Source organism: Streptomyces sp. BV286, assembly GCF_019090165.1.
Lineage (GTDB): Bacteria > Actinomycetota > Actinomycetes > Streptomycetales > Streptomycetaceae > Streptomyces.
The window spans coordinates 454,586-510,498 of record NZ_JAHRIB010000141.1; the positions used below are offsets into that span (position 1 = coordinate 454,586).

The window sequence follows — 55,913 nt, forward strand, 5'->3', positions numbered from 1 at the left end:
ACCGAACGTCGGTGAGAAGGAGCCCATGGGCGCCGGCGGCGAAGGACTGCACGAATGGATGTCCGGGGAGGGGCCGGACGGCGCGGTCGACGTCGCCGTCCGCGAGGCGGTGGACGCGAGGGTCGGGGCCGTCGTCATCGGGCGGCGCACTTTCGACCTCGGCCTGGGTCTGTGGGGCGGCACGCCGTGGCCCGGCGTCCCGAGCTTCGTGGTCACGCACCGGACCAGGGAGGACCTGGCCGGCGACAACGGCGGGACGTTCGCCTTCGACGGACTGGAGGCCGCGGCCCGGCGTGCCAAGGAGGCCGCGGGGGACAAGGACGTCCTGGTGCTGGGCGCGGACGTCGCCCGACAGCTGCTCGGAGCGGGCCTGATCGACGAGGTCAGCGTGCACCTCGTGCCCCTGCTGCTGGGGCAGGGCACACCGCTGTTCGCCGGGGAGCGGGCCGAGCTGATCCCGCAGGGAAAGCCTGTCACGGGGTCCGTGACACACCTGCGCTACCGAGTCGCGAATCCCTGACGTCCGCACTGCGCGGAAGGTACGACGGAGGCCGGACGGGATCAGGCTGCCCGGCCGGCGTCGTGTCGAGAGCGCGCTGGTGCGAGAACGCGGCGCCTCGCAGGACGCCCGCGCGGCATGCGCCCGGGACGGGCGGCGGCCGCCGACGGAGGGGGAGTGCCGTCGGCGGCCGCCGCGCGTGTCCGGGCAGTCGGTCAGCCGCTGCCCGTGGGGTCGAAGGGGATGTTCGACGGCTTGGCCCGCTGCAGCTCGGTGGTGAACCTGCCGTCCTTGAGCGGGAAGTTGGCGTCACCCCAGGTGGCGCTGTTCAGCTTCGACTGGAGGTTGACGCCGTTGTTGCCGCTCGGGAAGCTGTTCCAGCTCACGAGGCCCGGGGTGTCCCATCCGCCGTCCCCCCAGGCTTCCGGCCGCTCCCCGGCCTTGGCGAAGCGCATCGAGTGGGTGCTGCCGCCTTCCTTGTGGTAGACGGCCTTGGCGCGCTTGCCGTCCCTCTCGACGTCGTAGTACGGCTTGGTCGTGTACTGGCCGTGGGCGGACATGGACACGTAGTCGGGGAAGTCCACGCCCTGTTTCACCCAGACCACGACGGACTCCCAGTCGTGACGGTGCGACGTGGGGGTGCAGCCGGCGCAGCTCATGTCCTTCTCGAAGTACAGGGTGTAGACGATCCCGCACCAGCCGTTGTTGCACTTGACCCGCGAGTACGTGTTGGCCTTGCCGAGGTGGTTGCTGCGGCACTGGCCCGTGACGGGGCCGCTGTCGTCGAGACCGCCGTTGAGGTTGCCGTCACGGTCGATGGCGGCCGCGGGGAAGCAGCTGTTGGAGTCGTAGTCGAAGAGCGGCATGAACGTCTGCTGGAACGAAGTGGTGCTCACGGGCAACGGGGTCAGCACCCCGGCGGACGAGCTGCCTGTCAGGGCGACGGTCAGCGCGCCAGCGCTGACGGCGACGAGGGCGGCCTTGCCGAGGCGGGACTTCCTTGTGCTTTTCCGTGCCTGAGACGTGGGGAGTTCCTGGGACATGGGGGGTGCTCCAGAGTCGCTCGGTGTGACGGAGTCCGGTTGGCCCGACCGACGCTGGCAGCTCGGGGGTTGAAAGGCACTTCCTTTGATCGGGGCAATCAATTCCGCGGGCCACGGGCGGCTGTTCGGTGTGCTGTTCCGTCGCTGTCATCAACACCACATCTCCCGCGGACAGGGTTTACGCGGATCGGCGCGGAAACGTACGTTGACCGCCCTGAACAGCGTTCTCCTCCGCGTGGCGACCACGGACGGGGCACGCAAAAGCGGCAAGGCCGCGCACGGAAGCGGGTGGGACTGTGGGCCGTCCGGAAAGACCTGTCGACCCGGAGGCCGGCCCCGTCCAGCGCCTCGCCCATGACCTGCGGGAGCTGCGCAGGGCCGCCGGCTGCCCGGCGTACCGGACGATGGCAGAGGTGGCGGGGTTCTCCGCGACGACCCTGTCCGAGGCGGCGCGCGGCGAACGTCTGCCGTCGCTCGCCGTCACCCGGGGCTACGCGAGCGCGTGCGGTGCGGACCCCGCGGAGTGGGAGCGGCGGTGGACGGAGGCCGAAGCCGAAACCGGCGGCTCGGCGCGGCCCGGGACGGACGACGCGGCACCGCCGTACCGGGGCCTCGCGCGGTTCGAACAGGGCGACCGCGAGCTGTTCTTCGGCCGGGACCGGCTGGTCGATGAGCTGCGGGAGCTGGTGGGCGAGCACCGTTTCGCTGTGGTGTTCGGCCCGTCGGGCAGCGGCAAGTCGTCGTTGCTGCGCGCCGGGCTGATACCCCGCTTCCAGGAGGAGGCCGCCCGCCGCGGGTCGCCGGTGGCGCTGCGCGTGCTCACTCCGGGAACGCGGCCCGCGTCGACGTACGGGCATCTGCTGACCTCTGCCAGGGAGCAGGAGGAGAGCTGGGTGGTGGTGGACCAGTTCGAGGAGGTCTTCACCCTGTGCAGGGACCGCGGGGAGCGGGACCGCTTCATCGATCTGCTGCTGGCCGCCCGCGCCCCGGACAGCAGGTTGCGGGTGCTGATCGCGGTACGCGCGGACTTCTACGCCCGGTGCGCCGAACACCGGGCTCTGGCGGACGCCTTGCGCGGTGTCGGACTGCTGGTCGGGCCGATGAGCGCGGGCGAACTGCGGGAGGCGGTCGTCCGTCCGGCGCAGAAGGCGGGCCTGCTGGTCGAACGGGAACTCGCCGCCCGGCTCGTCGAGGAGGTCCTCGACGAGCCCGGAGCGCTGCCGATGCTTTCGCACGCCCTGCTGGAGACCTGGCGGCGGCGCCGAGGCAGGCTGCTGACCGTGGCCGCGTACGAGGCGGCCGGCGGTGTGCGCGGTGCGATCGCGGCGAGCGCCGAGGAGGTGTACGGACAGCTGTCCGCGGCCCAGGCGCGCACCGCACGGCAGGTGCTGCTGCGGCTCGTCGAGCCGGGGCAGGGCACGGCCGACACCCGACGCCCGCTCAGCCGGGCGGAACTGGACCAGTGGGCGTACACAGAGGCGTCGGCGGTGGTGGAACGACTGGCTGCCGCCCGGCTGCTGACGGTCGACGAAGGCACCGTCCAGCTCGCCCACGAGGCTCTGATCACCTGCTGGCCCAGGCTGCACGGCTGGATCGAGGCCGACCGCGAGCGACTGAGGGACCACCGGCGCCTGGCCGAGGCCGCCCGCGCCTGGCTGGAGCACGACCGCGACCCGGGCGCGCTCTACCGGGGCACCCGGCTGGCCCGTGCGGAGGAGATGTTCAAGGGGGACGGCCGCCACGACGACCTGACCACCACGGAACAGGAGTTCCTGCGGGTCGCGCTCGACGCCCGGGAGACGGAACGCCGTACCGCGGCCCGTACGGTCCGAAGGTCACGGCTCCTCGCCACCGCGCTCTCCGGGGTCCTCGCGGTCGCTCTGGTCGTCGGCCTGGCCGCCTGGCGCGAGCACGAGGACAACGAACGTCAGCGCACCGACACCGCGGCCCGCCGGGTCGCCGCGGTCGCCGACGCCCTGCGCACCACGGAACCGCGTACCGCCCAACTGCTCGGCGTGGCCGCCTGGCGGGTCTCCCCGCTGCCCGAGGCCCGCCGGGCGCTGCTCGGCTCCCTCGCCCAGCCCGAACTGGACATCTTCACCGATCCCGTGCCCGGCGAGAGGCCCGCACGCTTCCTCGTCGACTCGGGCCGCACGCTGCTCAGCGCCGACGACGGCAGGTGGCGGACGTGGGACGTGACCGAGCACCGTCGCACCGCCTCCGGGAGGCTGCCGGAGGGTGACGTGGTCGCGGCCGGGCCGGACGGGCGGGTACTCGCCATCGAGGTGAAGGGCGGTATCCGGCTGTGGGACAGGTCCAACGGACAGTGGACCGGCGCACAGCGTCCTCTCCCCGCAGGCTCCGACATCGGGTTCGGTCCGGGCGGCCGCAGCTACCTGGCGCGCGGCAACGACGACGACCAGGTGCGGCTGCGCTCCGTCCCGGACGGCAGAGTGCTCTTCGAGACCGGGGCACCGGGCCGGACGCAGGTGGCCCAGAGCGCCGACGGCCGGCTGGTTGCTGTCTGCTCCTCCGGGCAACCGCCCCGGGTCTGGCACACAGGACACGGAAACGCGGTGCGCGGTGCGTGGGCGCGGACGCGCGGCGGCTGTCACGACGACCGGTCCGGCCCCGTGTTCGGCGGCACGAGGCTCGCCGCCGTCTCGGAGAGCGGAGTCCGCGTCTGGGACACGGTCACGGGCGACGAGGTCGCCGTACTGGAGGACCCGGACGCGCGGCACGTCGCCTTCAGTGAGGACACGGACTTCCTCGCGACCGCCGACCGTCACGAGATAAGGGTCTGGCGGCTGTCGTCCCCCGCCGCCCCGGTGTTCCGGCACCCCCTGAACAACCAGCACCTGTACGGCAGCCTCGCCTGGGACCCCGGCCGCCCGATCCTGCGCTACCTCGAAGGCGGTACGGTCCACTCCCTGGACCTCGCCGGTGCCGTCACCCCGGCATGGCGCGACCGGCCCGCGGACGGCGTGCTGCTCAGCCCCGACGGCCGCACCCTCGCCGTCGCCCAGCGTTTCGGCACCACCTACCGCTTCCAGTTGCGCGACACCTACTACGAACTCCCGAGGCTCCCCCTGCCGGTCCCGCCCCTGCCCGTCTCCCGCGACCGGGCGCGGCCGGTCGCCGCGGGGGACACCCTCCCGGTGATGGCCTTCAGTCCCGACGGCGACTCGTTCGCCTACGGTGTCTCGGCGCGCGACGGACAGGCGGGTCCCCAGCAGGTCACCGTCTGGGACGTGGCGCGCAACCGGGCGAGGACCACGCTGGACCTGGCCGACGTGCCGTCCGCGTCCCCCGTCGCGGCCCTCGCCCTGGGACCGTCCGGCCGCACCTTGTACGCCACCCGCACACCGGAGCCCGGCGACCTGAGCAACGAGGTGTGGGACACGGCGAGTCGGCGCCGGACGGAGGCGCTCACCGGCCTGGCCGGCGGCCACCTGGCCGTCCGTCCCGACGGCCGCCTCCTCGTCGGCGACAACCGCACCGCCCGCCTGTCCGCCGGGCGATCCACCGGCACCCCGGTCGGACGTGACCTCGTCCAGGGCGACCAGGTCGGCGCCCTGGCCTTCAGCCCCGACGGCTCACACCTGGCGGTCGGCGACCGGACCGGACGCGTGGCCCTGTGGGACGGAGCACTGCGTCATCGGGCCGGTGTGCTGCGCAATGTCTTCCCGGCCCCCATCGGCGACACCCCGGAGACCGTCAGCGCCCTCGCTCTCAGCCCCGACGGCCGTACCCTCGCCGTCGGCGGCGACGCGGGCACGCTGCAGCTCTGGGACACCGCCACCCAGCAGCCACTCGGCGGCCCCCTGACATCGCCCGGCGAAACGATCAAGACCCTCGCCTTCAGTCCCGACAGCGGCACCCTCTACGCGGGCAGCGCCCATGTCCCGCTCCAGCGGTACGTCATCGACCCCGCCCGGCTTGTCACCCAGGTCTGCGCCCGCTCCGGCGCGGACCTCACCCGCACCCAGTGGCACACGTACATCACCGAGGTGCCGTACCGCCGACTCTGCGACCCGCGGGAGAGCCGCCGGTCTGCCGCATCCTTGGTGCTTGAGAAGATCGCCGTCTTCGCCGTGAGCGGTCTCGGCGGTTCCTGCCCCGGTGTTCCCGCAACGGGTCGCACGGGAGGCGGGTGCCCGGCTGGAGGTACAGGTGCAGAGTTCTGACATGTCCCGAGGCGCGCGGCTGGCCGCCCATGGTGCCGTTTCCACCTCGCTGGCGCTGTGCGCTGATCGCCGGTTGCAGGAGCGCGTGGACGCTGCCACGCCGATCGGTTCCGGCATCGGGGGGACGTCCCTGCTGATGGAGGTCGACGGAAGGCCGGTCTTCGTCAAGCAGTTACGTCTGACGGATCTGGAGCGACGACCGGAGAACATCCACTCCACGGCGAATCTGTTCGAACTACCGCTCTTCTGCCAGTACGGCATCGGCACGGTCGGCGGACCGGGTTCCGGAGCGTGGCGGGAGCTGGCCGTGCACACCATGACGACGAACTGGGTGATTGCGGGCGACCACGAGGGGTTTCCCCTGATGTACCACTGGCGGGTGTTACCGGACTCCGGGCGGCCGCTTCCCGAGGAACTGGCCGATGTGGAACGAGCCGTCGCCTACTGGGGAGGCGGAACGGAGGTACGTCGCCGGATCGAGGCTCTCGAACAGTCCTCGGCGAGCCTCATGCTGTTCCTGGAGTACATCCCGCGGAACCTGCACGAATGGCTGGGCGTTGAGGTAGGGGCCGGTGACGAAGCCGCCGAGCGGGCCTGCGCCATGGTGGACAGCGAGCTGCGAGCCGGCGTCTCGTTCATGAACGCGCGCGGGCTGCTGCATTTCGACGCCCACTTCGAGAACATCCTCACCGACGGCCGACGGCTCTTCTTCGCCGACTACGGTCTCGCGATCTCCTCGCGCTTCGACCTCACGCGGACCGAGGCCGACTTCTTCGACGGGCACCGCACCTACGACCGGTGCTACACAGTCACGCATCTGGTGAACTGGCTGGCCGTCGCCCTGTACGGGTACGAACCGGAAGAACGCAGGGCGTTCGTGCGCGCCTGCGCCGAAGGGGCGTACCCGGGGGACATTCCGGCGTCGGTCGCGGCCGCTCTGGTCCGGTACGCGCCGGTCGCCGCGGTGATGGGCGACTTCTATCGCCGGTTCCGGCAGGAGAGCCGGGAGGTGCCCTATCCGCTGGAGGAGATCCGCCGGATCAGGCGACCGGACGGCCCCGCCGACGCGGCGACGTAGGCCGAAGGCCGTCAAGCGGGCAGAGCGATGGGCCCCGTCTTCGCTGCGGACGTGCTGCGGCTGGGACACACGTAAGCCCGGCTGGCGGGAAGCCAGCCGGGCCCAGGTCTCGGGTGCTGCCGCCGCGTCACGCGACGGGCGGTCAGTGGTGGCCGTGGGCAGAGCTCGAGGCACCGCCGAACAGACGGGCCACGGCCCGGAACGGCAGGGTCACGACGGTGGCGACAGCCCCGCCGATGGAACGAAGAACGTCCGCGATTGCCTTCAACATGATGGGCCTCCGTCCTCCTCCGGCAGGATGCGCCGGATCTGGTGTGCCGCTGCACGGCTGATCACTCGGCGGGTGCCCGGTGATCGCTCGGGGAAACCGGCCGCCTTGGGGGACCGGTGTCGCCGCGCCCCGCCGGCCGGGTCGTGAACCGCTCGTGCGCCGACTCTCCCCGTACGCCGAAGGCCGCCGCGCTGCGGAGCCGGCGAACCGACCGCGGATCTCAGAGTGCGCGCAGGCCCCGGTCGGTGAAGGCGATCAGCCATTCGTAGCTCTCGTCGATGTCGGCGCTCCACTGGAAACCGCCTGCCGCCTGCAGGGTGGCGAAGCCGTGGTAGAGGCTGCGGAGCATGCGCAGGGCGTGATCCGTGTCGGACTCCTTGATCTCGTAGCCGCGCAGAACGGCCATGAACGCTTCGAGGAGCCGTTGACCTGCGGCGGCCAGTGGGTCGTCGGGGCCGCGAGGCTCCATGCCGATCGTCGTGGCGTACCGGCCGGGATGCTTGAGCACGAAGGCGCGGAAGGCCCGCGCCGCGGCCGCCAGGGCGTCGCGGCCGGCGTATCCCTGGATCGCGCCGCCCACGGCGTCGGCGGCCTCGCTCAGGGCCAGGGCCGCGATGCGCCGACTGAGGTCCTCCTGGCCGCCCACATGCTTGTACAGGGACGGGGTGCGCACGCCCACCCGCTCGGCCAGCAGGCCCATCGTCCAGTTGGAGGGGCCCACCTCGTCGGCCAGGGCGGCACCGGCCGCGACCACGGCGACCGGATCCAGGCCGGCCCTAGGCACGGGCGGCGTCCGACCGGAGGAAGCCGAGCGTGAGCGAGACCACCTGGTCGGGGAACTGGTCGTGCGGGTAGTGCCCGGCGCCCTCGATCATCTCGAGGTGACCGAGGCCGGTCGGCAGGGCATCGACGATCGCCGAACCCTCGGCGTGCGGGTCGGCCCAGTCGGGGTCAAGGGTGCCCATCACCACCAGGACCGGGCAGCGGACACCCCCGAGCCGAGCGCCCGCGTCGGTCGGAGCGCTGCGGCCCATGCCCCGGAGCGCCTTCATCCGGCCAGGCTCGCGCAGCAGGGAGTCGATACGGTCCAGCCGCTGTGCCCAGTCGGCAGGCTTCGTGCCGGGGTAGGCCACGTCGAGGTACGAGCGCCAGAGCGGCACGCTGGCGAACACGGCTGTACCGAGCAGCCGCAGCATGCCCTGTCTGAAGCGCTTCACCCGCAGGTCGCCGAGGCGGACCGACTGCTTGCGGGTGAACGGTGCCAACTCGACGACTGCGGTGACGAGGGAGGGTTCCTGCGAGGCCGCAATGGTGGTGGCGCCGCCGGAGACCGAGTGACCGACGAGTACGGCCGGACCGCCCAGGTGGCGAATCACGGCGAGCAGGTCGCCGGCGATGGCGGTGCGGCTCCAGGCGGGCCAGTCGACGCTGGACTCGCCGCAGCCGCGCAGATCGACCGCGGCGACCCGGTAGCCGGCCGCCACCAGCGGAGGGATCACGGAACGGTAGGCGGCGCGGCTGTCGCCCATGCCGTGCGCGAGAACGATCAGCGGGCCGGCCCCGGCCACTTCGTAAGCGATCGTGCCGCCGTCGACGGCGAGGTACTCGGTCATGACATCTCCCAAGCTCGGCTAACCCTATTAGCTAAAAGCTAACGCCGTTACCCAGGTGAGTCAACGGTGAGGTCGGCGCTCTCGCGCACGGCCTGGGCGGCTGCCACGGTGGCGAGCGGCGGCGGAAGCGCTGCGGAGGGGAAGAGGCCCAGGTGAAACGGGCGTGGCTCGAACGGAACGCGTGCCCGTGGCGTCCAACAGTGTATGAAGGCATCGCGTCAATCAGCTGTACTGCTTCTGAGCGCTGGACTGTTGCTCACAGGTTGCTCGTCCGCGTCCGACAACCAGGGCGAGGAGGCCGGGTCCGCCCCCACCCTGCCCGCCCGCACCGTCGTGAAGGACAAGTGGCAGGAGGGGCCGGCCAAGCCCAGAGAGCACAAGCCGTATCCGTACGACATCTACACGCACTGCGGAATCAAGTGGGTGATGTTCGGCGGTCGTTGGTGGGTTCTTGACTCCGTCTTCCCCGGTGTCGAGCAGGTCAAGGGGGAGCCACCCGCTCCGCACAGTCAGCGGATTGCCGGCTACATGACGCTGATCGGCCCGGACGCGGCCAACTTCGACGCCGCCGGAATGCCCACGTTGCAATTCGTACCGTCCAAGGACGAACCGCCGGGATGCGCCTGAGCGGCGGGGCGAGTCTTGCCGGGTCGTCCACGGCGAGGTGGCGGGATGGCGAGACGGAGAGACCGCCCGCCGTGCGGGTGTGCGGGGGCGGCCGCTCACCGCACTCAATCCTGGCGGGGAGGGCTCGCTGTCAGCCGTTCGACCGCGGCCGTGACGAGCCCTTCCCGCTGGGCGTCCGTGAGCACGTCCGGGAGGGTGAGCTGCTCGACGATCAGCCAGTTGAGCGTCAGATACAGCAACTGGACGGCGGTGGCGTCGCCGGGCAGGCCGGATGCCTCGTGGTAGGCCACGTTGGCTGCGAGGTCGGCCCGCACCTGCTCGGTCAGCACCGCGCGGAGCTGAGGCCGTCGGGTGGCCTCCAGGCGGAGTTCGAGAAGTGCGAGGTAGCCGGTGCGGAAGTCGCTGATCCGGCCCACGAGTTCGCGCATCAGGACCGCGTAGGTCTCCCGGTCCCGAGCACTCGTCCGCTGCCGGGTGATGGTCGCCTCGTCGGGCTGGAGCCGTTCGTAGACGCGGGCGCCCGCCTGGGTGAGCAGGTCGTCGCGGTTGCTGAAGTAGTTGGAGGCTGTGCCGGCCGGCACGGCGGCCTCGGCGTCCACGGCCCGGAACGTCAGGCCACGCGCGCCCTCCCTGGCCAGAACCTCGATGGCGCCGTCCACGAGGGCAGCCCTTCGTTCGTCGTTCCGGCGCACCATCGAGTCCACTCCAGAGGTAGAACCAAGTTCACAGCACTCCGGACAGAGTACTGCGGATGGAGTGGACTCGACGCACCGTACGGGCGTGCTTGTCCTGGGCCGCGTGAGGAGGCCGGGGCGTCGCCCGCGTGCACCTCTGCCGTGCGTCATGCCGCCCGGGTGAGTTCCGCACGGCCGAACAACAGGGCGTATCCGGAGGGGAGTTGGGCGAGGATGCGACCGAGGAGCTCGTCGCCGGCGAGCTGGGCCACGATGCGAAGGACGGTACCGGTGTCCCAGCGTGTGGTGGCTGTCGTGCCGCCCGTGCGGGACGCCAGATCCCTGACGAAGCCCCAGCCGGTGAGGGGTTCGGCCGCGGGGATCTCAGAGGTGAAGGACAGGGCGGCCTCGTGCGGCAGTGCGGCCGCGAGGTCCACGCGTTCGTCGCCGGTGAGCTGGCGCCCGAGAGCGCCCAGCACGGCGTGTACGGACGCTTCGGCCTGTGCGCGAGTGGAGTACGCGCCTTCGTACCGCACTCTTTCCAGCATCTGCTCGAACGTCATGCTCGTGGTGGTCCGGCACAGTTCCTGCTGGGGCATCATCGGTGACGCGTCGCCTTTCTGGTCTGGGGTGATCTCGATGCGGTGGCCGGTTCCGCCTGTCGGCCACCGCTGTTGCTCGGTGAGGGGTGGGTGCGGGGTGTCGCGGTTACTGGATGCGTCGGGGGTGGCCGAACAGCAGGTCGTAACCCGCTGGGAGTTGGAGCAGAAGCCGGCGGGTGAGCTCTTCGCCCGCGGCGTCCGAGGCCACGCTGAGCACGGCGCCCACGTCCCAGGCCGCGGTCTGTTCGGTGGCTCCCTCGATCCATGCCGCGGCGGCCCGCACGAACCGCTCGGGGGACAGCGGCTCGTGCGCCTGGAGCGGATTGAGCAGGATCAGTGCCAGTTCGTCCGGCAGCCGGGCCGCCAGCTCCGCCCGTACCCCGCCGACCAGGTGTGCACCCAGGAGTGCCAGCACCGTCCGGGCTGCCCGCTCGGCCTCTTCGGTGGTCTCGTATGCGCCGCGTTCCTTGATCCGGTCCAGGAACGCCGTCCATCGCATGGCCATCACTGCTCCCTCGCGTGTGTGGTGGCGAGCGGAGGACGGGGGTGGCCACGTAAGCGGCCCGCCCCCGTCTCCGGCGTGGCCGGCAGGGCTCTCAGCCGCTGATCTCCGTGCGGGTGGAGCTGCCGCCGATGGTGACCTTGCGGGGCTTCGCGCGCTCGGCGATCGGGATGCGCAGGGTCAGTACACCCGCGTCGTAGTCCGCCTTGATGTGCTCGGTGTCCAGAGCGTCGGCCAGCACGAGCTGACGGGAGAAGACGCCCAGAGGCCGCTCGGAGAGCTCCACCTGTACGTCCTCCGCCTTGGTGACGGGGCGCCGCTCGGCCTTGACGGTCAGCATGTTCCGCTCGACGTCGATGTCGATCGCGTCCCTGGAGACACCGGGCAGGTCGAGGGCGATCACGTACTCCTCACCCTCGCGGTAGGCGTCCATCGGCATCGCCGTCGGCCGGGACCAAGTCCCGGCTGTGTTCAGGAGCTGCTGGGTGAGTCGATCAAGCTCACGGAAGGGGTCGGTGCGCATCAACATGGGGAAACACCTCCAGTGTTCAGGTCAGGCACTTGCTGCCAATGCGGTTCACCTGCCAATCGTTGTAGCATGTCATCGAAGTGATGACAAGTTGCGTGTCGTCCATGCGATGACACCACGCGCTGGAGGTTTCATGGCCATGGCGGATCAGCCCGACCCCCGCGCCCGGGGTCTTGCCCCCACCCCCTTTCTCGCCACCGCGGCGCTGCGCACGATGCACGACGCTCTGCGCACCGCTCAGACACCGCGGGAGCGGGAGGGGGAGCCCCCGGAGCCTTTCCAGACCAGCTCGGAGCAGGCGCTCACCGCGCTCCTGCTGCTCCGTGAAGTGCGCGACCAGCTCGCCGAGTGGGAACCGGGTCTGATCGAAGGGGCGCGGGAGGCGGGCGCCAGTTGGGCGGACCTGGCCCACCCTCTCGGCGTCTCCAGCCGTCAGGCCGCCGAACGGCGTTACCTGCGTGTACGTCCGGGGAGCCCAGGCTCCACGGGTGAGCAGCGGGTTCGGGCCACGCGCGACCGGCGCGCCGCCGACCGCACCGTCACCGCCTGGGCCCGCGCCAATGCCGCGGACCTGCGCCAGCTCGCCGGCCAGATCACCGCGCTCACCGATCTCCCCGCTGCCGCCCGCAGTCCTCTCGGCGAGCTCACCGCCGCCCTCGCCGAGAGCGACGCTGCGGCGCTGGTCGGTCCCCTCGCGCTCACGCACACTTACCTGGCATCCGGCCACCCCGATCTCGCGGCGCGCGTCGATGACGTCGCCCGCCACACCGACGGGCTCCGTCGGCCCAGCGGTGACCCGGGCCAAGAGCCCCGGAAGTCACCGTGACCTTCAGGCAAGTCGCGCTCAGGACCGAGGCCCGCGCTGGTGCTGAATCCACTTCGGACGGGCCACCGCCCGGCCCGGGCGGCCTCGACGCTCAGTCCCCGCTCCGGACCACTGGCCGTGGTGGTCTACGCGGCGTGGCTGCTCGATTCACGGGCCCGACCCCGCCGTGCACGAACCGACCTGGCCTGCTGTGCGAGGGATGAGGCGGCCCCCTCCCAGTCGGGGTGGGCGAAGGTGAAGCCGGCCGCACGCAGTCGCCCCGGCACCACCCGGCGGCTCTTGAGGAGCAGCTCCGTGTCCGAGCGCAGCGCGAAGGCTCCCAGCTCGGCCATCCAGCGCGTCGCGGGCAGCCCCACCGGGACGCCCCAGGCGGAGCGCAGCGCGCGCATGAAGTCGCGCTGCGGAAGAGGACCCGGTGAGGCGAGGTTCACGGGTCCCTCGAGGTCGTCCCGGGCGATCAGGAACTCCACCGCTCGCACGAAGTCCTCGTCCTGGATCCAGGAGATGTACTGCGCGCCGCCGGCCACCGGACCGCCCAGACCGAGGCGCGCCAGCCGCGACAGCACGTCGAACACGCCGCCCCGATCCGGGCTCATGACCATCGCGGAGCGCAGCGCCACCTTGCGTGTCGCGGGGGTCGGTGCCTCGGCCTGTGCCCGCTCCCAGTTCTGCGCGATCTCGACGCTGTACGCCCAGTAGTCCGGCACCTCGGCCTCCGAGCCGCCGATCACACCGGTTTCCTCGTCGTTGGCCGCGTCGAACCGGTGGGCGTAGACCGTCGCCGTACTCATCTGCAGCCAGACACGCGGGGGCCGCGCGGCGGCGGCGATCGCCTTGCCGACCACCCGTGCCGAGTCCACGCGGGAGTCCATCATGGCCCGCAGGTTCTCGGGGGTGTACCGACAGGAAACACTGCGCCCGGCCAGGTTGATCACGACGTCGCAGCCGTCGATCGCCGAGGCCCAGTGGCCCAGCGTGGCCCCGTCCCAGCCGATGTCGTGCGCCCGCGCGGGATGCCGGGTCAACACCGTGACCTCGTGGCCGGCCGCTGTCAGCGCACGGTCGAGAATCGTGCCCACCTGTCCGGTTCCCCCGGGCAGCACTACCTTCATCGAACCCCCTCGGCTTCGTTCGGCACCACCTTAGCCCCTCGTTTTGAACGCGTTCAACAAAGGGAAGTGTGCGGGGAACTGGCCGTGATCACCTCTGTTCTTCCGGTGCCGCGACGCTTGCCGTGCCGTCGGCCGTGGCGAAGGGCTGCTGACCGGGCCGCCGTGCATCGAGGCCTGCGAGGGTGAGCGTGGCGGTCGCGGCCAGGACGACAACGGCGGCTCCCGAGAGCAGGAAGGCGTTCTTGACTCCGGCGAGGCTGATGGCGGTCGAAGCCACGAAGGGGGAGATTGCCAGGGCTCCTGCCACTCCGGCCTCCCACAGGCCGAGCGCCTTCGCCAGATGCTGGCTCGGTATGCGCTGCTGCACCAGTGCGATCAAGGGAATGTCCGTGAGGGCCGAGGCCAGCCCCGTGGCAGTGAGGAGAGCCGCTGCCACAGCATGGGAGGTGACCGTTCCCAGCGGAGCTCGGAAGATCCCGAGCAGGGCCCACGCCAGCACCGCGGCCAGTGCGAGTCTGCGGATGCGCAGGCCGGCCAGGAGCAGGGCGCCCACCACTTCGGCGACGCCGGTGATGCCGAGCATCAGGCCGTACTGGCCGCCCTGTCCCACGACCACGACCAGCCCGACGGTCAGGAACCCGTTGGTCAGGGCGAGGGCGAGCACGAAGGTCACGATGACCACGAGTACGTCGGGAGCGGCCTGCACTGCCCTGAGCCCGGCGCCGAGATCGGACCACAGCCCCGTCCGACCACTGGTCGGGGCGGGGCGGGCCACGCGGATGGCGGCCACGGCGACCGCCGAACCCAGGAAGGTCAGTCCGTTGACCACCAGCACCGACTGCAGCGAGCCGAAGGCCAGCAGCGGCGCGAGCATGAGCGGGCCGACGAAGAAGGCGGCCCGGAAGGCGACTTGCAGCAGCCCGTTGGCCTGCTGGAGGCGGTCGTCCGGCACGATCTGCGGAACGATGGCGTTGCGGGCCGGGGCGAACGGGGCACCGATCAGCGCCAGCAGCGCCGTGGTCGCCACGAGCAGGGGAAGATTCAGCAGGTTGAGGGAGAGCAGGACCAAAGCCACGGCCACAACGGCCACCCGGGCCAGGTCGGTGGCGATCATCAGCTTCCGGCGGTCGCGGCGGTCGGCGTACGAGGCGACGACGAAGGTGGCCACGAACGCGGGCGCGAACGCGGACACGCTCACCACGGCGACGGCCGTGGGGTCCTTCGTCAGTGACCAGGCCAGCCAGGCGGTCGCGGCGGTGTACAGGCCGTCGCCGAAGCGTGAGATGCCCTGGCCGGCGAAGAGAAGCAGGAAGTTGCGGTCCCTCAGCAGTGACATGGCGGCCACTGTCGGATCCCGTCGGGGGCCGGATCCACTTATTAGGCAGATGACTAATCAGTCGTCGCCGTCGCCGTGCAGGAAGCTGTCAAGGCTGGGAGTCAGACCCGCCACCTGCCTGGACACGAGCCGGTACAGGACGTAATAGCCCTCGCGGCGGCGCTCCAGCAGGCCCGCGTCCGCCAGCACGCGCAGGTGCTTGGACAGGGCGGCCTCGCTGACGCCGACGAGCGGAGCCAACTCCTGCGTGCTGCGCGGGCGTTCGGCGAGCAGCCGGAGGGCGCGCAGCCGGGTGTCGTCGGCGAGCGCGCGGAGTGTGCCGACGAGCTGGGTGGGTGGAATCCTCGGGCGGGCTTCCCGGACGATCGACGAGAGGGGGAAGACGAGCCCGAGGGGCCACGGACCGTCGCAGTTGACGCGTACGTGCGGCCACACATAGGCGCTGGGGGCGAGTACGAGTGTGTCGTCCGGGCCGATGGCGACCTCGTGGTCGTGCGGCCGCTCCAGCCAGAAGCGTTCGGCCTGCGGATCGCTCCGAACCTCCGGCCACAGGCCGCGGAGCATCCCGTACAGGCCGCGCTGCTCGATCTGGTGTCCGGCCTCGCTCACGCCGGCGGCGAGTTCGGGTTCGAGCCGGGCCCATTCCTCCTCGAACGCCTCCCGCCAGTAGCGCTCCAGCATGCTCAGGAACCGTTCGAGCAGCGCGCGGGGATCGTCGAGGAGCATCGAGGCCATCGCTTCGTCGCTTTCCCGTGCGACTCGCTTCCGCAACAGGCCGCGTACCTCCGCTTCGTTCAGCATGTGCGGATCCCTGCCTTCGCCGCCACCTGGCCAGGGCGTCAGCAGGGGGACGGCGAACTCCAGGCGGACCAGCTCCGGATCCGCCCCACGCAGGGCAGCCAGTTCGTCGGCGAAGTCCGCCAGTCCGCCGGTCGGCTGCGGAAAGAGGAACTCGGGGAAGTACGAGCGCACGGCGTAGGAGAACGCCTCGATCTCCCGCTTCAGCGCCGGGGACAGCTTGCGCATCGCACGCACCCAGCCGTGCTGGACGGGGTGGTGCTTGGGCTCCACCAGCACATGAAGACTCAGTACGGCTTCCATCGTCGGCGAGTAGGCGAACCCCACCCGCTCCGCACCACCGGCCGGAACCCGGAACACGATCGTCATGACCCGTCATCCTTGCCTCATGGCGTCCACGACGGGAGCCGCGCCGCGCCGCCAACTCGTGAGCGACATGACGGTGGACGATAGCCCGTGGACAGCTCAACAACACATGACCGAAGTTTGACGGATATCGAACTCCCCGCGATGCCCTCGGTACGATCACGGGATGATTGCCGACGAGCGGATCAGGCGAGCCGAACTCCTCTACGAGCGTGCCGTGTTCGGCGGTGAGAGCAGTGCGTTGGTGTCCGCCGACCGGTGTCTGGACGAGGTCGAGGCGGACCTTGCGCTGACCCGCGGCCGGGTGATCCACGCCCGCTTCCTGGAGGAGCGGGTCGAGGACGCGCGGGAGCTGGAGCTCTTCGAGCGTGCGGCGGAGCTGTACCGGCGGCTCGGTGACGCGCGCGGCGAGGGCGAGGCGGTGTTCTGGGTCGGCACCTTCCACCAAGTGGTCCGTGAGGACGCCGAGAGCGCCGTGCCCGCCTTCGAGCGTGCCCTCGCCCTGGCCACCCGGGCCGACGACCGGCTGACCACGTCCTACGCGCTGCGGCACCTCGGCTTCGCCGCCCACATGGCCGGCCGCCTGGACGAGGCCCGTACGCAGTTCGAGGAGTCCACCCGCCTCCGTCGGGAGCTGGGATTCCTGCCGGGAGTGGCGGCGAACCTGGTCGGACTGGCGTATCTGGCTGCACAGCAGGGGCGGCCGGACGATGCGGCGGCGCTGCTCGACGAAGCGACAGAGCTGGCCGAGAGCACCGAGTCCCACGGCGTGCTGCGCTGGGTGACGGGGGCGCGCGAGGAACTCGGCCTGCGCTGAGTCACACACTGCGACCGGGTACGCCACAAAGGCTTCGTACGACGGGCTCGGCACCACTGACTCTGTCCGGCATGAGGAGTCCGACGAGCCGGAGCGCGAGGTCACGAACCTCCTGGTGAGACAGTGGAGCCGACGAGAGATGGAAGATCGTGCAAATCCGAGAGTGGTGTCGTGATGGATCGTTGCGTGAACCTGCATGAGGTCGAGCTCGACCCGATGTCCCTGGAGGAGGACGACATCCTCGTGGGACGACCCGCAGCCGCTGTGAAGGCCCTGGGCGACTTCAGCGGTACGCAACTCGGCCTGTGGTCGTTGTCGGCAGGCACGGTGCGCGACGTCGAGGCGGACGAGGTCTTCGTCGTACTCGAGGGCGATGCCACCGTGCGGTTCGAGACCGGTGAGAGTGTCGAACTCACCCCTGGCACCTTGGTACGCCTGCACACGGGGGAGCGAACCGAGTGGGAGGTCCGCTCTCCCCTGCGCAAGCTCTACGTGGCAGCCGACTGAGGACGCGGAGGGGATGTGCCGTCCGCTGTCCGGCCGACGTGCCGCCTCGGACGTCGCGCCGTCGGGTTCGCATCCGTCGCACGTTTCATGAGTGAGCGATGACTTCGGGCGGCGGATCGGGTCTGCCCTGACATGACTCGAACCATCACCGACATCTCGGCCTCTTTCGACGGCTGCACCACCGGGCCAGAACCCTGCCCGGACCACTCTCCGGACAACCGGGGCAAGGACCTCGACGTCATCCTGACGGGCGGCGGCGCCCTGATCGGACCGGCTGGTCCACGACGTCTTCCGGTGATCCGATGACCACTGTCGACGTCAATGGGATCTCTTTGGGCATCGAGTCGTTCGGCGACGACGACGCGCCTCTCGTCCTGCTCGCGGGCGGGACGACGATGCTTTCCTGGCCAGACGCCCTCTGCGCGCGCCTCGCCGCCGGCGGACACCGTGTGGTGCGCTACGACCTGCGCGACAGCGGGCAGTCGACGACGGCGGATCCGGAGGCGCCCACCTACACCCTGCGCGGCCTCGCCGCCGACGCGGCCGCCCTTGCCCGCGCGCTCGGCGGGGGACCCGCGCACCTCGCGGGGATCGGCGTCAGCGGGATGGTCGCCCAGGTGGCCGTGCTCGACCATCCGGGCGCGTTCTCGGCGCTCACCCTGGTCGGTACCCGCGCGGTTGCCCCTGGCCCGCCCGACGATGACCTTCCCGGCCATGACCGGGCGACGATGAGCCGGCTGTTCGCGCGTGCGATGCCCGACTGGACCGACCGCGAGGCGGTCGCGGAGTTCGCCGCCGGTGCCGCGGAGATCCTCGGTGACGATCCCGTCGCCGCGCGCGCGATCGCTGCGCGCATCTGGGACCGCACGCCCGGCACCGCATCCCCGGTCCAGGCGGCCAACCAGCTGGGCATGGTGTTCTCCCGACTCGACTGCAAGCCCCGCTGGCGCGAGCGCCTGCCCGGGATCGAGGTCCCCACGCTCGTCGTCCACGGCTACCGCGACCGGTTCTTCCCCGTCGGCAACGGCGAGGCGATCGCGCGCGAGATTCCCGGGGCACGACTGCTCGTCCTCAAGGAGGCCGCCACTGCGATCCCCGACGCGGCGGTCGGCGAGGTCACCGAGGCGATGCTCACGCTCGGGCAGAGGAAGGCGGGTCCCGCGGATCCGGCCTCCTCGTAGCCAGGGCCGGCGGCGGTTCGATCGGAGCGTTCCCGACAGCACGCCCCGGCCAGCAGGATCGCGGTCCACGGTCGGAACCCCCAGCCATCGAGCGGAGCACCCAGCCATCGGGTGGAGCATTCAGCCATCGGGCAGGGCGCGGAACCGCGGTCCGGTTCTGCGCGCCTGTCGAAGTGCGGGCCTCGGCCGGCGGTCCGTCCGAGCCTGCACGTATATCGCGTTGTGAGTCCAGGGGGCGCCGCCATAGGGTCGTCGTCATGTCTGTACGTCTTCGTATGCGTCAAGCACTGCCGGAAGCGATGCGCGCCCGTGACAAGGCCGCGGTCAGTGCCCTGCGCACTACGCTCGCTGCGCTGGACAACGCCGAGGCGGTGTCTGTGGACGAGTCGGAGCTACGCGGCATGGCCCTTGAGCAGTCCCCGGTCGGGGCCGGCGCCACCGAGGCCGTGCGGCGTGAACTGAGCGAGAGCCGCGTGATGGAGGTCGTGCGGTCCGAGGCCACCGAACGACTGGATGCTGCGGCGCAGTTGACCGCGCCCGCGCATGCGGAGCGAGCCGCGCGGCTCCGCGCGGAGGCCGCCGTGCTGCTTCACTTCCTCGAGGCTTCCGACGCCGCGTAGGACAGGGCGTTCCGCCTCGCGGCAGGGTGACGGGCCGTACAGCCCTCAGCTCAGCGAGGCCGCCACGGTTCCTCCACCACGACCGTGACGCTGTGGTGTAGGGCTAGGGTCGGGGTGGAGGGCTACGGGCGCGGTTCAGCGGTTTTCGAACAAGGCGATGGTGTCCGTGTCGGCGAAACGCGGCGCTTCCGCTTCCGCGACCATCAGGGCGGCGATTCCCGCGCGCGGTGCCATGGGAGGCATCATCCGAGGCCTGAACCCCTCGGCACGGATGAGGCTCCCGTCGTCCTGGTAGGGCTTGTTGGTCAACGGCCCGGCGTGGACCGTGGTCCCGCCTGCTTCGCGGACGGCGCGGCCGGACGCTCCCTTGGCGTCCCACTCGTGGCGCAGGATGCGTTTGAGAAGGGCTCCGTTGAACGCGCCGAGCGCTCCTTGGGTCGCCCCCATGCCCAGCGAGGTGAGCCAGATGACGCGCGGCGCGGCCGACACGATCTGTCGGGCGCCCTCGATGAGGATCGCGGGGTCCTGCTTCTTGGTGATGCCCAGACCACTGACGACGACGTCGGCGTCCTTGACGGCGTCGGTGACGCTGCCGGGATCGGTCACGTCCGCCCGGACCGTGCGCAGATTTCCGTAGGCCGGTGCTTCGACCTGTTCCGGCCTGCGGGCCAGGGCTATGACGTCATGCCCGCGCTCCAGGGCGCGCGCGATCACCAGGCGGCCGGTCTGTCCGGTGGAACCGAGTACGGCGATCTTCACGATGGTCTCCAGTCGTGGCAGGGGAGGAAGGCGAGGTCGGGTGTGCAGGCCCGACCCTCTCGGCCGTTCGCCTTTGACGTTAGGACCAGCCATCATTAACTTCAAATGCAATCTGGCTAAGACTGGATTTACTCACATGCAACTGGATTTGAATCTGCTCACCGCGCTCGACGCCCTGCTGGAAGAAGGCAGCGTGACGGACGCCGCCGCCCGGCTCCACGTGTCCACCCCGGCGATGAGCCGCACCCTCGGCCGCATCCGCCGGGCCACGGGGGACCAGATCCTCGTGCGTACCGGCCGGACCATGACTCCCACACCCCGTGCCCTCGCTCTGCGCGCGACCGTGCACGACCTGGTCCAGCAGGCCCATTCGGTGCTGTCCCCGCATACGGAAGTCGATCTGACGGCGCTGGAGCGGACGTTCATCCTGAAATGGCACGACGCGCTGGCCGCGGCGGCCGGGCCGGCCCTGTTCCACTCCTTGCGCGCAGAAGCTCCCGGAGTGTGTCTACGGTTCCTGCCTGAGGCCAGTACCGACATCCAGGACCCGCGGCGGGGAGACATCGACCTCGAAGCCGGATCCAGTGAGCCCTCCTCGCCCGAGATCCGTCACGAGATCGTGGGCCATGACCGGCTCGTACTCGCCCTGCGTCCCTCGCACCCCCTGTGCCGCGGCCCGCTCGCCCTTGAGGACTACGCGGCCGCCGAGCACATCACCGTCTCCCGCCGGGGGCGGTTGCGTGACCCCATCGACGACGCGCTGGAGGCCCGTGGAGTGAGCCGGCAGGTAGTGGCTTCCGCTCCCACCAACGCGACAGCCCTGCAGTTCGTGCGCCATCACGACCTCGTCGCGGCGGTCCCCGAACTCATCAGCCGCCCCCTCCTGGACGACCTCGGCCTCCGTACCCGGCCTCTGCCGCTGACGACGCCGGCCATCCCGATCCACCTCGCGTGGCACCAGCGCTACGACAACGACCCCGCCCACGTCTGGCTGCGCGGGCAGGCCCGCACGGCTCTTCGGCGCGCCTGCAACCCCACCGACGCCACGGCCGGGTGACACATGACGTGCCGCGAGAGGGTGCGAAGGAGGTCAGACGGCCAGGGCCTGCTCGACGGTGGGATGGCTGGGGATGACCTTGTCCAGGCCGACAAGCTGAAGGACCCGCAGTACCGCTTCCTGTGCGCCGGCGAAACGCAGCCATCCGCCTGCCTCGCTCACCTTCTGGTGAACGATGACGAAGACGTTGATGCCGCTGGAGTCCATGAAGGTCACGGCGCTGAGGTCCACCACGGTCCGCGGCGACGCGCTCTCGGCGGACAGCAGGGCCTTGATCAACTCGTCCTTGACGGTGTGGTCGATCTCGCCGCGCAGGGTGACCACCCGGATGTCGCCGACCGTGGTGTCGCTGATCGACAGCTGGCCGGACTGGGCTGCTCCGTGGGTATCTGTCACCGTTTCCTCGACTGCGCTCACTGATGGGGCTCGGACTCCGACACGTCATGCGCTGCAAGCCTGCCCAGATGGAACAGGGAACAACCGTTCGGTACTTTAGCCGAGTTCAAGGCACATGTGAGAGATGGTGCGGGGTACATGCAGGTGTGAACGGGGGAACAGAGGTGGACCCGGTGGAATCAGCTCCCGAGAGCGATGGTGAGGGCGACGCGGTGCATGGTGCCCGTCCGATCCAGGATGCCGTCGCCCTGGACGGCGATGGCCCTGTCATCGCCCAGGCGCGCCATCGTGCGGCGGACTTCCTCGCCCGGGTGCGGTCCGAGCACGGCCTGCCGGTGTCGGCGCGCGCGATGGACCTGACCCAGCTGGTGGTCAGCGAGCTGGTCACCAACGCGCGCAAGTACGCTCCCGGGCCGGTGTTGATGGGGCTTCGTATCTGCGGGGCCCTGGTGGAAGTCGTCGTCTGGGACAGTGACCCGGTCCTGCCGGTGGCCAGGGCCACCGACGCGGGCAGGGTCGGACAGCACGGTCTGGAGATCGTCATGGCGGTCGCCCAGGGTTTCGAGGTCCAGCGGGAACCGGTCGGCAAGCGCATCACCGCGCGCATCGCTCTCCTGGACGATCCTGACGGGGACCTCGGCGGACGGCGCCCCCAGTAGCGCCCGCGAGACGGCGAACAGGCCGAAGTGCAGAGCGTGGATCTCGCCAGTGCGTCGTGCCGGCCCCGCCTCCCTGGCCGGCGGGTTCCGGCATGGGCCTGAGAGCCCTGCCTACTTGACTGGCCCGGACAGCCGTTTGACTTCCTGCGCGGCTTCACGTGCGGTCCGCTCAGCGCGTTCCGCGGCCAGAGCGGCCTCCCGGGTCCGTTTCTCGGCCGCCTTCTGTTCCTGCGCGGCCAGGTGGAGTTGTTCGCGCGCCAGGCGAAGTCGCTGCTCGGCCGTGGAGACTTGCTGACGGGCCCGATCATGCCTGTCTCGTGCCTGAGCGAGTACGGCCTCGGCGTCCGTCTGTTCGGCATGCCGGCCATGGAGGTGCCGGTCGGCGATGTCGGCCGAGGTGCGGGCCTGGGCGAGCTGTTCCCGTCTCAGGCGACGCCGCTCGGCGAGTTCGTCCCTGGTCCGGGTCCGCGGCGCCGCTCGGGGTGGCGCCGCCGGTGGTGCGGTCGGCGCGTCGGTGGGGGAGGGGAAGTCCGACGGCGGGGCGAGAGCGGCCTCCAGGCGGCCGGTGGCCCACCGGTCGGCCGCGTCCTCGTCGGCGAGTACGGCGCGCAGCGTGGCTTCGACACCCTGCTGGGCGGTGTCGGACAGCTGGTGCCCGCCCTCGGCGGCAAGCCGGCCGGCCTGCCGGGACAGTGCCGAGACGATATGGCGGCGCTGCTCGGACAGCTCCTTGATCCCACTGGCGTCCAGGGTCTGATAGGCCTCGCGCAGCGCGCCTCCCAGTTCGAGGAACCGTTGGCACTCCTGCGGACGGGAGCGGAGCAGCAGGTTCGCTGCCCAGGCGGCGAGCGTGGGTCGGCGGGCGGCACGGATGCGACGGGCGTCCTCCACCTGCCCGGCCGCCTTGGTGAGGGCCGCCAGTTCCTCACGACGGGAGACGAAACCGGGCGGCGGCGTGGTGTAGAGCTCGTCCAGAAGGTTCTCCACGTCGTGGCCTTTGCCGGTCCGCCCGCCTTTGCTCCGCATGATCATCAGATTCCATCAACCCGGCCTGCCCCGCATGCGGAGGGGAGAGCGAAGGCCGGCCCGCGCACGGGTCACCGGTGTGTGGTGGGCGGCTGCCGCACTTGACCCGCCGAAAACCCTTGACGAGACGACCCGTCTCGTCTAGTTTCATGTCCATCGGTCCGCAGTCGGTCTCCTTCTGCTCGCCGCACCGCCCTGTTCACCCAGCCAAGGAGTGCTCTTGCACTGTGCTTCCGTCGACACCACCCTCGCCGCCACCCCTCCCACCGTGTCCCAGATCGCTCTCGCCGAGGTGACCAAGCGCTACGGCGACCGCATGGTGCTGGACCGCGTGTCCTTCACGATCCGGCCGGGAGAAAGGGTCGGCATCGTCGGCGACAACGGCTCCGGGAAGTCCACGCTCCTGCGACTGCTGGCAGGACAGGAGCCCGTCGACAACGGCAGCCTCACCGTCGTCGCGCCAGGAGGGACCGGTCACCTTCGCCAGACCCTCGACCTGCCCGGTTCGGCGAGCGTGGGCGACGCCGTGGATCACGTACTGGGCGAGCTACGGGCCCTGGAGCACCGTATTCGTGTCGCTGAGACCACCCTGGGCACAGCCGGTCCTGCCGAGTTGGAGGGCTACGCCGCACTGGTGGCCGAATTCGACGCGCGCGGCGGGCACGGTGCGGACCGCCGGGTCGAGGTGGGCCTGCGCCGACTCGGCGAGCGCGCGCCACTGGACCGGGAGCGTGCGCTCGGCACCCTCTCCGGAGGTCAGCGCTCCCGGCTCGCGCTCGCCGCGACCCTGGCCCTCGCCCCGGAACTGCTGCTGCTCGACGAGCCGACGAACGATCTGGACGACGAGGCCGTGGCCTGGCTCGAAGGACGCCTGCGCCGCCATCGAGGCACGGTCGTCGTGGCCACGCACGACCGGGCGTTCCTGGAGCGCGTCACCGATACCGTCCTGGAGGTGGACCACGACCGGCGCACGATACGGCGCTACGGCAACGGCTACGCCGGCTTCCTCGCCGCCAAGGCGGCGGCCCGGGCCCGGTGGGTGTGGAACCACGAGCAATGGCGCAACGAGGTCACCCGACAGGAACACCTCGCCGACACCGGTATCGGACTGCTGGCCGAGATCCCCCGCAAGGGTCCGTGGGCGTTCAGCGGCGCCGGCGCCTTCCGGGCCCGCTCACGGTCTCACGGTGCACAGAGCCGCATCCGGAACGCACGCGAACGGTTGCAACGGCTCAGGGAGCACCCCGTGCCGCCGCCCCCGCAGCCACTGCGGTTCACAGGCCGCGTCGAGGGCACACCGACCACCGAGGAGGCATCAACGGCAGTTCATCTGGAAGACGCCCTGGTCGAAGGGCGGTTGTCCGTTCCGTCACTGGAACTCGCCCCTGGGGACCGACTCCTCGTCACCGGCCCCAACGGCGCCGGCAAGAGCACCCTTCTCCACCTGCTGGCGGGGGAACTGACACCTGACGCCGGTGCCGTGCGCCGACCACACCGGGTCGGCTTCCTACGGCAGCAGAGCGCGCCCGATGACGCCTTCGACACCCGGACGCTGCTCGCGGCCTTCGCGGACGGCCGGGCGGGACAGCCCGACGAGCACGCCGACACTCTCCTTGCGACCGGCCTGTTCCACACCGGCGACCTCACTGTTCCCGTACGCGACCTGTCCGTCGGGCAGCGCCGCAAACTCGAACTGGCACAGCTCGTGACGGCCGGCCCACTGGATCTGCTCCTGCTCGACGAACCGACCAACCACCTGGCTCCCGCCCTGGTGGAAGAGATCGAGGCAGCACTGGCCCACTACACCGGCACGCTGGTCGTGGTGACGCACGACCGGCTCCTGCGCGAGCGCTTCCGCGGGCGCCGCCTGGAACTGCCCCTGGACACCGGGACGACGCACCAGAAATGAGGACCCGGAGAGATCCCTCGACCGTCCGCCCGATCGGGTCAGGTGCGGCGCGCCTCGGCTGTGCGGGCGGGCGTCGGTGGAGGATCGGCGGGGCGGCGGCCCTGGCACGGGCTGCCGGGAACCGCCCCACCGTGTGAAGAGGTACGGCCTTGATTCAGCTTGACGACCCGCTGACCCTGTCCCTCATCGACCGGGTGCTGGAACTGGTCCGGGACGACACCCTCGGCATTGCGCCGAGCGCGACGTGAGCGCCGCACCGCGCGGGGACGCGCCGGGTGGCGGCCGCTACGGCGAAGCCGTCTTCCGTCCGGAACAGACAGGCGAGGGCGAGCGCATCGACTTCGGAGCCCTCGCCTACGACGACATCACCATGAAGCGACTGCGGGCACTCGGGGCAGGCCCGGGGTGGCACTGTCTCGACGTGGGTGCCGGTACCGGCACGGTCTCCCGCAGACTGCTGGACGAGGCAGGGGTGGCGAGCGTGCTCGCGGTGGACCGCGACGTCCGCTTCCTCGTGGAGCGGGCTGGGCCCGGGCTCGACGTACTGGAGGCCGACATCACCGACCCGGAGGTCGTGCCCGGCCGGTTCCGGCTCGTGCACGCGCGCTTCGTACTGATGCACCTCCCTGAACACGCCCGACTGATCGGGCAACTCGCCGAACTCGTCGAGCCCGGCGGCGTGCTGGTCCTCAGCGACGCGGTCGACCTGACGAACGACCAAACGCCCGGCACGCCGTACAGCGTGGCGATGCGGGCGATGTGGCAGGGGCTGGGGGCCACCATCGGCACCGATGTCTCCTGGGTGCCGTCGTACCCGCACCTGCTGCGGGCGGCGGGACTCGCGGCCGTCGCTGCCGAGATCCATGTGCCCCCGATGTCGCCGGGCAGTCCCATCAGCCGCTTCTGGGCGGACACGTGGGAGCGGAGCAGGGCAGCGATGCTCGCCACCGGCATGGTCGACGACACGGCCGTCGACGACGCGGTCCGGTACCTGGACTCCGACGAGTGCGCTGCGCTGTCGGCAGGCATGCTCACCGCCTGGGGGCGGAAACCGGAGGCGGACCCTCGATGACCGGCCCGGCCGTCGGCCATGCCGCTCGAGCGCGCAAACGCTCAGGGGCCGACTGAATCGCACGCCACGACGGGGTGCGCCGACCGCGCCGCAAGCAGGTCCCGGTCGTCCTCGCCGAGGAGGAGGACCGTGCCCCGTTCGGGGCGTCCGGACACCTCGATCAATGTCCCGTACGCCTCGGTCCACTTCCCTGACCTGCCAAAATGGTCGCAGTAGGTGATGTTGCGGAGACTCGGGGAAGTAGGTGCGGCAACCGACAGGAGGTTGCCGTGGAGAGTGGAGATCTGGAACTTGGCGAGTTGCTGACCGCTGCGGAGGCGGCTCCGCCCGGGGAGTCCGTCGATGTGGTAGCACACGACCTGCAGAAGCGGTTCGGTGCCGAGCAGGTGTCGTTCCTGTTCGTCGACCTCATCGGCCGGCGGGTGGTGCGGCTTGCGGCGGCCGGTGGTGACGCCGCCGACGACGTCGAACCGGTCGACCTCCAGAACAGCGTCTATGACAGCGTTCTGCAGAGTCAGCGCCAGCATGTGGAACCGGACGGCCAGGGCGGGCTGCGCGTCATCACGCCGGTCAGCAACCGCGGTGACTGCATCGGCGTACTGGAGGTGACCTTGCAGGCCGCGGACGAGACCGTGCTGCGGCAGGTCCGCGACGCGGCCCACGCGCTGGCCTACATCATCGTCACGGACCGTCGTTTCACCGACCTGTACCACCTCGGTCGGCGCACCACCGAGACCAGCCTGGCCGCGGAGATCCAGCATCAGCTGCTGCCGTCGGCCCCGTGCTGCGAGGCGCCCCAGTTCACCCTCGCCGCCGGGCTGGTACCGGCCGACGACATCGGGGGTGACACCTACGACTACACCCTCGACCGCGGCACCCTGCACCTGTCCATCACCGACGCGATGGGCCACGACACGAACTCCGCGCTGCTGGCCACCCTGCTGGTCGGCGCGCTGCGGCAGGCCCGCCGCAGCGGCTGTGACGCCCTCAAGCAGGCCCGCCACGCCCACGAGGCACTGCTGAGCCACAACCGCGGCCTGGCCACCGGACAGCTGCTGTGCGTCGACCTCGACACCGGCCTGTGCGAACTGGTCAACGCCGGACATCCCCGGCCGCTACGGGTGCGCGACGGCGTCGTCGAAGAGGTCGGACTCACCGCGAACCTGCCCTTCGGCGTGGCGGCACCCACCCCCTACCGCCTGCAGGAACTCCAACTGCGCCCCGACGACCGCCTGATCCTGCTCACCGACGGCATGCAGGAACGCGCTGCCGCCGACGTCGACCTGCCCTCGGTCATTCACGAGACCCGCGCGCTGCACCCACGGGAAGCCGTCCGGAGCCTGACCGCCGCGGTCCTCGACGCCTGCCGAGGCACCCTCAGGGACGACGCGACGGTCCTGATACTGGACTGGCACGGCAATCGCCGTTCCGCTCCCGATTCCAGACCCGCCGACCGAAGCAGTTCCGGCGGACCGCCCGGCAGCGGCCGGTGACGGTGAACCTGCGCCCGCTCGGCGTCCGTCGGGAGTTCCGGCTCGCGTCGCGAGAGCTGCCCGGGGGCTCTGCGGACAACGAGAGCTCCCGGGCAGGACGGCCGGTCGTGCCCGGAGTTCACTGCCGGGGGGAGTCAGACATCCGAGGCCATCGGTTCACGTACGCGATGCCCTCGGTCAGGAGCCCGAGGGCCGCGTTCCCTCGGGATCGGTGCTTGCCGGGGTCGTCAGAATCGCGCTCGCGACGACGTCGAAGAGGTGGTCTGCGCGTGGGGCCAGCGAGGGTTGGTCGCCGAGCCACGCAAGCGCCGCGATCAGCGCGAACAGATCCGTGCCGTCGATGTCGCGACGTGCCGCGCCCACGGCCTGGGCGCGGGTGAGGAGCCGCGCACCGGCTGCCCGCAGGGTGACGCACGAACCATGAAGCGCGGACTCGGTGTCGTCGATGGCGGCCGCCATCAACACGGTCACGCCCCGGTACTCGGTCGTCCACGCGACACAGTCGCGCAGCCACGTGACGAGGGCTTCCTCGGGTGAGTACGACGTCTCGAGTTCGCCCGCCCGCGCCGTGAGTTCGCCGAAACTCGTGTGGAGCAAGGCCTCGAGCAGCGCCTCCCTGGTGGGGAAATGACGCAGCAGCGTCGCGAGCCCGACCTCGGCCCTGCGCGCGATGTCGCGCAGTGACACGTCGACGCCCTGCTCGGTGATGGCGGTGCCCGCGACTGCGAGCACGTGGTCGCGGTTCTTCCTGGCGTCGGCCCGCATCTGCCCCCCTTGACTATCCGGATCAGTGGTCCATATATTCGGATCAGTGAACCACTTATGTGGAGCGCTGATCCGAATAAGGCTATCCCGCGATGCGGGCAGGAGAGAACGATGCCGACACGCACGATGAGGGCGATCCGGATCCATGAGCACGGCGGCCCGGAGGTTCTGCGATACGAGGAGGTGCCGATCCCCGAACCGGGACCGGGTGAGGTGCTCGTTCGCGTGCACGCGGTCGGTGTCAATCCTCCGGACCGGTACCTGCGCGAGGGGCTGACGAGGATGCCGGGGGAGACGGAGTCGACGGTCGGCCTGCCGGTGATCCCGGGGACGGATGTGTCGGGAGTCGTCGAGGCGGTCGCAGCGGACGTGGACCGTCTCGACGTCGGTGACGAAGTCTTCGGTCTTCTGCGTTTTCCCAGCTTCGACGGCAGCGCGTACGCCGAGTACGTGGCCGCGCCCGCGACGGACCTCGCGCGCAAGCCGGCCGGCATCGACCACGCGCACGCGGCTGGAGCGCCCATGGCCGGCCTGACGGCCTGGCAGTTCCTCTACGAGGTCGGGCACGATCACCCTTCGCCGTTCCAGGAGGCACGGCATCGCCCGACGGCACTCGACGCCGACACGACGGTGCTGGTCAACGGCGCCGCCGGCGGCGTGGGGCACCTCGCGTTGCAGCTGGCGAAACGGAGGGGCGCACGGGTCGTCGCGGTGGCATCGGGCGCACATGAAGCGTTCTTGCGCGAGCTCGGCGCCGACCGGTTCATCGACTACACCAGGAGTCGCCCCGAAGAGCTCGTGCGTGACGTCGACCTCGTGCTCGACACCGTCGGTGGCCCGGACAGCCGGCGCTTCCTGCGCACGCTCAAGCGCGGCGGTGCCCAGTTCCCCGTGCTCCCCGGGGAATTCGACGCGGAAGAGACCGCGAAACTCGGCGTCACGGTGTCGAGTGCTCAGGTCCGCTCGAACGGCGCGCAGCTGGCCGAGCTGGGGCGCCTGCTCGACGCGGGCACGGTTCGCGTCGCGACAGACAGTACGTTTCCGCTCGCGGACGCCCGGGCAGCGCACGAACGCGCCGCACGAGGGCATGTCCAGGGCAAGATCGTGCTCACGGTCTCCCAGGAGCGAGCCGGTTCATAGCCGCATCCGGCGCTCGGCGGGAGCGGTGGCCGAGACTCACCGTGACCGAATGGCGCCTTGTTGACCCCTGGGCACTCCAGTCACTGTGGCGGGGCACGACGACCGATGACCGACCACCATCGGAGATCTCATGCTGCGGGTGCACTTCACCAGTGACGATCTTGCCCGGGTGCGTGTCGCGACGGGGCCCGACCCCTTGTGGGAGCTCACCAACAGCTTCCAGAGTCTCGCCGCCGGAGCCCGCGGTGTCCCCGGGCTCGCCGCATGGCGGCGCCAGGTGCGCGTGGGGCTGCCCCCGGCCTGCGCGCCGCTGACCGTGCTGCTGCCTCCGCGCGGCTACTCACCCGACTTCCTCACCCCCGATCTCCGCGGGGTCTCCGAATTCGAGAGTGCGCTCGACACCGTACTCGGCACCTCCCGCGACCGCCTGAGAACGGACCTGTCCACACTCGCCGCCGAACGGCCGAAGCCACTTCCCGCCGGGGTCCGCGCCTTGGCCGAGGGCAGGACCGGGGCGCTGCGCGGACTCGGTGCCGCCCTGCGTGCGTACCATCGGCACGCCCTCGTGCCCATGTGGGCGCACCTGCGGGCTCATGTGGAGGCGGACCTCGCGCTGCGGGCCCGGGCCATGATGGAGGGCGGCGCGGAGGGGCTGTTGTCGGGCTTCAAACCCGTACTCCGCTGGCAGCCACCCGTGTTGGAGGCCGACTACCCGGTCGAGCGGGAGATCCGTCTCGGCGGTCGCGGGCTCCAGCTGCAGCCGACCTTCTTCTGCTTCCGCACCCCCGTCGCGCTCGCCGACAGCGATCTGACACCGACACTCGCCTACCCCCTGCAGCACGCGCTCGGCGAGCCTGCTCTCGCAGGTTCCCCCGAGTCGCTCGGCGCCCTGATCGGGCGGACCCGCGCCGCCATGCTGGAAGCCGTCGTGACCGGCCGCACCACGAGCGAGCTGGCCGAACGGTGCGGCATCTCAAGGCCCGCCGCCAGCCAGCACACCGCCGTCCTGCGCGAGGCCGGTCTGCTGTTGAGCGTGCGCCGCAGCAAGCTCGTGCTGCACACCATCACTCCGGCCGGGCTTGCGCTCCTGGAGAGCGCGCCGGGGCAGCGCCGCACTGACCGGTCTGATCGCCGCGACGCTTAAGCCACAACTTCACCGTGTGGCGGCCCGGCACCCGCGCTGACAGCCTGACGGGGCGTCACAGCGCGGGTCGGCACACCACGGGCCAGGGGGAAACCGTTGCGAGCAAGCACCATCAGCATTGCCACCGTCACAGCGGCCGCACTGGCCGGGGCCATCGCCGTCGGCACGACGATCGCGGGTCCGGCCGCCGACTCCGGCCGACCGGTGGCCGGATCCTCGTCCGCCGGCCCGGCACGTGAACTGACCGACGTCGAACGAAGCCGTGTCGAGCAGGCCGAGCAGCGGCTCATCAGGCAGTGCATGGCAGAAGCGGGATTCCGCTACTGGGTTCTCACGCCGCTCAGCCCGGAGGAACTGCGCGCCTTCGCGCACCCGTTCGTGCTCAACGACGTCTCCTGGGCGCGGGAACACGGGTACGGCGGACTGATCCAGCAGAAGTTCTTCACTCTCAAGAAGCGCGACCCCAACCTCGCCTACCGCAACCGCCTGTCCCGCGCGGAACGCACCCGGTACCTCACCGCCCTCAGCGGCGGCCCGGACACCCCGGTCCGCTCCGTACGCCTGCCGGCCGGGGGCTCCATCCGCAGCGCCGTGGGCGGCTGCGAGGACGCGGCCCGCAAGAAGCTGTACGGCGACCCCGGGACCTACTTCCACGCCAACAAGATCGCCACCAACCTCACAGCGCTGTACGTGCCGAAGCTCGTACGCGACAAGCGCTTCACCACCGCGCTCGGGGTCTGGTCCCACTGCATGCGCCGCGCCACCGGGCGTGCGTACGCCGACCCCGAAGCCGTACAGGCCGATCTGCCAAAGCGCACCGAAGGACTGAGCGGTGCAAAGAAGCAGGCCGCCGAGGTGGAACTGGCCGTGGCGGAGAGCACCTGTGCCCGGCAATCCGCACTGGCCAGGACGCTGGAGAAGCTGGACCGCGAGTACGGCGCCCCGGTGCGCGAGCGCTACTCCAAGGAGATCTCCACCAGCGCCCGGATGCAGTGGGCGGCCCTGGTGGCGGCCAACCGGAGCAGCTCTTCCTCGAACTGACCGACTGTCCATCCGTATCAATTTCACGATCAAGGAGAAGCCATGCGGAAGATTCGTGCTGCCCTGGCAGCGGTCGGACTGGCCGTCGCCCTTGGCACCGCACTCCCGGCCACGGCCCAGGCCGACTCGGCCGGTGCCCAGGGGCCCAACTGCGACGCCCAGTACAACGCTCACCGGGAGGACGGCAACATGCGCGCCTACCTCCTGACCGACTGCAGCAACCTGCTCGGCACGGCGTCGGGCAACGATGCCAACTGGGGTGACAACAGCGGGCCCTTCACCGCCGCGGACGACAACTTCGCCTGGTCCGTGCTGAACACCGGTACGTACTCGGGCGGCGTCAACAACGTCCAGTTCTACGACCTCGCGAACTCGGGAGGCGGCACGGGCTGTCTGGCGCGCGGGGAGCTGTACGTCGACGACCTGAGGGACAACACCTTCAGCAACGGGGTGCGCGCCTCGAACGCCATCAGCTCCCACCGCTGGACGTCCGGCTGCTCAAACCGCTGGACCTGATCGCACCGGCACAAACCCCGGCCCGCCGCATGGATGTGCGGCGGACCGGGGTGTGCCACCGCCGAAGCGGCGTCACCGCGTGACTCCGTCGGCACTCAGGATTCGGACACGCCGTCGGAGGCCGCCGGCTCCTGCGTCAGCCATTTCTCGAGGTGTTCGGCGTTGCGCAGTTCGCTCTCCACTCGCTGACGTTCCGCCGCGGTGAGCTGGATCAGCGACAACTCCCGGGTCCGCACCTCGATCTCGTCCTGCTCGTCCAGGGCGGTCGCGAGCTCGATGAGTGTCGCGAGCGCCAGCGCCCGGTCGACGGGCTGAGCCTTCGGCCCGTGCCTGCGCAGCGCCGATCTGATCGCCCGGAAAGCGGCACGGTCGTCGTTCTTGAACTCGCGGAAGATACGGGCGTTGTCGAGAGCCTTCTCCAGGCCGTGCAGCTTCTTGGAGCCGCCGTACTCCAGCTCCGCCGGCTCGTCCCGCTGGATGAAGATCAGTGAATTGCCGGACGGGTCGATGAGGGTGAACCGGGTCTGCCCGGGGCGGAAACGCGTGATGCGTGGGCACCCGGCCGCCAGCACCTTGCCGTAGGCGGCCCGCATGGCCTGGGTGAACGCGGCGTGGTACGGAGCGACCGTGTCGACCATGACCAGACAGCCCCCGCCGTCGTCCCGGCTCGGGTCGTATCCCCGGGGCGGTTTGCCGAAATGCACCTCGAAACCGCTCCAGCGCAGAGCGAGGTAGAGGTACGGCTTGGTCTGCTGGTACGTCACCTCGAAACCGAGAGCCTGGTAGAACTCCAGCGTCCCCTCCACCGTCGAGCACGGCAGCAGGGGCACTGTCGTCTCATTCGCGTACGTCGTCTCCGTCAAGGTTTCCGGCAACAGCTCTCCCACTGTTTTGAGGCTCCCGTGTGCCCGGTCCGCCTGCGCGTAGCGGTGCGATCGGACCTCGACCGTATGCCCCCGCACCCATGCTAGTCAAAGTTTTCTAGTGATGGGGGGCGACCCAGGGCAGGGCGGGCGGCGGGGTCAGTGGCGTGCGAACTGGACGCGCGTGGGCTGCACGGCTTCCGCCCGCAGCGCGATCCCGCTGACGGTGAGTTGCTCTCCGTAGATGTCGGTGAGCCTGATCGTGCCGCCACAGCCACCGCCGTCGGCAGCGAGGAAGTAGTTGTAGTCGGTGCGCGTCAACTGGCGCCAGCCGCTGCCGGTGCGGACCTCCAGGCGCGCGAGCGGATTGCGGTGGCCGATCGCCTGAATGGCACACCAGTAGGGGCTGGACCCGGTCTTGTAGCGGATCGAGATCGTGTCGGACGTGCTGGGGCTCAACAGGCTCCAGGTGATCGCGATCCGGCCGGTCGAGGGAGCGGCCAGTTTCGCGAAGGCCTGTTCGCTGAGGTCGAGTTGTCCGGGTGCGCAGGGCGACGGGCATTCGTTGGTGATCCGGACCGTGACGGAGGCGCCGTTGGCGGCGCGGACGAGCACGTGGGCGCCGCAGGCCTTGGACGTCTGGTAGTCGGTGGTGTTCATGGCCGCGATCATGAGGTCGTCGCTCGGGCCGTACGAGCAGGCGCCGTCGCCGGTCCCGGCGTCGTAGAGGGTGGCGACCCCTTGGTAGGTGACGTTCGGTCGTATCCGTCCGGCCAGGGACGTCGTGGCGGGAGTCGTCCGCGGGGAACTGGTGGCCGAAGCCCGCGCCTTCGGCTTGGCCGAGCCGGCCGTGGCGCTCGGAGAGGACGCGGACGGGGAGGCCTTGGACGGCTTCTTCTTCGGGGGTGTCGGCGGGAGGCTCTTCTGGGAGCCGGCGACGGGGGTGGCCGTGGTGCGCTTGGTCTCGGCCTTGCTGTCGGGCTGCAGTGCCATGGCCACGCCCACGAGAAGCGCCGTGGCCGCCAGCGCCGCGGCGCCGCCCATCATCAGCCTGCGTCTGCGCTTGTGACGCCGGGCTGCCTGCCTTGTTTCGTGCATGGTCATCCGTTCGGAAGAGCGTGTCGGTGTGGCGCTGCTCAGTGGTCGCCGGAGACGAGAAGGTTGCCGCCGATCTTCAGCAGAGTCGAGCGACCTGGTCGAGGCTCTGGTTTTCCAGGGCCACTGTCCTCGGTGTCGTCGGCGGGAACAAGGTGGTTCGTGCGGTTCGTGTGCTTCGTGGTACTGCTGGAAGGCCGTAGCCGGCCGGCTGGGGCGGGCAGGCGGCGGAGGTGACGCCTGGCGGTGCGTCACGGACGGCAGTCGAAGCATCCGCGGGGTGGGTACGGCCGAGAGCGCGGCCGACGCGGGAGCCGGTGCAACGGATCGAGCTTTTTTGTCGGCACGGACGTAACCTTCCGGCCAGGAGGTCGATACGTCCGGGCAGCCGGTGAACAGTCCGGGCGCCGGCCCCTTTGTCCTTGCCTTCGGAGGCGGGTTGTCGATGCGGTTGCATCCGGGTGAGCCCGAGGCGGTCGGCTGGCGGGTGGTGACCGTCCTCGACGCTGTCCGACAGCTGTGCGCTGTCTCCCCCGACGTCAGCGGACGTCCGCGAGTGATCGCGATCGACGGGCGGGGTGGAGCCGGAAAGACGACCCTTGCCGAGCGGCTGGGCAAGGTGGTGCCCCACTCGGCCATCGTGCACACCGATGACATCGCCTGGAACCATGCCTGCTTCGACTGGGGTGCCGCGCTCGCCGAGAACGTTCTGCAGCCCCTGCACCGGGGCGAGGCGGTGGACTTCCGCCCCGATGCCTGGATCGCCCATGACCGGCCCGGATCGATCACCGTCCCTGCCGGCGCCGACATCGTCTGGATCGAGGGCACCGGCGTCATCCGTGAAGAACTGGCCCCGTGGTGGGACGCCTCGGTGTGGATTCAGGGTGATCTCACCGAGCAGGAGCGCCTGTTGACGGCACGCGACGGTGACAGTTCCGAGCAGCGGGAGCACGTGGCGAACTGGCTGCTGGAGGAACTGCCGTTCATGCTGCGAGAACAGCCGTGGGCCCGAGCCGACATGATCGTGGCCGGCCCTCCGCGGATCGACCACGACCCGGACTCCGAGGTGGTCGTGGCTCCGCCGGTCAGGCCCTGACAGCGCGACCGTCAGGTCTGTCCCGACCGCGTTGAAGAGCCTCCGCAAAGAACGCGAACCGGCCCCGGGAGCGCGGTTGTTGTCGTGACCGGGCCTCGGCATGATGGATGCCGTACGCCGATGCTCACCCCCGCTCACCGCTTCTGCGAGGGAGCCCGGCCGGAATCCATGTCGCGATATGACGTTAGTCTTCTACTCGCGCCGCTGCCCATGGCACGGAGACGTTCGAGAGGACCGGGACGGAAGCATGTCGGGAGAGATGTCGCCCACCGGGAAGCGCACCGGCCCCGGCTCGGCCCCCGAGCTGCGAGCCTCGCACGCCGACCGGGACCGGGTGGTGGATGTGCTGCGTATCGCGGCGGGGGACGGCCTGCTCGACGCGGACGAGCTGGACGAGCGCCTGGAAATTGCCCTGTCGGCGCGAACCCTGAGTGAACTGGCCCCGCTCACCGCTGACCTGCCGTCCGTATCGGCTGCGGCCGGCGTGGCCGGAGCAGAGGTCAAGGACGTCGTGCGGATCGAACAGATCCACAGCGGCGCGATCGAGCGCGTGGGGCGCTGGGTGGTACCGCGGAGGCTGGAGCTCGCGGTGACGTTCTGCGCGGTGACGCTGGACTTCACCGACGCAGTGATCACGCACGACACGTTGCGGATCGACGTGGGCATGACGGGAAAGACCCTGACGCTGATCACAAGGCCGGGAGTCGTGATCGACACCGATGGACTGCAGCTGACGCACTGCGGGATCAAGCACCGTCAAGGTCCGACGCATCCTGAAACGCCGGTCGCTCTGCGAGTGGAACTGGTAGGTCGGAAGCTGCACGGCCGAGTGGTGGTACGGCCCCCGCGCCGGACGTTCGGACAGTGGCTGCGGCGCACCGGCCCCACATCCCGCTCGGCAGGCGCCTGACCACGCGACGCGGCCCGCCCCGGCTCCATCTCGAACTCGCCGGACGGGCGGACCGGCCACTCCGCGGTCGCTGACGCGACCTGCCTGCGGCGAGCCGACCCACGCCCGTCCCGAGGGTCAGGTCGTCTCCCGGCGGGTCTGCCTCACCTCGCGGTCAAGAGCCCAGGCGTCGGCGACCGGCCCGAGATGGCCGAGCTTGTCGGGGTTGATCACCGAGCGGATCGTCCGGATCTGCCCGTCGAGCACGTCGAGAGCCAGGATGTGCAGCACCTTGTCGTCCCGGTCACGGAACACCGCTCCGGGCTGGCCGTTGATCTCCCGCGGCTCGAAGGTCACGTCGGCCTGGGCCATCCTGGGGAAGACGGAGGCGAGCAGCCGCGCCACGTTCTCGGCCCCGACGACGGCCCTGGCCAACTGCGGGGCCTTGCCGCCGCCGTCTCCGGCCATCGACACGTCGGCGGCCAACAGCTCCCGCAGGCCGACGACATCGCCTTCGCGGAGAGCGTCGAAGAAGCGCGTCGCCAGCTCCTTCCGTTCCTCACGGTCCGCCTCGAACCGTGGCCGTCCGGCCTGCATGTGCCGCCGCGCCCGTACCAGCAGCTGCCGGCACGCCGCCTCCGACCGGCCCACCGCCGCGGCGACCTCGTCGAAGCCGAAGCCGAACACCTCCCGCAGCACGAACACCGACCGCTCCAGCGGGCTGAGCCGCTCCAGGAGCAACAGAGCCGCCATCGACACCGAGTCGGCCAGTTCCGCCGCACGTGCCGGATCCTGATAGGGGTCGGTGAGCAGCGGCTCGGGGAACCACGGCCCGACGTACTGCTCCCGCCTCACCCGTGCCGAGCGCAGTACGTCGATCGAGATCCGAGTGACCGTGGTCGACAGGTAGGCCTTGACGGATGTCGGGCGGGTCGCCGAGCCGTCGAAGCGCAACCAGGTCTCCTGCACCGCGTCCTCGGCCTCCGTCACGCTGCCCAGAATGCGGTAGGCGACCGAGAACAGCAGCGGTCGTAGCTCCTCGAACTCCTCGACCTTGCTCACGCCGACTCCCCCCTGTGGTTTCCCGTCCGGCGGTACGCGTCGGTGCGGGCATCGTCTTTTGTGGTGATCATCCGGTCCGTCGGCCGCGCAGAACAAGGCCACAGGGCCCGGGGCCCGACAACGGTGGCCGGGCTCACGCCGGTTGGGGGCGGCCCCTCAGTGGAACTGTCCGGTCTCGTAGGCGCCGGCCGGCTGTCGGGTGATGATGTTCAGCCGGTTCGCCGTGTTCATGAAGGCCACGAGGATCACCAGGGCGGTGAGTTGCTCCTCGTCGTAGTGCTCGGTGGCACGCGCCCAGACCTCGTCGCTGACCCCGCCGGCCGCGTCCGCGACCCGGGTCCCCTGCTCGGCCACCTCCAGCGCGACGCGTTCGGCCTCGGTGTAGACCGTGGCCTCCCGCCAAGCCGCCACCAGGTTCAGCCGCACGGAGGTCTCCCCGGCAGCGGCGGCGTCCTTGGTGTGCATGTCGATGCACGCGGCGCAGCCGTTGATCTGGCTCACGCGCAGCGCCACCAGCTCCTGCGTCGCGGCCGGCAAAGGGGATTCCTTGATCGCCTTGCCCGCCGCCATGAAGTGCTTGAAGGCCTTGCTGGGGTTCGGGCCGGCGAAGTAGTTCAGTCGCGCGTCCATCGTGTGCTCCTCGGTGGTCGTCGGTGGCTACACCTCTGAGACGAGGTGACCCGGCCGCCTGTGACACGAGGGCATGTGACGCACGTCTCCCCGCAGAACGGGCCGTCCCCAGACCCACGGACGAGACGGCTTCCCGGTTACAAAGGCGCGGGCGGTCGTCGCGCCAGGAGCGTCTGATGACCCGTTACGCCTCGCAGCTTTCAACCGCGGGAAGTGGGCCAGAATTGGGATGCCAGAACACGCAGGCCGTTCGAGGTCATTCCGGGGTCATCCCATTCGGGCGGTCCGGGGCGGCGATTGCGAGTTCTGGCCATTCGGCGGAGGTGAGGGCGCGCGTGGTCGAAGAACAGGAACCCGTTCACTTCAGATAGCGGCGCGCCGCGTCGAGGAATGCCAGCCGACTGGGACTGATATGAGCCCACACCTTCTCGTCCTGCGGTGCTTCCGGGTCGTCGGGGCCCTCTCTGAGCAGTTTCTGTACGGCGAACGCGACGCCCCGGGCAGCGCTGTTGACGTCGGAGGCGCACAGCATGTGGATCGTCTTCTGCTTCACCCACACCCTGTCGATGGCCTGCCGTTCCCGCGCATGCCACTGCTCGTCGGTCAGGTTGTGGTGATAGCGGTCCACGGCGACCCGTTCGGCCTCCTGAACCGCGGACAGGAATTCGATGAGGTGGGCGAGGCGTTCCTCCCGGCGCGCCGTCCGGTTCGAGGCGCGTCCTATGGAGTGCTGAGCCACCAACGACATGAGTCCGCCGAGTACGACGCCGATGAGCGGCGAGAGCATTGTCCACACAGCGGACAACTGTGGCACCGGCGGCTTTTGCTTATCCGGCCTATCCGATATTTCGGGGTGATGAATTTCGGTACGACGACAGCCACTTCCCCAATCGACGCGCCTGCGCCCTCAGCCGGCGCCTTCACCCGTTTCCCCGGGCGTCGTGCTGGTTCAGCCGGGGAACCGCCCCGTCGAGCGCAGTTGCCAGCGCCGCTCCGCGTAGGCGAGGTCGTCGCGCCACAGACGGGCGGCCGCGGCCCTCATGAGCGGCCGCAGCACCGGCGCCATCCTGCGGGCCACGGTGAACCCGGGACGGTCCGACGCCGCCACGACGGCCTCCACCACCGTGGTCCGCGGCCTGCCCCGTTCGTCGGGGCCGAGCGGAGTCGCGTGGGTCTCGACCACCGACCCCTGCCCCTCGCCCTCCGTGATGTGCATGACGACCGTGCGCGGCTCGGGCGCGGTGAACACCGCCCGCACCGGCACGACGAGTCGTCCGGCGAGCTTGAAGGAGACGTCGACGGCAAAGCCGTCCTGGTCCGTGGCTGCCGCGCCCTCCGTGCCCGTCGCGGGCGTGTCGACGACGGTCAGGTCGACGAAGGAGTACGGATGGAACCACGCCCCGTGCCACGGGTCCAGGCGGTTGGCGACGATGTCCTCCGGCTCGCACCGGCCCACGCCCTCGTAGACGGCCGACACCGCTCCCGCCGGGGCGGGCCTGACCGGTACCACCGGTGCCTCCAGAGGGTGTTCGCCGCCCACGTCGTCCAGTCGCACCCACACGAGGACGCCGTCGTCGTGCGCGGGCAAGGGCTCCCAGCCCCCGAACGCATCGCCCCGCAGGGCGAGTCCGTGCCAGTGGCAGACGAGGGCGCCGCAGCGCACCGGACTGTCCCGGAGCGGAGCGCCCAGATGAGGGCAGACGCCCGGCCCGGCGACGAGTCGGCCCGAGGCGTCGCGCCAGACGACCACTTCCTGTCCGTCGACCGTCCGGGCCAGCGGCCGGTCGTCACGGATGTCCTCGGTGGCGCCTACGACGTACCAGTTGCCGGAGGGGCGCGCCTGGGCGCGCTTCAGGGCCTGGGCGATCACCGCGGGGCGGGCCTCACGCCAGGTGGGACGCTGCCGCTCCCACGCCAACGGGTTCTTGCGCAGCGACAGCGGAAATCGTCCGCGTCGAGCGGAACGGTCGGGACTCACGTGATCTCCTCGTGCAGTGGTACCGCGCCGGGGGAGGCCCCAGCCGCCGCGGGCCTCGGGACGGGGCGTTCCCGCGATTTTGGTGACGCCGCCCGGCGAACCGCACGCCCGACCGCCTGAGCGGCCATCAGACGCGCCAGTCCGTCGACGGCCACCGCGGCACGCCGTCGGCGGGGGACCACCGCGCGGCGGTGGAGCACCGCGTACCCGTCGTCGGCGACCGCGTCCAGGATTCCGCCGTACAGCACGAAGGCCGTGCGGATGCACGGACGTGTCACCGGATCGAGCATCGCGATCCCCGGTGCGGCCTCGCGGTAGACGCCCCGGGTGAGGTCCTCGACGGCTTTCAGCGCCTCGGTGATCCTCCGGTCCCGGAGGCCGGTGCGGCGGCTCCAGCAGAGCAGCTCCCGGTCGACGCCGTGGGCGCCCAGCAGGTCGGCGGGCAGGTAGACCCGTCCCCGGTCGAGGTCCTCGCCCACGTCACGCAGGAAGTTGGTCAACTGGAAGGCCACGCCCAGGGCCGCCGCGTGCGGGGCCGCCTCCTCGCGGGGGACCACGGTTCCCAGGATCGGCAGCATCTGGAGCCCGATGACCGCCGCGGAACCGTGCATGTACGCACGCAGGTCGTCGTACGTCGGATAGTCCGTGATCTCCAGGTCGCTGCGCATGGACGCCATGAAGTCGCTGAAGTACTGGTGGTCGATGGCGTACCGGCGGGCCGTGTCGGCCAGTGCGAGTACCACCGGTTCGGGACTGTCACCGTCTCTGAGGCCCTGCGCGAGGCGTGTGTGGAGGCGGTCGAGGTCCGCGGCACGGCGCCGGGGCGCGATGCCGGGGTCCAGGGAGTCGACGATGTCGTCCGCCCAGCGGGCGAAACCGTAGAGGGCGTGGACGGCGGGACGCCGATGGACGGGCAGCAGCCGGGTGGCGAGGAAGTAGGTCCTGCCGTGCCGGGCGTTGAGCCGGCGGCATTGGGTGTAGGCGTCGCGCAGTGCCGGGTCGGTGATGCCCGCCGCGTCGAGTTCCCGGACGGTCATGAGTGCGTTCCTTCCGGGGTGGCCGGCGCGGTGCGCCGGCGTTGTGGGCCGCGGGCCGCTTGCAGCCCGGTGATCCGGGCCGCGGCGAGCTTGCCGGAGAGCAGGACGGTCGGGACGCCGACGCCCGGTGTGGTGCCGCATCCCGCGAGCACGGCGTTGTCGGTGCCGCGGACCAGGTTGCGCGGCCGGAAAGGTCCGGTCTGGGCGAAGGTGTGGGCGGCCGAGAAGGGCGTTCCCGCCGCGTGCCCCTGGGCCTGCCAGTCGGCCGGGGTGACGAGTGTCTGCTCCTCGATGGCGTCGGTGATGCCGTCGAACCCGCGCCGCTCCAGCTCCCGCAGGACGCTGTCGCGGTAGCGCGGTGCGAGATCCGCCCAGGCGGTGGCGTCGGGTCCGATGTCGGTGTTCGGGCACGGGGCGAGGACGTAGTGGAGGTGGCGGCCGGGCGGCGCGAGCGAGGGGTCGGTGGCGGTGGGACGGGTGATGAGCAGTGAGGGGTCGCTCATCAGACGGCCGGTGCGGGTGAGTTCGTCGAAGGTGCGGTGCCACGGTGTCCCGAAGGACAGCGTGTGGTGGGCGAGTTGGGGCCAGGTCCGGTCGGTACCGGCGTGCAGGACGACGGCCGACGGCGCGTGCCTGATCCGCAGGGGCCGGCGGGGCGCGTGACCGAGGAGCCCGTACGCGACCGGCAGGTCGGGGGTGAGGACCACGGCGTCGCACGGGATGCGCTCCTGATCGGTGACGACGGCGGTGACGCGGGAGCCGGAGCGCTCCAGCCGCAGGACGTCCTGTCCGAAGCGCAGGTCAGCGCCCGCGTCAGCGGCGGCGTCCGCCATGGCCTGCGGCAGGGCGTGCATGCCGCCGCGGGGGAAGTACACGCCGGCGACGGTGTCCATGTAGGCGATCACGGCGTACGCGGCCAGGGCCCGGCTCGGCGGGACTCCGGCGTACAGCGACTGGAAGGAGAAGACGCGGCGCAGGCGTTCGTCGCGCAGGTGACGGCCGATCCCCGCGTCCAGGCGCCCGAACCCGCCGAGTGCGGCGAGCCGTGCCAGGTCCGGTGTCAGCAGCTGGAACGGCGAGTCGAAGTTGGTGTCGATGAAGTGCCGCATCTGCGTCCGGTACAGCCGCTCCAGCCAGTGGCGCAGCCGCCGGTATCCCGCGGCCTCCTCGGCGCCCGCGAAGCGCTCGACCTCCGCCTCCATGGCCTCCGCGCCGGTGTGTACGTCGATGCTGCTGCCGTCGGCGAACAGGGCCCGGTAGGCCGGGTGGAGGGGGATGAGGTCGACGCGGTCGTGCAGACTCTCGCCGACCGCGGCGAAGGCTTCGTCGGCCAGGTGGGGCATGGTCAGCACGGTGGGGCCGGTGTCGATGCGGTAGCCGGCGCGGTCCAGGCGTCCGGCGCGGCCTCCGGGCAGGGTGTCGCGTTCCACGAGGGTGACCCGACGGCCCGCCCCCAGCAGGTGCAGGGTGGCCGCCAGGCCGGAGAGACCGGCGCCGACCACCACGACGTGGTCCGTGGGTCCGGGGACGCTTCTGGTCATCGGACGGACCTCTCCGCGCCGGCGGTCAGCAGGAGCGGGACGGGCGTGTCGTCCTGCATGCCGCGTGGCGTGGGTGCGGGCCTGGGCCGGGCGGGGGGTCCCGCCGTGGCCTGCAGCAGTTCCCGCAGCCGCAGCCGGCCCTCCGGCTCGAGCGGGGCGGACTGCAGGTGGCGCATTCCCTGGGCGACCAGTCGCTGGATCCTCGCCTCGACGATGTCACGGGCGCCGGTGTCGACCAGTACGTCACGGACCTCGTCGAGGCAGCTCTCGGACAGGTCGGCGCGGCCGAGGGCCTGCCGCAGCAGGGCCAGGCCGTGCCGGTTGCCGGTCGCCTCGGCGCGGGCCTGCGCCAGGGCGACGAGGTAGGTGGGCTTGCCGGCCCGGATGTCCCCGCCCGTGGGCTTGCCGGTGTGCCGGGGGTCGCCGAAGACGTCGTCGAGGTCGTCACGGAGCTGGAAGGCGATCCCGACGCGGCGGCCCGCCGAGCACAGGGCCTCGGTGCGCGCGGCATCCGCTCCGGCGAGGGCGGCTCCGAGCGCCAGCGGGCGCTCCACGGAGTACAGGGCGCTCTTGAGGCAGGCGGCACGGAGCGCGCGGGCCAGGGAGCGGGAGGAGGTGACCTGGCCGTGGATGTCCAGGTACTGCCCGGCGACCATCTCGGTCCGCATGGCGCTCCACAGGGCGCGTACGGTGGCCGGCGCCGTGTCGATGGTCGCGACGATGTCGTCCGCCCAGGCCAGGGCCAGGTCCCCGGCGAGGATCGCGGCGGCTTCGCCGAAGCGCGGGCCGAGTGAGGGCGCAACGCTGTCGGCGTACTGAGCGGCGACGTCCGCGTGCAGGGCGAGCCGTCCCCGGCGCAGCCGCGAGCCGTCCATCACGTCGTCGTGGACCAGGGCGCAGGTCTGGATGAGTTCCAGGGCGGAGCCGACGCGGAGGGCGGCTTCTGCCTCGCCCGGGCCGCCGCCGCAGGCACGCAGCGCCCACCACACGAAACGGGCGCGCGTGCGCTTGCCGCCGTTGAGGGTGAAGCGCGCGACGCGTTCGGCGAGGTCCCGGCCGAACGTCGGGTCCAGGGCGCTGGCGCGCTCCGCCCGCTCGGCCAGATGGTCTTCGAGGACGTGCCCCACGGCCGCGGAGACGTCACTGTCGATGGCGTGCAGATCGTCCACGTCCAGCGGGAACCGCGGCGGCGGCGGATCGCCCGCCGTCGCATGCCCGGGGCCGGGGTGTCCGCCCCGCACACGGGCGAGGTCGTCCGCGCGGGCACGCGGGGGCTCGGGATGAGGGCCGGGCGCCGTCCCGGACACGGCGTGATCCTTGGCCTCGCTGGAGCGCATCCCGGTTCCTCTCGTCGCGTTCGTTCTGGGTGTCTGACTGAAACGCTTTCCGCGCTTGAGGCCTCCGCGGATGCGCCGGACGGGCGAGAAAGTGCGCCCGGTCCCCACCGTTGGGCCGGTCGGGCGAGGACACATCGCCGCGCATCGCGGAAAGTGATGCAGAGACGATGCAAGTTGAGGCATCGGTGGGACTTCTCGCAGGGTGATGGAGCCGAGCCCCTCCGAGACCGATATCGGGCACGCCGGGGGTAGACGACTTCGGCCGGACCACTTCCGCCCCCGCGACACGGAACGGCCATCGCGCCCGCACGAGGAGCAGACACCATGGCTGCACAACAGGTCACAGAGCAGACCCGCGACAGCGTCCCGCTGTGGGCTCCGGCGGAGGAGCCCTTGGCCGACGAGGAACTCGCCGCGCGTTTCGCCGCCGGTGACGAGGCCGGTCTGGCCGCGGCCTACCACCGGTGGGGCACCCTGGTGCACACACTGGCGCGGCGTTCTCTCGGGGACGTCCGCGAGGCGGAGGACGTCACACAGACGGTGTTCCTCGCGGCCTGGCGGGGCCGCGCCGGATTCGCCCCGGAGCGCGGCGCCCTGGGCGCGTGGCTCGTCGGGATCACCCGCCGGAAGATCGTCGACGCCCTGTCCGCGCGCACCCGGCGGGCGGAACTCGTGGTGGCGGCCGGCGCCCGGATGTCCGTCGGGCCCGGGGACGGTGACACCCCGGCGGCCGTGCTCGACCGGGTCGTGGTGGGCCATGAACTCGCCAAGCTGCCCGCCGCCCAGCGCCGCGTACTCACCCTCGCCTTCTACGACGACCTGACGCAGACGCAGATCGCCGAAGTCACCGGATGGCCGCTGGGCACGGTCAAGAGTCACGCCAGGCGCGGACTCCACCGACTCGGGCGCCGCCTCGAGGACGACGATCTCCAGCGGGCATGCTGAGGCGGGCGAGCCGACCCGATCAGAGCGCCGCCGACGACAACCCGGCCGGCCCTGCATCCGCGCGGGCCCCGCGGAGTGAAGGACCTTCGACAGGTCACCGGCTGCGCGCGCACCTCCGGTGGAACGCGCAGGGAGGGAGCGGTTCGTGCTGGACGCCGAGGTGGCCATCGTGGGCGCGGGAGCCGCGGGACTGTCCCTCGCCCACCGGCTCGCGTCCCCCGCTTCCGGAGCCCGGAGTGTGACCGCCGTCCTGGTGGACGCCCCACCCGGTCCGCTCCGCCCGCCGAGCCGCACATGGTGCTTCTGGGAGCAGGGCCCCGGGCCGTACGACGAGGCCCTGACCGCCGCGTGGCGGCAGCTCAGGGTCCACACCCCCGACGGCCGTGTGGCCGCGGACGACATCACGCCTCTCACGTACAAGATGCTGCGCTCCGACGACTTCGAGCGCCTCGTCGCCCGCGATCTGGCGCGCAGCGACGACGTCCGTCGACTCGAGGCGACCGTCGAGACCGTGGACGGCATCGCCGACGGAGCGGAGATCCGCGGACGCACCCGCCTAGGACGCCCCGTGACGGTGCGCGCCCGCTGGGTCTTCGACTCCAGGCCGCTCGGCAGCCTTCCGGCGGCCCGCACCACTCTGCTGCAGCACTTCCACGGCTGGTTCGTCCGGACCGACCGGCCGGTGTTCGATCCCGGCACGGTGGAGCTCATGGACTTCCGGGTCCCGCAGCCGCCGCAGGGACTCGCCTTCGGTTACGTCCTGCCCACCGGCCGCCACGAAGCACTCGTGGAGTACACCGAGTTCTCCGGCGCCGTACTGCCCCGCGAGGCCTATGACACCGCCCTGCGCCGCTATGCCGAGGACGTGCTGCGCCTCGGCCACTTCGAGGTCACCTCGACCGAGACCGGCGTGATTCCCATGACCGACGCGCGCTTCGCCCGCAGGTCTGCGCCGTCCGTCTTCCGCATCGGTGCCGCGGGAGGCGCCACCCGGCCGTCCACGGGCTACACCTTCTCCGCCGTGCAACGCCAGACGCAAGCCGTCGCGGACGCTTTGCGCACGGGCCGCAACCCCATGCCTCCGCCCGCCCACTCGGCGCGCTCGCGTGCCATGGACGCGGTGATGCTGCGAGCCCTGGACAGCGGCCGGGTGGACGGGGCCGCGTTCTTCGCGCGGCTCTTCTCCCAGGTTCCGATGGAACGACTGCTCCGCTTCCTCGACGGCACGACCCGCCTCCACGAAGACCTGTCCCTCGGCATCCACACACCCGTACTGCCCATGCTCCGCTCCGCGGCGGAGCTGTCCTGGCTTCCCCGCCGGCCCTTTCCCGGACCCTGACCCGGCACGAAGGAGACCTGTGCAACCCGACCGAGGAGACCGCATGCCCCTGCTGCGCGACGAGGGCCTGGCCGCCGCGTTCGACCACGCCTCTCGCAGCTACGACACACTGGTTGCCGCCAACCCCGGATACCACGCCCACCTGCGCCGTTCGGCGCGCCGCCTGGGCCTGTCCCACAGCCGGGGCGCCCTTCGTGTGCTGGACCTCGGCTGCGGCACCGGGGCCTCGACGGCCGCGCTGGCCACGGTTCTTCCCGACGCCGAGATCACCGCCGTGGACGCCTCCGCCGGAATGCTGGAGCGCGCCGCCGGCAAACCGTGGCGCGACGGTGTGACCTTCGTGCAGGCTCCCGCCGAACGGCTGGCGGAAGCAGGCGTGCGGGGACCGTTCGACGCGGTGTTCGCGGCGTACCTGTTCCGCAACGTCGCCGATCCCGACGCCGTGCTCGATGCCGTACGCGAGGCGCTGGCGCCGGGGGGACGACTGGCGGTGCACGAGTACACCCTCAGCGGCCGGACCGCCCACCGCGCGGTGTGGACGGGTGTGTGCCGGGGCCTGGTCCTGCCCGTCGCCACCGCCCTCGGCGACGGCACCCTCTATCGCCACCTGTGGCGCAGCGTCGTGGAGTTCGACACGGCGAGCGACTTCGCCGCGCGGGTTCGCTCCGCCGGCTTCCAGGACGTACGGGCGCTGCCCCTGCCGGGTTGGCAGACCGGCATCACGCACACGATCGTCGCCCGCCGACCGGGCACAGCCGCGGAGACGGGGCGATGACCGCGCCCCGGCGGCCGGACGCCGCCCGACGAGGCAGGGACCGGCGGGCCCGCACGATTCCTCCCGCGCCGGGCGCGCCCCGCTTCACCGGCGACCGGCCCCCGACGACCGCGGTCGTCGGCGGCGGCATCGCGGGACTGGCGGCGGCAACGGCCCTGGCCGAACGAGGCGTACGGGTCACGCTGTACGAGCGTGAGCCCACTCTCGGCGGACGCCTGGCCGGGTGGCGGACCACCCTTTCCGACGGCAGCGACGCGACGATGAGCCGCGGCTTCCACGCCTTCTTCCGGCAGTACTACAACCTGCGAGGCCTTCTGCGGCGCACCGATCCGCGGCTCGACCGACTGCGTGGGCTGCCCGACTACCCGCTGTGGCACAGCGGCGGCCTGCGCGACAGCTTCCGGCACGTACCGCGCACGCCGCCGTGGAGCGCGCTCGGCTTCGTCGCCCTGAGCCCCACCTTCGGGCTGCGGGATCTCCTGCGCATGAACCCGGTCGCCGCACTGCCTCTCCTGGACGTCCGCGTTCCGGACGTCTACACCCAGCTCGACGGCGTCAGCGCCCATGACTTCCTGGAGTCGATCCGCTTCCCCGAAGCCGCGCACCATCTCGCGTTCGAGGTGTTCTCGCGCAGCTTCTTCGCCGATCCCCGCCAACTGTCCGCGGCGGAGATGGTGCTGATGTTCCACATCTACTTCCTCGGCTCCGCGGAAGGGCTGCTCTTCGACGTGCCTTCCGAGCCCTTCCCCACCGCCCTGTGGGAACCCCTCGCCGGCTACCTGGGTGGCCACGGCGTCGACCTGCGCACCGGCACCCCCGTCCAGACGGTCGAACCCACCTCCGACGGCGGCTTCCTCGTCGCCGCCGATGCGCGGGAACAGCACTACGACACGGCGGTACTCGCCCTGGACTCGGCAGGGTTGAGCTCCCTCGTCGCGGGTTCCCCGCGCCTGGGTGACAGCGCATGGCGTGAGCGGATCGCCCGGCTGCGCGGTGCCCCGCAGTTCCTCGTGTCGCGTCTGTGGCTGGACCGCCCCGTCGGGGCCGACCGCCCCGGATTCCTGGGCACCAGCGGCTACGGGACTCTCGACAACGTCAGTGTGCTGGAGCGCTTCGAGGGCGAAGCGAGGCGCTGGGCCTCGCGTACCGGGGGGTCAGTCGTGGAACTGCACGCCTACGCCCTGCCCGACCATGCGGTCCGTGACGTCGAGCAGAAGCACCTCGTGGAGCAACTGCACCAGGTCTGGCCGGAAACCCGTGCGGCGACGGTGCTCGACGAACGCCACGAGTGGCGGGCCGACTGCCCGCTGTTCCCGGTCGGCGGATACGGCGACCGGCCGACCGTACGCACCCCCGACCCCGGGCTGGTGGTGGCCGGTGACCTGGTCCGCACGGGGCTGCCCGTGGCCCTCATGGAACGCGCGGCCACGAGCGGCTTCCTCGCGGCCAACGCGTTGCTGGCGCGCTGGGGAGTCAGCGGGCAGACCTTGTGGACGGTGCCCGACCGCGGACGCAGCGCGGCGCTGCGGGGGCTCGCACGCCTCGGCTGATGTCCTGTCACCCGGCTCAAGTGGGGCAGCAACCACCGTTCTTCACCCGCGCCGGTCTGCGGGACCGCTCGCAGCACACAGGCTCACGACGACGCGTGTGAAGCGGGCGGGTGGTGGTGGCACGGCCCGGACACCCTTACCGTGGCCACGTGGAAGAAGCCGGTCGCCACGTGGAAGAAGCCGAACGGCATGTGGAAGAAGCCGAACGGCAGGTTCACCGCTCGTCGTTCGGCGCGGCGGCCGCCGCGTACGCCGCACACCGCCCCGACTACGCGCATGCTGCCGTGCGCTGGGCCCTGGAGCCGGCGCCGGGGCCACGCGTACTCGATCTCGGTGCCGGAACAGGCAAGTTGACCGCCGCGCTGGTCGCGCTGGGCGCCGATGTCGTCGCGGTCGAACCCGACCCGGCGATGCTGAGCGAGCTGAGCAGGGCACTGCCCACCGTCCGAACCCTGCCGGGAAGCGCCGAGGCGATCCCGCTGCCGGACGCGTCCGTCGATACCGTGCTGGCGGGCAACGCGATGCACTGGTTCGACATGGACGTCGCGGGACCGGAGATCGCGCGGGTTCTCGCACCGGGCGGCATCCTGGCCGGCCTGTGGAACGTCATGGACGACCAGGTCGACTGGGTTGCCGGACTCGCGCGGATCAGCGGGCACGCGGCCGTCGGCCCGCGCGTCACGCCCGCCGCTTGGCGCGCCGAGACGGCTGGCGCGCACCTCCCCAGGACCGGCGCGGAGGCCCGGTTCGGCTCACCGAGGCAAGCCGAGTTCCCGCACGGACAGCGCCGTACCGCCGACACGCTCGTCTCGACCCTCGCCACGCGCGCGGGGATGCTGGTCATGCCGGAGCAGGAAAGGGAAGCCGCACTCGACCGGATCCGCGCGTTCCTCGCCGCCAGACCGGAGACCGCCGAGGGCGAGTTCGTGCTCCCGATGCTGACCGCCGTACTGCGCGTGCGCCGGCTGTGAGAGGCGGTTGCTGCTTCCGGGCCGGAAGGGGCGAGCGGTGGTTCCGGGACGCGGGAGACGTGATGTGCCGAATTCCGCAGGCGAACTCGCGGCGATTCCCGCAATGAATGGCGGGAGGGTGACCTTGTCCGGGCCACCCTCCCACTCAACAATCCATGCTCCATTTCCAGTCACGCGCTGTCTGGAATTGGTGCCCGGGTTGGAATTCCGGACTAGCTGCACTCCGGGATGCTGCCGTCGTGCCCTGCCGGCTCCATATAGCCGCTGTACATCCATCCGGTGTACTTGTCGTCCCGTGCGCTCTCCAGATCGGCTACCTTGTGCGGCTCATTGGACGGCCATTTCACCTTGTACCACTTGGTTATCTTCTGCCCCTCGTGGCCGTCGAAGCCGGAGTCTTTCCAACATTCGACCCAGACGGTGCGGTGGACCAGGACAAGGCCTATCTGTCGCGCACCGTCCGGTCCGGGGCAGTCGCTGACGTTGCATGTCCGGACCATGAGCCCTTCGTCGCCGGCCTGGGTCACGGTACGCACGATCTTGTATGCCCAGGGGCCCTTGGCGTCAGGTGCGGTGTCGGTCCGGTAGGTGTTCTCCGGGATGGGGGTGTTGCCGTAGGTGCAGGTGCCCTGGCAGCGGTTCCCGTCCCCGTCGCCACTCTGGTCGTCGCGGCCCACAGTGGTCGACGACCCCTTCTTGCCGCCCTTTTCGTCGTTGTCGATCAGTTGCGGAGCGATGATTGTTCCGGCCGCCACGATACAAGCGCCAGCGATTGCAATCTTGTGCCCGGTCTTCATCTCTTCCTTGTCTGTGAGGAACCAGTGGTCGGGCAAGAATGCAGGCTTCTGGCGGGTTAAGGGAATGGGAACGGGATGTAAATTAGCGCTGTTAGGTTTAGACCAGGCCAGGTAAACGCCGGTATCTACGCGGGTTGCGCAAGGCGGTTTACAAATAAAGTAATGGCTGCGTCTCGGGTTTTGATTACCGGAAAGTAGGATGCATTTATCCGCACCCTTTCCGATGTGTGGCACATCACATGCATTCCGGTGTGCGCCTTTACGGAAACAAGCGCTCGCTCACCACGAACTGTGGGCTGCTTCTGTCAGCCGAAGCGCAGGATGCGTGGGGCGAAGGTGCCCTCGGGACCGTCCGCTCGGCCTACCGACCACACCGCCTCCGAGCCCGGCACCGGCGCCAGCCGCAGCACCGAGGAGTCGCCCTCCCCGGGCACCGCAGGTTCGCTGTGCTCGGTGAACGACTGCCCGTTCCAGGCAAGGAAGTCCGGCCCGGGGACGAACGGCGGATAGCTGCCCGGCGGGCCCCACTTCTGCGAACGGGCCACCGAGACCCAGGCCAACGTGCCGGACGCGGAAGGTGTCAGTGAGGTGATCGAGCCGAAGTCGGTGGGCAGGGTGACCCTGTTCCACGCCTGCCCGTCCCAGCGGACCAGCAGTGGCGGAATCGGCCGGCCCACCGGGCCGCCGACGAACCCTTCCGTGCCACCCGCCCACACCTCCGTCGGCGAGACCGCCAGCACACTGCCCACTGCCGACCGGGGGAACCCGTTCACGATCGTCTGCTGCCACGTCTGCCCGTTCCAGTGCGACACGGCCGCACCGGAGTTGGTGGCGCCCGCGGCCCAGACGTCGTCGGCCGCCAGGATGTGCAGGCCGTACACGGCTCCCGGCGGCACGGGCACGTCCTGCCAGCCGCGGCCGTCCCAACGCAGCAGTGCCTGCGCGCCGTCCCTCGAACCGATCAGCCAGGTCTCACCGCCGCCGGCGACGACTTTGGTCAGCACGACACCGCGCGGCGGCCGGGTCTCCGACCAGGTGGTGCCGTTGAGGCGGAGCAGGCGGGAGCCGCCCGCCGAGTCGCGGCCGACGGCCCAGGCCGAGGCCGGTGACGCCGCGGCGATGGACAGCAACTCGCCCTGCCAGCCGGCCCCGGGCAGGCTCTGCCGCTGCCACGCCGTTCCGTCCCAGCGCAACATCAGCGGAAAGCCCGGCGCCTCACGGCCGACGGCGTCGGCACCCACCGCCCATGCCCGGTCCGGCCCGAACGCCACCGCCTCGTTCAGCCCGGCCTGCGGGCGTACCTGCGCCGGGACCGGAACATGCTGCCAGGACGGGTTCTCCGCCGCGGCCGACGCCAGGATGGTCATGATCGTCATGGCGGCGGCGAGAACCGCGACGAGAAGTCTGCGTGCCATGGTCAGCCTCCCAGCCGCTCGCTCATCAGGTTCGGTTTCGACCCGTAGATCTCGACGGTCCCGAAGGACAGCAGTGAGCGTCCGGCCTTCGCCAGCGCACGCGGTTTGACGTCGATCGCGTTCGTGCGCACCGGACCGTACGAGAACGTGGTGCGGGAGCCGTTCACCCGTGCGTACTTCGACTGGAACGCGCGGTCGCTGCGCACCGGCAGCCACAGCGCGCCGTCCGGGCCACGCACCATGGCCTCGGTATGGGTGTCGCCCAGCGGCGGGTGGGTCGTGCGCCAGGTGTTCCCGCTCCGGGTCATGAGGTACGTGCGGGGCACGCCGTCGATGTACTGACTGCCGCCGATCGTGACCCGGCCGGAGGGGTCGAGCAGGATCGTGTGCAGGTTGCTGTTCGGCGGCAGCGCCACGTTCGCGTCCCGCCACCGCGTGCCGTCCCAGCGCAGGACGGTCGTCCCGGTGCTGGTGTCGGCCCAGGCCCAGGCGTCGTCGGCGGTACGCGCGGTGATCCCCATCACGAAGTGCACATCGTCGGGCATCGACTGCGTGGTCCAGTCCGACCCGTCGTAGTGCAGCACCTTCAGCCCGGTGTCGTCCTCACCGACCACCCACGCGGCACCCGGCACGGCGGCGAAGTCCTGTTTGGTCCAGAGGTTCTGCGGCAGCGGGAGGGCGTTCCACCCTCCCGCCGACCTGCGCAGGACCTGTCCCACTCCCACGCGGTCCTGGAAGATCCACACTTCCTCGCCGACGAACTGCACCTTGCCGAGCCAGCCCAGCTCGTCGGCGCCGGGGAAGGTCGTGTCCCGGTGCCACGCCGTGCCGTCCCACCGGTACAGCATCGGCCGCAGCCCGTCGGAGGCGTGCTCGTACCCGGTGGCCCACGCCTCGCCCGGCCCGCGGGCGGCGAGATCGGACACGGTCACCGGCGGGGCCGCCGCCGGCACGGGCAGTGCCGACCAGCTCGGCGTCACAGCCGCGGCCGGCGACACCAACGTGGCGCACGCGATCACAAGACAGACAACAACCGCACGGAGACCGTTCACGAGACCCCCCAGAGCGCGAAGGTCGCACAGGCTATTGGCGTTCACCCACCCGTGAACAGACGGCATTCGGCCGATCGCGGGCGGGTGTGCCTCCTGCCGGGGTGCTGCCGGCCGCCGCATACCCGTCCGGCGGGAGGCGCTCGGCGCGGGCGCGGCTTGACCTCAAGTGAAGTGGAGGTCGCACAGTGGGCGTGCCACCGCCGATCTACCGGAAGGAACGGCCATGCGCGCCGTCGTGCTGCACGAGTTCGGACCTGCTGAGAACCTCCGCCATGAGGTGGTTCCCGATCCCGTACCGGGGCCGGGTGAGGTCCGTGTTCTCGTACGGGCAGCGGGAGTCCACCAGATCGAGACGGCGATGCGGGAAGGGCTGGACATCGGCCCGCCGCTGCCCGGGCTTCCGGCTATTTTCGGGGGAGAGGTGGCCGGAGTCGTCGAGTCGGTCGGGCCCGATGTGGACGAGGCCTGGATCGGCGCCGACGTGGTGACCTCACACGGCAGTCCGGGAGGCTACGCCGAACTCGCCGTCGCCGATGTGCGGTCCTTGCACCGGATGCCGCCCGGACTGGGGTACGAGGCCGCCGTCACCATGGTCGTCACCGGCACGACCACCATCGGCCTGCTCGACATAGCGGAACTCACCTCCGACGACGTGGTCCTGGTGACCTCCGCGGCCGGAGGCATCGGCCGTCTGGTCGTCCAGTTCGCCCGCCGCCTCGGCGCCACGGTCGTCGGCGCGGCAGGCGGACCGGCCAAGACGGCAGCGGTGCGTGAGCTGGGAGCCGACGTCGCTGTCGACTACAACCTGCCGGACTGGACCGGCACCGTCCGTGAGGCCCTCGGCGGGCGCGGCGTCACGGTCGTTCTGGACGGTGTCGAGGGGGAGAAGGGGCGGGCCGCCTTCGGGCTGCTGGCCGCGGGAGGGCGTTACGTCACCATCGGTGCGGCCTCGCGGGAGGAGTTCCGCCCCGATGAGACGGAACTGAAGGAGCGCGGCGTGCGCTTCACGGACGCCCTGGCCCTGCTGTTGCAGAGCCAGGCCGCGGCTTCGAACGAGGCCCGCGCGCTCGCGGCGGCCGCCGACGGAAGTCTGGTGCCCGCCTTCCAGACCTTCCCCCTGTCGCAGGCCGCCGCGGCGCACGCCGCCCTGGAGGCAAGGGGGACAACGGGCAAGGTCGTCCTGGTCCCCGACGCGTGTAAGGAGCAACTGCCTGGCTCGCGATGACGTCGGTCTCGTAGTGCTGGCCGCGCACGTACGGGGTACGCGGGAGGGGGCCAAGGCCACGTCGGTTGCCTGCGGTGCGATCTGCGGCGAACGTGGCCTGTGCTCCGTGCGGCACGCGCTCGGGGCCACTGAGGGCGGAAGGACAGGCACAGCGCAGTGACGATCGGCGACGCGGTGTTCGCATGGTTGGGAGTGGGAGCACTACTCGCGGCGGTACTGCCCCGAGTGGTCGCCGGGCGGCCCCTGTCGCTGCCGCTGGTGTTCCTGGTGGGGGGCATCGGTGTGTACCTGCTGCCGTTGCCTCTGCCGGTGATCGATCCGGTGGACGACCGGCTGCTGACAGAGCACGTCACCGAGATCGGCGTGATCATCGCGCTGATGGGCGCCGGACTTGCGATCAACCGGCCCGTCGGCCTGCGCCGGTGGGCGACGACCTGGCGATTGCTGGGCGTCACGATGCTGGTGAGCGTCGCGGCCACCGCCCTTGTGGCCTGGTGGGTCCTGGACTGGCCTCCGGCCGCCGCGCTCCTGCTTGCCGCCGTTCTCGCGCCGACCGATCCGGTCCTCGCCTCCGAGGTGCGGGTGGGGGAGCCCACCGAGGACGAGCACGACGAGGACGAGGTACGTTTCGCCCTCACCAGCGAGGCGGGCCTCAACGACGGGCTCGCCTTCCCGCTGACGTACGGAGCTGTCGCGCTGGCCGCTGCCGCGGGCAGCGGCTGGTCGGCCGACTGGCTCGGCACCTGGGCGGTGGAGGACGTCGCCTTCAAGTGCACCGTGGGCGTGTTGGGCGGGTTGCTGGTCGGCCGGCTGCTGGGCTGGCTGTTCTTCCGCCCCCGGTCATCCGCGCTGCGGCTGTCCGAGCACCGGGAGGGCTTCGTCGCGCTGGGCGCCACGTTCCTGTCGTACGGGGTGACCGAGCTGGTGGGGGGCTACGGCTTCCTCGCCGTGTTCACCACCGCGTGCGCGATCCGCTCGGCCGAGCGTGCCCACGGCTTCCACAACATCCTGCACGACTTCGTGGAGCAGATCGAGCGCCTGTTCACCGCGGCGTTGCTGTTCCTGCTGGGCGCCTTCATCGCGCTGGGCGGTCTCTCCGCGCTGACCTGGCAGGGCGCCGTCACCGCGCTGGTGCTGCTGCTGGTGATCCGGCCGCTGGCGGGGTGGGCCGGCCTGCTCGGGGGCCGTATGCGCGGTGCGGAACGCTGGGTGGTCGCGTGTTACGGCATCCGAGGCATCGGTTCCTTGTACTACCTCGCCTACGCCCTGGGACAGCACGACTTCCCGGTACCGGACCGCGAGCTCTGGGCAGTGGTGACGTTCACGGTGCTGGCCTCGGTGGTGCTGCACGGCGTCACGGCGGGACCGGTGGTGACCTGGCTCGACCGGTTGCGGGCCGGTACGCCCCCGAAACAGGAGAGCACCGACGGCGAAGGCGGAGGAGCGGGGAGCACCGGGCGCAGCCCGGCCACGTGATCGTGGCGGCGCCGCCAAGGGGGTGCCCGGCCCGGCAGGCCGGTGCCGCAGGCCGAACGGCCCGGCCGGCCCGCCGGCTGGGCGATCGTTCAGCGGTTATCGCCCGGGCAGGTCGGCAGCAGTTCAGCACCGACTGCCCGGCCCCGCGGTCGACGGCTGCGACGGCCGGACAGCGAATCGGCGCCCATGTGATCAGGGCCCGCTTCCACGACACGGACAGGCAGCAGCATCGACCACCCTTCGCCGGCCGCCCCGGCTGACGCAGCGAGCGCATGACCCGACCGGTACGGCTGTGCCCGCCTCACGGCAGGACGGAGTCGACGTATCCGCCGTCGACGCGCAGCGCGCCTCCCGTGGTGGCCGACGCCTGGTCGGAGCTCAGGTAGACGACCATGTTGGCGATCTCCTCCGGCTCGATCAGCCGCTGCAGCAGGGACTGCGGCCGGTACTCCCGCATGAAGGCACGCTGGGCCTCGTCCCACGGCAGGTCCCGGTCGACGAGCCCGTACACGAAGTCCTCCACCCCTCCGGTGTGGGTGGGACCGGCGATGACCGAGTTCACCGTCACGCCCGTGCCCGCCGCATGCTTCGCGAAACCCCGACCGACCGCGAGCAGGGCGGTCTTCGACATGCCGTAGTGGATCATCTCCGCGGGGATGGCCACCGCCGAGTCGC

General features: G+C 70.9%; 55 protein-coding genes (2 of these 55 running past the window's edge). 27 read left to right on the forward strand and 28 right to left on the reverse strand.

Annotation, left to right across the window (positions count from 1 at the left end; genetic code table 11):
- Positions 1–520 carry the 3' portion of a dihydrofolate reductase family protein gene (locus KUF83_RS21775; protein ID WP_217456420.1) on the forward strand. Its footprint begins 53 nt before the window's first position, so only the last 520 of its 573 coding nucleotides appear in the window; the start codon falls outside the window, past its left edge; it ends in the stop codon at positions 518–520.
- Positions 521–714: 194 nt separating this feature from the next.
- Here the strand turns inward: KUF83_RS21775 and KUF83_RS21780 are convergent, their stop codons facing one another.
- Positions 715–1,542, reverse strand: a complete 828-nt coding sequence (locus KUF83_RS21780) for an NPP1 family protein (RefSeq protein ID WP_217456421.1) — start codon at positions 1,540–1,542, stop codon at positions 715–717.
- A gap of 296 nt (positions 1,543–1,838) precedes the next feature.
- Between KUF83_RS21780 and KUF83_RS21785 the strand changes: the two genes are divergently transcribed.
- Positions 1,839–5,729 carry a hypothetical protein gene (locus tag KUF83_RS21785; protein ID WP_308403085.1) on the forward strand — a complete coding sequence of 1,297 codons (3,891 nt, stop codon included), beginning with the start codon at positions 1,839–1,841 and terminating at the stop codon, positions 5,727–5,729.
- A 1-nt stretch (position 5,730) separates the two neighbouring features.
- Positions 5,731–6,807, forward strand: coding sequence for a protein kinase family protein (locus KUF83_RS21790; protein WP_217456422.1), 1,077 nt, complete (start codon positions 5,731–5,733; stop codon positions 6,805–6,807).
- A 142-nt stretch (positions 6,808–6,949) separates the two neighbouring features.
- Here the strand turns inward: KUF83_RS21790 and KUF83_RS42055 are convergent, their stop codons facing one another.
- From KUF83_RS42055 to KUF83_RS21800, 3 genes are all read right to left on the reverse strand, one after another.
- Entirely contained in the window at positions 6,950–7,078 is a 129-nt protein-coding gene (locus KUF83_RS42055; protein ID WP_254644124.1) for an LPFR motif small protein, read from the reverse strand.
- Positions 7,079–7,298: 220 nt separating this feature from the next.
- Positions 7,299–7,832: a TetR/AcrR family transcriptional regulator gene (locus tag KUF83_RS21795; protein WP_217456498.1), complete on the reverse strand. Its 534-nt coding sequence runs from the start codon at positions 7,830–7,832 to the stop codon at positions 7,299–7,301.
- A 22-nt stretch (positions 7,833–7,854) separates the two neighbouring features.
- Positions 7,855–8,691, reverse strand: a complete 837-nt coding sequence (locus KUF83_RS21800) for an alpha/beta fold hydrolase (RefSeq protein WP_217456423.1) — start codon at positions 8,689–8,691, stop codon at positions 7,855–7,857.
- Positions 8,692–8,943: 252 nt separating this feature from the next.
- Here KUF83_RS21800 and KUF83_RS21805 point away from each other — a divergent pair, with 252 nt between their 5' ends.
- The gene (locus KUF83_RS21805; RefSeq protein ID WP_254644125.1) at positions 8,944–9,318 is read left to right on the forward strand and encodes a hypothetical protein; all 375 of its coding nucleotides are present in this window, start codon (positions 8,944–8,946) and stop codon (positions 9,316–9,318) included.
- Positions 9,319–9,422: 104 nt separating this feature from the next.
- Here KUF83_RS21805 and KUF83_RS21810 read toward each other — a convergent pair whose 3' ends face one another.
- The 4 genes from KUF83_RS21810 to KUF83_RS21825 form a co-directional block, all read right to left on the reverse strand.
- Positions 9,423–10,013, reverse strand: coding sequence for a TetR/AcrR family transcriptional regulator (locus tag KUF83_RS21810; RefSeq protein ID WP_217456425.1), 591 nt, complete (start codon positions 10,011–10,013; stop codon positions 9,423–9,425).
- Positions 10,014–10,159: 146 nt separating this feature from the next.
- Entirely contained in the window at positions 10,160–10,594 is a 435-nt protein-coding gene (locus KUF83_RS21815) for a DUF2267 domain-containing protein (protein WP_374106118.1), read from the reverse strand.
- Between the two features lie 106 nt (positions 10,595–10,700).
- Entirely contained in the window at positions 10,701–11,099 is a 399-nt protein-coding gene (locus tag KUF83_RS21820) for a DUF2267 domain-containing protein (RefSeq protein WP_217456427.1), read from the reverse strand.
- Between the two features lie 91 nt (positions 11,100–11,190).
- Positions 11,191–11,625, reverse strand: a complete 435-nt coding sequence (locus KUF83_RS21825) for an Hsp20/alpha crystallin family protein (protein WP_217456428.1) — start codon at positions 11,623–11,625, stop codon at positions 11,191–11,193.
- A 133-nt stretch (positions 11,626–11,758) separates the two neighbouring features.
- Between KUF83_RS21825 and KUF83_RS21830 the strand changes: the two genes are divergently transcribed.
- Positions 11,759–12,451 carry a type III effector protein gene (locus KUF83_RS21830; protein WP_217456429.1) on the forward strand — a complete coding sequence of 231 codons (693 nt, stop codon included), beginning with the start codon at positions 11,759–11,761 and terminating at the stop codon, positions 12,449–12,451.
- Positions 12,452–12,576: 125 nt separating this feature from the next.
- Here the strand turns inward: KUF83_RS21830 and KUF83_RS21835 are convergent, their stop codons facing one another.
- The 3 genes from KUF83_RS21835 to KUF83_RS21845 all read right to left on the reverse strand — a co-directional run bounded on the left by KUF83_RS21835 (position 12,577) and on the right by KUF83_RS21845 (position 16,066).
- Positions 12,577–13,563: a TIGR01777 family oxidoreductase gene (locus KUF83_RS21835; protein ID WP_217456430.1), complete on the reverse strand. Its 987-nt coding sequence runs from the start codon at positions 13,561–13,563 to the stop codon at positions 12,577–12,579.
- An 88-nt stretch (positions 13,564–13,651) separates the two neighbouring features.
- Positions 13,652–14,899 (reverse strand): MFS transporter, encoded by a 1,248-nt coding sequence (locus KUF83_RS21840; protein WP_217456431.1) that lies wholly within the window; start codon positions 14,897–14,899, stop codon positions 13,652–13,654.
- 57 nt (positions 14,900–14,956) lie between these two features.
- On the reverse strand, positions 14,957–16,066 hold the full coding sequence (locus KUF83_RS21845) for a DUF5937 family protein (RefSeq protein ID WP_217456432.1): 1,110 nt from the start codon (positions 16,064–16,066) through the stop codon (positions 14,957–14,959).
- Between the two features lie 163 nt (positions 16,067–16,229).
- Here KUF83_RS21845 and KUF83_RS21850 point away from each other — a divergent pair, with 163 nt between their 5' ends.
- From KUF83_RS21850 to KUF83_RS21865, 4 genes are all read left to right on the forward strand, one after another.
- A complete protein-coding gene (locus KUF83_RS21850; RefSeq protein ID WP_217456433.1) occupies positions 16,230–16,880 on the forward strand; it encodes a tetratricopeptide repeat protein in 651 nt (216 codons plus the stop codon).
- 186 nt (positions 16,881–17,066) lie between these two features.
- The gene (locus KUF83_RS21855; protein WP_217456434.1) at positions 17,067–17,387 is read left to right on the forward strand and encodes a cupin domain-containing protein; all 321 of its coding nucleotides are present in this window, start codon (positions 17,067–17,069) and stop codon (positions 17,385–17,387) included.
- Between the two features lie 302 nt (positions 17,388–17,689).
- On the forward strand, positions 17,690–18,568 hold the full coding sequence (locus KUF83_RS21860; RefSeq protein ID WP_217456435.1) for an alpha/beta fold hydrolase: 879 nt from the start codon (positions 17,690–17,692) through the stop codon (positions 18,566–18,568).
- Positions 18,569–18,867: 299 nt separating this feature from the next.
- Complete coding sequence (locus tag KUF83_RS21865; protein WP_254644207.1) at positions 18,868–19,188, forward strand: GatB/YqeY domain-containing protein; 321 nt, start codon at positions 18,868–18,870, stop codon at positions 19,186–19,188.
- Positions 19,189–19,323: 135 nt separating this feature from the next.
- On the opposite strand, the gene KUF83_RS21870 is transcribed toward KUF83_RS21865, so the two are convergent.
- Positions 19,324–19,947: an NAD(P)-dependent oxidoreductase gene (locus tag KUF83_RS21870; protein ID WP_217456437.1), complete on the reverse strand. Its 624-nt coding sequence runs from the start codon at positions 19,945–19,947 to the stop codon at positions 19,324–19,326.
- Between the two features lie 136 nt (positions 19,948–20,083).
- Here KUF83_RS21870 and KUF83_RS21875 point away from each other — a divergent pair, with 136 nt between their 5' ends.
- Complete coding sequence (locus KUF83_RS21875) at positions 20,084–21,004, forward strand: LysR family transcriptional regulator (RefSeq protein ID WP_217456438.1); 921 nt, start codon at positions 20,084–20,086, stop codon at positions 21,002–21,004.
- Positions 21,005–21,037: 33 nt separating this feature from the next.
- On the opposite strand, the gene KUF83_RS21880 is transcribed toward KUF83_RS21875, so the two are convergent.
- Positions 21,038–21,400, reverse strand: coding sequence for an STAS domain-containing protein (locus KUF83_RS21880; protein WP_308403086.1), 363 nt, complete (start codon positions 21,398–21,400; stop codon positions 21,038–21,040).
- A 173-nt stretch (positions 21,401–21,573) separates the two neighbouring features.
- Between KUF83_RS21880 and KUF83_RS21885 the strand changes: the two genes are divergently transcribed.
- Positions 21,574–22,059, forward strand: coding sequence for an ATP-binding protein (locus KUF83_RS21885; RefSeq protein ID WP_308403087.1), 486 nt, complete (start codon positions 21,574–21,576; stop codon positions 22,057–22,059).
- 111 nt (positions 22,060–22,170) lie between these two features.
- Here KUF83_RS21885 and KUF83_RS21890 read toward each other — a convergent pair whose 3' ends face one another.
- Complete coding sequence (locus KUF83_RS21890) at positions 22,171–23,085, reverse strand: hypothetical protein (protein WP_217456439.1); 915 nt, start codon at positions 23,083–23,085, stop codon at positions 22,171–22,173.
- A 220-nt stretch (positions 23,086–23,305) separates the two neighbouring features.
- Between KUF83_RS21890 and abc-f the strand changes: the two genes are divergently transcribed.
- The 3 genes from abc-f to KUF83_RS21905 all read left to right on the forward strand — a co-directional run bounded on the left by abc-f (position 23,306) and on the right by KUF83_RS21905 (position 27,559).
- Positions 23,306–24,994: a ribosomal protection-like ABC-F family protein gene (gene abc-f / locus KUF83_RS21895; protein ID WP_374106120.1), complete on the forward strand. Its 1,689-nt coding sequence runs from the start codon at positions 23,306–23,308 to the stop codon at positions 24,992–24,994.
- Between the two features lie 244 nt (positions 24,995–25,238).
- Positions 25,239–26,066 (forward strand): trans-aconitate 2-methyltransferase, encoded by an 828-nt coding sequence (locus tag KUF83_RS21900; RefSeq protein WP_217456440.1) that lies wholly within the window; start codon positions 25,239–25,241, stop codon positions 26,064–26,066.
- Positions 26,067–26,335: 269 nt separating this feature from the next.
- Positions 26,336–27,559 carry a PP2C family protein-serine/threonine phosphatase gene (locus KUF83_RS21905; RefSeq protein ID WP_217456441.1) on the forward strand — a complete coding sequence of 408 codons (1,224 nt, stop codon included), beginning with the start codon at positions 26,336–26,338 and terminating at the stop codon, positions 27,557–27,559.
- A 177-nt stretch (positions 27,560–27,736) separates the two neighbouring features.
- On the opposite strand, the gene KUF83_RS21910 is transcribed toward KUF83_RS21905, so the two are convergent.
- The gene (locus tag KUF83_RS21910; RefSeq protein ID WP_217456442.1) at positions 27,737–28,324 is read right to left on the reverse strand and encodes a TetR/AcrR family transcriptional regulator; all 588 of its coding nucleotides are present in this window, start codon (positions 28,322–28,324) and stop codon (positions 27,737–27,739) included.
- A 111-nt stretch (positions 28,325–28,435) separates the two neighbouring features.
- Between KUF83_RS21910 and KUF83_RS21915 the strand changes: the two genes are divergently transcribed.
- The 4 genes from KUF83_RS21915 (at position 28,436) to KUF83_RS21930 (ending at position 32,165) form a co-directional block, all read left to right on the forward strand.
- Positions 28,436–29,464 carry an NADP-dependent oxidoreductase gene (locus KUF83_RS21915; protein WP_217456443.1) on the forward strand — a complete coding sequence of 343 codons (1,029 nt, stop codon included), beginning with the start codon at positions 28,436–28,438 and terminating at the stop codon, positions 29,462–29,464.
- Positions 29,465–29,594: 130 nt separating this feature from the next.
- Complete coding sequence (locus KUF83_RS21920) at positions 29,595–30,608, forward strand: helix-turn-helix transcriptional regulator (protein WP_217456444.1); 1,014 nt, start codon at positions 29,595–29,597, stop codon at positions 30,606–30,608.
- A gap of 96 nt (positions 30,609–30,704) precedes the next feature.
- Complete coding sequence (locus KUF83_RS21925; protein WP_217456445.1) at positions 30,705–31,649, forward strand: hypothetical protein; 945 nt, start codon at positions 30,705–30,707, stop codon at positions 31,647–31,649.
- 42 nt (positions 31,650–31,691) lie between these two features.
- A complete protein-coding gene (locus tag KUF83_RS21930; RefSeq protein ID WP_217456446.1) occupies positions 31,692–32,165 on the forward strand; it encodes a hypothetical protein in 474 nt (157 codons plus the stop codon).
- 95 nt (positions 32,166–32,260) lie between these two features.
- On the opposite strand, the gene KUF83_RS21935 is transcribed toward KUF83_RS21930, so the two are convergent.
- Both KUF83_RS21935 and KUF83_RS21940 read right to left on the reverse strand, forming a co-directional pair.
- Entirely contained in the window at positions 32,261–33,040 is a 780-nt protein-coding gene (locus KUF83_RS21935; protein WP_254644127.1) for a glyoxalase, read from the reverse strand.
- 147 nt (positions 33,041–33,187) lie between these two features.
- Entirely contained in the window at positions 33,188–34,126 is a 939-nt protein-coding gene (locus KUF83_RS21940) for an expansin EXLX1 family cellulose-binding protein (protein ID WP_217456447.1), read from the reverse strand.
- Between the two features lie 442 nt (positions 34,127–34,568).
- Between KUF83_RS21940 and KUF83_RS21945 the strand changes: the two genes are divergently transcribed.
- Positions 34,569–35,219, forward strand: a complete 651-nt coding sequence (locus KUF83_RS21945) for a uridine kinase (RefSeq protein WP_254644128.1) — start codon at positions 34,569–34,571, stop codon at positions 35,217–35,219.
- A gap of 337 nt (positions 35,220–35,556) precedes the next feature.
- Entirely contained in the window at positions 35,557–36,129 is a 573-nt protein-coding gene (locus KUF83_RS21950; RefSeq protein WP_374106123.1) for a DUF1707 domain-containing protein, read from the forward strand.
- 117 nt (positions 36,130–36,246) lie between these two features.
- Here KUF83_RS21950 and KUF83_RS21955 read toward each other — a convergent pair whose 3' ends face one another.
- The 7 genes from KUF83_RS21955 to KUF83_RS21985 form a co-directional block, all read right to left on the reverse strand.
- Positions 36,247–37,170, reverse strand: a complete 924-nt coding sequence (locus KUF83_RS21955; protein ID WP_217456450.1) for an RNA polymerase sigma-70 factor — start codon at positions 37,168–37,170, stop codon at positions 36,247–36,249.
- A gap of 156 nt (positions 37,171–37,326) precedes the next feature.
- Positions 37,327–37,800 carry a carboxymuconolactone decarboxylase family protein gene (locus KUF83_RS21960; protein ID WP_217456451.1) on the reverse strand — a complete coding sequence of 158 codons (474 nt, stop codon included), beginning with the start codon at positions 37,798–37,800 and terminating at the stop codon, positions 37,327–37,329.
- A gap of 358 nt (positions 37,801–38,158) precedes the next feature.
- Positions 38,159–38,596, reverse strand: a complete 438-nt coding sequence (locus KUF83_RS21965; protein WP_217456452.1) for a hypothetical protein — start codon at positions 38,594–38,596, stop codon at positions 38,159–38,161.
- Between the two features lie 153 nt (positions 38,597–38,749).
- Positions 38,750–39,778 (reverse strand): DUF5914 domain-containing protein, encoded by a 1,029-nt coding sequence (locus KUF83_RS21970; protein ID WP_217456453.1) that lies wholly within the window; start codon positions 39,776–39,778, stop codon positions 38,750–38,752.
- On the reverse strand, positions 39,775–40,815 hold the full coding sequence (locus tag KUF83_RS21975) for a phytoene/squalene synthase family protein (protein ID WP_217456454.1): 1,041 nt from the start codon (positions 40,813–40,815) through the stop codon (positions 39,775–39,777). Before KUF83_RS21975 ends, KUF83_RS21970 begins: the two co-directional genes overlap by 4 nt.
- Positions 40,812–42,356 carry a phytoene desaturase gene (locus KUF83_RS21980; RefSeq protein ID WP_217456455.1) on the reverse strand — a complete coding sequence of 515 codons (1,545 nt, stop codon included), beginning with the start codon at positions 42,354–42,356 and terminating at the stop codon, positions 40,812–40,814. The genes KUF83_RS21975 and KUF83_RS21980 overlap by 4 nt, the downstream gene beginning before the upstream one ends.
- The gene (locus KUF83_RS21985; RefSeq protein ID WP_217456456.1) at positions 42,353–43,693 is read right to left on the reverse strand and encodes a polyprenyl synthetase family protein; all 1,341 of its coding nucleotides are present in this window, start codon (positions 43,691–43,693) and stop codon (positions 42,353–42,355) included. Before KUF83_RS21985 ends, KUF83_RS21980 begins: the two co-directional genes overlap by 4 nt.
- A 324-nt stretch (positions 43,694–44,017) precedes the next feature.
- On the opposite strand from KUF83_RS21985, the gene KUF83_RS21990 reads away from it, so the two are divergent.
- The 5 genes from KUF83_RS21990 (at position 44,018) to KUF83_RS22010 (ending at position 49,273) form a co-directional block, all read left to right on the forward strand.
- Positions 44,018–44,638 (forward strand): sigma-70 family RNA polymerase sigma factor, encoded by a 621-nt coding sequence (locus tag KUF83_RS21990; RefSeq protein WP_217456457.1) that lies wholly within the window; start codon positions 44,018–44,020, stop codon positions 44,636–44,638.
- Between the two features lie 145 nt (positions 44,639–44,783).
- Positions 44,784–45,977 carry a lycopene cyclase family protein gene (locus KUF83_RS21995; protein ID WP_217456458.1) on the forward strand — a complete coding sequence of 398 codons (1,194 nt, stop codon included), beginning with the start codon at positions 44,784–44,786 and terminating at the stop codon, positions 45,975–45,977.
- A 43-nt stretch (positions 45,978–46,020) separates the two neighbouring features.
- On the forward strand, positions 46,021–46,752 hold the full coding sequence (locus tag KUF83_RS22000; protein WP_217456459.1) for a methyltransferase domain-containing protein: 732 nt from the start codon (positions 46,021–46,023) through the stop codon (positions 46,750–46,752).
- Positions 46,749–48,302 (forward strand): FAD-dependent oxidoreductase, encoded by a 1,554-nt coding sequence (locus KUF83_RS22005; RefSeq protein WP_217456460.1) that lies wholly within the window; start codon positions 46,749–46,751, stop codon positions 48,300–48,302. The genes KUF83_RS22000 and KUF83_RS22005 overlap by 4 nt, the downstream gene beginning before the upstream one ends.
- Positions 48,303–48,451: 149 nt before the next feature.
- Positions 48,452–49,273 carry a class I SAM-dependent methyltransferase gene (locus tag KUF83_RS22010; RefSeq protein ID WP_308403088.1) on the forward strand — a complete coding sequence of 274 codons (822 nt, stop codon included), beginning with the start codon at positions 48,452–48,454 and terminating at the stop codon, positions 49,271–49,273.
- A gap of 212 nt (positions 49,274–49,485) precedes the next feature.
- Here KUF83_RS22010 and KUF83_RS22015 read toward each other — a convergent pair whose 3' ends face one another.
- From KUF83_RS22015 to KUF83_RS22025, 3 genes are all read right to left on the reverse strand, one after another.
- Complete coding sequence (locus KUF83_RS22015; RefSeq protein ID WP_217456461.1) at positions 49,486–50,106, reverse strand: hypothetical protein; 621 nt, start codon at positions 50,104–50,106, stop codon at positions 49,486–49,488.
- A gap of 269 nt (positions 50,107–50,375) precedes the next feature.
- Entirely contained in the window at positions 50,376–51,485 is a 1,110-nt protein-coding gene (locus KUF83_RS22020) for a hypothetical protein (RefSeq protein WP_217456462.1), read from the reverse strand.
- Between the two features lie 2 nt (positions 51,486–51,487).
- A complete protein-coding gene (locus KUF83_RS22025; protein WP_217456463.1) occupies positions 51,488–52,537 on the reverse strand; it encodes a hypothetical protein in 1,050 nt (349 codons plus the stop codon).
- A 223-nt stretch (positions 52,538–52,760) separates the two neighbouring features.
- On the opposite strand from KUF83_RS22025, the gene KUF83_RS22030 reads away from it, so the two are divergent.
- Positions 52,761–53,762 (forward strand): zinc-binding dehydrogenase, encoded by a 1,002-nt coding sequence (locus tag KUF83_RS22030; RefSeq protein ID WP_217456464.1) that lies wholly within the window; start codon positions 52,761–52,763, stop codon positions 53,760–53,762.
- 156 nt (positions 53,763–53,918) lie between these two features.
- Positions 53,919–55,238: a sodium:proton antiporter gene (locus tag KUF83_RS22035; RefSeq protein ID WP_217456465.1), complete on the forward strand. Its 1,320-nt coding sequence runs from the start codon at positions 53,919–53,921 to the stop codon at positions 55,236–55,238.
- Between the two features lie 301 nt (positions 55,239–55,539).
- Here the strand turns inward: KUF83_RS22035 and KUF83_RS22040 are convergent, their stop codons facing one another.
- On the reverse strand, positions 55,540–55,913 hold the 3' end of the coding sequence (locus KUF83_RS22040; RefSeq protein ID WP_217456466.1) for an SDR family NAD(P)-dependent oxidoreductase. It continues 421 nt past the right edge of the window; the window shows 374 of its 795 coding nt (coding positions 422–795); its start codon lies off the right edge, out of view; the stop codon is at positions 55,540–55,542.

What these genes read in the sequence shown, in the direction of transcription:
- KUF83_RS22005 (WP_217456460.1), top strand. Translation starts at nt 46,749, where the DNA reads ATGACCGCGCCCCGGCGGCCGGACGCCGCCCGACGAGGCAGGGACCGG.
- KUF83_RS21920 (WP_217456444.1), top strand. Translation starts at nt 29,595, where the DNA reads ATGCTGCGGGTGCACTTCACCAGTGACGATCTTGCCCGGGTGCGTGTC.
- KUF83_RS21865 (WP_254644207.1), top strand. Translation starts at nt 18,868, where the DNA reads ATGCGCGCCCGTGACAAGGCCGCGGTCAGTGCCCTGCGCACTACGCTC.
- KUF83_RS21945 (WP_254644128.1), top strand. Translation starts at nt 34,569, where the DNA reads ATGCGGTTGCATCCGGGTGAGCCCGAGGCGGTCGGCTGGCGGGTGGTG.
- KUF83_RS42055 (WP_254644124.1), bottom strand. Translation starts at nt 7,078, where the DNA reads ATGTTGAAGGCAATCGCGGACGTTCTTCGTTCCATCGGCGGGGCTGTC.
- KUF83_RS21825 (WP_217456428.1), bottom strand. Translation starts at nt 11,625, where the DNA reads ATGTTGATGCGCACCGACCCCTTCCGTGAGCTTGATCGACTCACCCAG.
- KUF83_RS21845 (WP_217456432.1), bottom strand. Translation starts at nt 16,066, where the DNA reads ATGACGATCGTGTTCCGGGTTCCGGCCGGTGGTGCGGAGCGGGTGGGG.
- KUF83_RS21780 (WP_217456421.1), bottom strand. Translation starts at nt 1,542, where the DNA reads ATGTCCCAGGAACTCCCCACGTCTCAGGCACGGAAAAGCACAAGGAAG.
- KUF83_RS21910 (WP_217456442.1), bottom strand. Translation starts at nt 28,324, where the DNA reads ATGCGGGCCGACGCCAGGAAGAACCGCGACCACGTGCTCGCAGTCGCG.
- KUF83_RS21800 (WP_217456423.1), bottom strand. Translation starts at nt 8,691, where the DNA reads ATGACCGAGTACCTCGCCGTCGACGGCGGCACGATCGCTTACGAAGTG.
- KUF83_RS21930 (WP_217456446.1), top strand. Translation starts at nt 31,692, where the DNA reads ATGCGGAAGATTCGTGCTGCCCTGGCAGCGGTCGGACTGGCCGTCGCC.
- KUF83_RS22000 (WP_217456459.1), top strand. Translation starts at nt 46,021, where the DNA reads ATGCCCCTGCTGCGCGACGAGGGCCTGGCCGCCGCGTTCGACCACGCC.
- KUF83_RS21890 (WP_217456439.1), bottom strand. Translation starts at nt 23,085, where the DNA reads ATGCGGAGCAAAGGCGGGCGGACCGGCAAAGGCCACGACGTGGAGAAC.
- KUF83_RS21835 (WP_217456430.1), bottom strand. Translation starts at nt 13,563, where the DNA reads ATGAAGGTAGTGCTGCCCGGGGGAACCGGACAGGTGGGCACGATTCTC.
- KUF83_RS21830 (WP_217456429.1), top strand. Translation starts at nt 11,759, where the DNA reads ATGGCCATGGCGGATCAGCCCGACCCCCGCGCCCGGGGTCTTGCCCCC.
- KUF83_RS21990 (WP_217456457.1), top strand. Translation starts at nt 44,018, where the DNA reads ATGGCTGCACAACAGGTCACAGAGCAGACCCGCGACAGCGTCCCGCTG.
- KUF83_RS21985 (WP_217456456.1), bottom strand. Translation starts at nt 43,693, where the DNA reads ATGCGCTCCAGCGAGGCCAAGGATCACGCCGTGTCCGGGACGGCGCCC.
- KUF83_RS21820 (WP_217456427.1), bottom strand. Translation starts at nt 11,099, where the DNA reads ATGGCCATGCGATGGACGGCGTTCCTGGACCGGATCAAGGAACGCGGC.
- KUF83_RS22030 (WP_217456464.1), top strand. Translation starts at nt 52,761, where the DNA reads ATGCGCGCCGTCGTGCTGCACGAGTTCGGACCTGCTGAGAACCTCCGC.
- KUF83_RS21960 (WP_217456451.1), bottom strand. Translation starts at nt 37,800, where the DNA reads ATGGACGCGCGACTGAACTACTTCGCCGGCCCGAACCCCAGCAAGGCC.
- KUF83_RS21840 (WP_217456431.1), bottom strand. Translation starts at nt 14,899, where the DNA reads ATGTCACTGCTGAGGGACCGCAACTTCCTGCTTCTCTTCGCCGGCCAG.
- KUF83_RS21860 (WP_217456435.1), top strand. Translation starts at nt 17,690, where the DNA reads ATGACCACTGTCGACGTCAATGGGATCTCTTTGGGCATCGAGTCGTTC.
- KUF83_RS21850 (WP_217456433.1), top strand. Translation starts at nt 16,230, where the DNA reads ATGATTGCCGACGAGCGGATCAGGCGAGCCGAACTCCTCTACGAGCGT.
- KUF83_RS21875 (WP_217456438.1), top strand. Translation starts at nt 20,084, where the DNA reads ATGCAACTGGATTTGAATCTGCTCACCGCGCTCGACGCCCTGCTGGAA.
- KUF83_RS22020 (WP_217456462.1), bottom strand. Translation starts at nt 51,485, where the DNA reads ATGGCACGCAGACTTCTCGTCGCGGTTCTCGCCGCCGCCATGACGATC.
- KUF83_RS21815 (WP_374106118.1), bottom strand. Translation starts at nt 10,594, where the DNA reads ATGATGCCCCAGCAGGAACTGTGCCGGACCACCACGAGCATGACGTTC.
- KUF83_RS21980 (WP_217456455.1), bottom strand. Translation starts at nt 42,356, where the DNA reads ATGACCAGAAGCGTCCCCGGACCCACGGACCACGTCGTGGTGGTCGGC.
- KUF83_RS21810 (WP_217456425.1), bottom strand. Translation starts at nt 10,013, where the DNA reads ATGGTGCGCCGGAACGACGAACGAAGGGCTGCCCTCGTGGACGGCGCC.
- KUF83_RS21940 (WP_217456447.1), bottom strand. Translation starts at nt 34,126, where the DNA reads ATGCACGAAACAAGGCAGGCAGCCCGGCGTCACAAGCGCAGACGCAGG.
- KUF83_RS21975 (WP_217456454.1), bottom strand. Translation starts at nt 40,815, where the DNA reads ATGACCGTCCGGGAACTCGACGCGGCGGGCATCACCGACCCGGCACTG.
- KUF83_RS21790 (WP_217456422.1), top strand. Translation starts at nt 5,731, where the DNA reads ATGTCCCGAGGCGCGCGGCTGGCCGCCCATGGTGCCGTTTCCACCTCG.
- KUF83_RS21915 (WP_217456443.1), top strand. Translation starts at nt 28,436, where the DNA reads ATGCCGACACGCACGATGAGGGCGATCCGGATCCATGAGCACGGCGGC.